This is a genomic window from Agrobacterium sp. MCAB5 (genome assembly GCF_052114365.1).
Taxonomy (GTDB): domain Bacteria; phylum Pseudomonadota; class Alphaproteobacteria; order Rhizobiales; family Rhizobiaceae; genus Agrobacterium; species Agrobacterium tumefaciens.
The window spans coordinates 1-55,418 of the sequence record NZ_JBFREP010000016.1; the positions used below are offsets into that span (position 1 = coordinate 1).

The 55,418-nt window shown below is 58.0% G+C and carries 56 protein-coding genes and 3 pseudogenes; 37 read left to right on the forward strand and 22 right to left on the reverse strand.

Annotated features, from left to right (window positions below; genetic code table 11):
- Nucleotides 1-186 precede the first annotated feature (186 nt).
- Nucleotides 187-1,140: a LysR family transcriptional regulator gene (locus tag AB4Z23_RS25060; RefSeq protein WP_441360933.1), complete on the reverse strand. Its 954-nt coding sequence runs from the start codon at nucleotides 1,138-1,140 to the stop codon at nucleotides 187-189.
- 93 nt (nucleotides 1,141-1,233) lie between these two features.
- On the opposite strand from AB4Z23_RS25060, the gene AB4Z23_RS25065 reads away from it, so the two are divergent.
- Complete coding sequence (locus AB4Z23_RS25065) at nucleotides 1,234-2,193, forward strand: MBL fold metallo-hydrolase (protein WP_441360934.1); 960 nt, start codon at nucleotides 1,234-1,236, stop codon at nucleotides 2,191-2,193.
- Between the two features lie 198 nt (nucleotides 2,194-2,391).
- Here AB4Z23_RS25065 and AB4Z23_RS25070 read toward each other — a convergent pair whose 3' ends face one another.
- Nucleotides 2,392-3,291, reverse strand: a complete 900-nt coding sequence (locus AB4Z23_RS25070; protein ID WP_003518758.1) for a LysR family transcriptional regulator — start codon at nucleotides 3,289-3,291, stop codon at nucleotides 2,392-2,394.
- Nucleotides 3,292-3,431: 140 nt separating this feature from the next.
- Between AB4Z23_RS25070 and AB4Z23_RS25075 the strand changes: the two genes are divergently transcribed.
- From AB4Z23_RS25075 to AB4Z23_RS25120, 10 genes and pseudogenes are all read left to right on the forward strand, one after another.
- The gene (locus AB4Z23_RS25075) at nucleotides 3,432-3,998 is read left to right on the forward strand and encodes a hypothetical protein (protein WP_076845630.1); all 567 of its coding nucleotides are present in this window, start codon (nucleotides 3,432-3,434) and stop codon (nucleotides 3,996-3,998) included.
- On the forward strand, nucleotides 3,995-4,246 hold the full coding sequence (locus AB4Z23_RS25080; RefSeq protein ID WP_003518754.1) for an Atu4866 domain-containing protein: 252 nt from the start codon (nucleotides 3,995-3,997) through the stop codon (nucleotides 4,244-4,246). Before AB4Z23_RS25075 ends, AB4Z23_RS25080 begins: the two co-directional genes overlap by 4 nt.
- A 405-nt stretch (nucleotides 4,247-4,651) precedes the next feature.
- Complete coding sequence (locus AB4Z23_RS25085; RefSeq protein ID WP_112651731.1) at nucleotides 4,652-5,572, forward strand: helix-turn-helix domain-containing protein; 921 nt, start codon at nucleotides 4,652-4,654, stop codon at nucleotides 5,570-5,572.
- A 184-nt stretch (nucleotides 5,573-5,756) separates the two neighbouring features.
- Nucleotides 5,757-6,976: pseudogene (locus AB4Z23_RS25090) on the forward strand (adenylate/guanylate cyclase domain-containing protein).
- Nucleotides 6,977-7,408: 432 nt separating this feature from the next.
- Nucleotides 7,409-8,158, forward strand: coding sequence for an SDR family oxidoreductase (locus AB4Z23_RS25095; RefSeq protein ID WP_112651733.1), 750 nt, complete (start codon nucleotides 7,409-7,411; stop codon nucleotides 8,156-8,158).
- 57 nt (nucleotides 8,159-8,215) lie between these two features.
- The gene (locus AB4Z23_RS25100; RefSeq protein ID WP_003518746.1) at nucleotides 8,216-8,764 is read left to right on the forward strand and encodes a flavin reductase family protein; all 549 of its coding nucleotides are present in this window, start codon (nucleotides 8,216-8,218) and stop codon (nucleotides 8,762-8,764) included.
- A gap of 52 nt (nucleotides 8,765-8,816) precedes the next feature.
- Nucleotides 8,817-9,101 (forward strand): DUF1330 domain-containing protein, encoded by a 285-nt coding sequence (locus AB4Z23_RS25105; protein ID WP_112651735.1) that lies wholly within the window; start codon nucleotides 8,817-8,819, stop codon nucleotides 9,099-9,101.
- 37 nt (nucleotides 9,102-9,138) lie between these two features.
- Nucleotides 9,139-9,441, forward strand: coding sequence for a putative quinol monooxygenase (locus tag AB4Z23_RS25110; protein ID WP_441360935.1), 303 nt, complete (start codon nucleotides 9,139-9,141; stop codon nucleotides 9,439-9,441).
- 20 nt (nucleotides 9,442-9,461) lie between these two features.
- Nucleotides 9,462-10,301, forward strand: a complete 840-nt coding sequence (locus AB4Z23_RS25115) for an oxidoreductase (RefSeq protein WP_441360936.1) — start codon at nucleotides 9,462-9,464, stop codon at nucleotides 10,299-10,301.
- A gap of 73 nt (nucleotides 10,302-10,374) precedes the next feature.
- A complete protein-coding gene (locus tag AB4Z23_RS25120) occupies nucleotides 10,375-11,145 on the forward strand; it encodes an SDR family NAD(P)-dependent oxidoreductase (RefSeq protein ID WP_441360937.1) in 771 nt (256 codons plus the stop codon).
- A 55-nt stretch (nucleotides 11,146-11,200) separates the two neighbouring features.
- Here AB4Z23_RS25120 and AB4Z23_RS25125 read toward each other — a convergent pair whose 3' ends face one another.
- The 7 genes from AB4Z23_RS25125 to AB4Z23_RS25155 form a co-directional block, all read right to left on the reverse strand.
- Nucleotides 11,201-11,635, reverse strand: coding sequence for a DoxX family protein (locus tag AB4Z23_RS25125; protein ID WP_112682971.1), 435 nt, complete (start codon nucleotides 11,633-11,635; stop codon nucleotides 11,201-11,203).
- Nucleotides 11,636-11,817: 182 nt separating this feature from the next.
- Nucleotides 11,818-12,594 carry an SDR family oxidoreductase gene (locus AB4Z23_RS25130; RefSeq protein ID WP_112651745.1) on the reverse strand — a complete coding sequence of 259 codons (777 nt, stop codon included), beginning with the start codon at nucleotides 12,592-12,594 and terminating at the stop codon, nucleotides 11,818-11,820.
- A gap of 11 nt (nucleotides 12,595-12,605) precedes the next feature.
- On the reverse strand, nucleotides 12,606-13,052 hold the full coding sequence (locus AB4Z23_RS25135) for an ester cyclase (protein ID WP_174066488.1): 447 nt from the start codon (nucleotides 13,050-13,052) through the stop codon (nucleotides 12,606-12,608).
- Nucleotides 13,053-13,077: 25 nt separating this feature from the next.
- Nucleotides 13,078-13,851: an SDR family NAD(P)-dependent oxidoreductase gene (locus AB4Z23_RS25140; RefSeq protein WP_174066489.1), complete on the reverse strand. Its 774-nt coding sequence runs from the start codon at nucleotides 13,849-13,851 to the stop codon at nucleotides 13,078-13,080.
- Between the two features lie 73 nt (nucleotides 13,852-13,924).
- Entirely contained in the window at nucleotides 13,925-14,533 is a 609-nt protein-coding gene (wrbA, locus tag AB4Z23_RS25145; protein ID WP_441360938.1) for an NAD(P)H:quinone oxidoreductase, read from the reverse strand.
- A 118-nt stretch (nucleotides 14,534-14,651) separates the two neighbouring features.
- Entirely contained in the window at nucleotides 14,652-15,248 is a 597-nt protein-coding gene (locus tag AB4Z23_RS25150) for an NADPH-dependent F420 reductase (protein ID WP_441360950.1), read from the reverse strand.
- A 22-nt stretch (nucleotides 15,249-15,270) separates the two neighbouring features.
- Nucleotides 15,271-16,167, reverse strand: a complete 897-nt coding sequence (locus AB4Z23_RS25155) for a pirin family protein (RefSeq protein WP_174066491.1) — start codon at nucleotides 16,165-16,167, stop codon at nucleotides 15,271-15,273.
- A 99-nt stretch (nucleotides 16,168-16,266) separates the two neighbouring features.
- Between AB4Z23_RS25155 and AB4Z23_RS25160 the strand changes: the two genes are divergently transcribed.
- The 3 genes from AB4Z23_RS25160 to AB4Z23_RS25170 all read left to right on the forward strand — a co-directional run bounded on the left by AB4Z23_RS25160 (nucleotide 16,267) and on the right by AB4Z23_RS25170 (nucleotide 19,251).
- Complete coding sequence (locus tag AB4Z23_RS25160) at nucleotides 16,267-17,181, forward strand: LysR family transcriptional regulator (RefSeq protein WP_174066492.1); 915 nt, start codon at nucleotides 16,267-16,269, stop codon at nucleotides 17,179-17,181.
- Between the two features lie 478 nt (nucleotides 17,182-17,659).
- On the forward strand, nucleotides 17,660-18,067 hold the full coding sequence (locus AB4Z23_RS25165) for a winged helix-turn-helix transcriptional regulator (protein ID WP_080802563.1): 408 nt from the start codon (nucleotides 17,660-17,662) through the stop codon (nucleotides 18,065-18,067).
- A 116-nt stretch (nucleotides 18,068-18,183) separates the two neighbouring features.
- Nucleotides 18,184-19,251, forward strand: a complete 1,068-nt coding sequence (locus tag AB4Z23_RS25170) for an alkene reductase (protein ID WP_209159917.1) — start codon at nucleotides 18,184-18,186, stop codon at nucleotides 19,249-19,251.
- Between the two features lie 584 nt (nucleotides 19,252-19,835).
- Here the strand turns inward: AB4Z23_RS25170 and AB4Z23_RS25175 are convergent.
- A complete protein-coding gene (locus AB4Z23_RS25175) occupies nucleotides 19,836-20,831 on the reverse strand; it encodes a LacI family DNA-binding transcriptional regulator (protein ID WP_441360939.1) in 996 nt (331 codons plus the stop codon).
- 175 nt (nucleotides 20,832-21,006) lie between these two features.
- Between AB4Z23_RS25175 and AB4Z23_RS25180 the strand changes: the two genes are divergently transcribed.
- From AB4Z23_RS25180 to AB4Z23_RS25200, 5 genes are all read left to right on the forward strand, one after another.
- Complete coding sequence (locus AB4Z23_RS25180) at nucleotides 21,007-21,960, forward strand: sugar ABC transporter substrate-binding protein (protein WP_441360940.1); 954 nt, start codon at nucleotides 21,007-21,009, stop codon at nucleotides 21,958-21,960.
- 126 nt (nucleotides 21,961-22,086) lie between these two features.
- A complete protein-coding gene (locus AB4Z23_RS25185) occupies nucleotides 22,087-23,208 on the forward strand; it encodes an ABC transporter permease (RefSeq protein ID WP_080802569.1) in 1,122 nt (373 codons plus the stop codon).
- Nucleotides 23,208-23,996: an ATP-binding cassette domain-containing protein gene (locus AB4Z23_RS25190; RefSeq protein WP_019565642.1), complete on the forward strand. Its 789-nt coding sequence runs from the start codon at nucleotides 23,208-23,210 to the stop codon at nucleotides 23,994-23,996. The genes AB4Z23_RS25185 and AB4Z23_RS25190 overlap by 1 nt, the downstream gene beginning before the upstream one ends.
- 84 nt (nucleotides 23,997-24,080) lie before the next feature.
- Nucleotides 24,081-24,875: a TIM barrel protein gene (locus AB4Z23_RS25195; protein ID WP_060642069.1), complete on the forward strand. Its 795-nt coding sequence runs from the start codon at nucleotides 24,081-24,083 to the stop codon at nucleotides 24,873-24,875.
- A gap of 23 nt (nucleotides 24,876-24,898) precedes the next feature.
- Complete coding sequence (locus AB4Z23_RS25200; RefSeq protein WP_174004023.1) at nucleotides 24,899-25,918, forward strand: Gfo/Idh/MocA family oxidoreductase; 1,020 nt, start codon at nucleotides 24,899-24,901, stop codon at nucleotides 25,916-25,918.
- A 638-nt stretch (nucleotides 25,919-26,556) separates the two neighbouring features.
- Here AB4Z23_RS25200 and AB4Z23_RS25205 read toward each other — a convergent pair.
- A complete protein-coding gene (locus AB4Z23_RS25205) occupies nucleotides 26,557-27,453 on the reverse strand; it encodes a transglutaminase family protein (protein ID WP_065662703.1) in 897 nt (298 codons plus the stop codon).
- Nucleotides 27,454-27,924: 471 nt separating this feature from the next.
- Nucleotides 27,925-28,593, reverse strand: a complete 669-nt coding sequence (locus AB4Z23_RS25210; protein WP_065706112.1) for a GntR family transcriptional regulator — start codon at nucleotides 28,591-28,593, stop codon at nucleotides 27,925-27,927.
- Nucleotides 28,594-28,676: 83 nt separating this feature from the next.
- Here AB4Z23_RS25210 and AB4Z23_RS25215 point away from each other — a divergent pair, with 83 nt between their 5' ends.
- The 4 genes from AB4Z23_RS25215 (at nucleotide 28,677) to AB4Z23_RS25230 (ending at nucleotide 31,573) form a co-directional block, all read left to right on the forward strand.
- Complete coding sequence (locus AB4Z23_RS25215) at nucleotides 28,677-29,297, forward strand: C39 family peptidase (protein WP_060642073.1); 621 nt, start codon at nucleotides 28,677-28,679, stop codon at nucleotides 29,295-29,297.
- A 45-nt stretch (nucleotides 29,298-29,342) separates the two neighbouring features.
- On the forward strand, nucleotides 29,343-30,410 hold the full coding sequence (locus AB4Z23_RS25220) for a D-alanine--D-alanine ligase family protein (RefSeq protein WP_441360941.1): 1,068 nt from the start codon (nucleotides 29,343-29,345) through the stop codon (nucleotides 30,408-30,410).
- Nucleotides 30,411-30,599: 189 nt separating this feature from the next.
- A complete protein-coding gene (locus tag AB4Z23_RS25225) occupies nucleotides 30,600-30,863 on the forward strand; it encodes a hypothetical protein (protein ID WP_013637284.1) in 264 nt (87 codons plus the stop codon).
- Nucleotides 30,864-30,874: 11 nt separating this feature from the next.
- Nucleotides 30,875-31,573 (forward strand): nucleotidyl transferase AbiEii/AbiGii toxin family protein, encoded by a 699-nt coding sequence (locus tag AB4Z23_RS25230; protein ID WP_441360942.1) that lies wholly within the window; start codon nucleotides 30,875-30,877, stop codon nucleotides 31,571-31,573.
- Nucleotides 31,574-31,859: 286 nt separating this feature from the next.
- On the opposite strand, the gene AB4Z23_RS25235 is transcribed toward AB4Z23_RS25230, so the two are convergent.
- Nucleotides 31,860-32,801: an AraC family transcriptional regulator gene (locus tag AB4Z23_RS25235; protein ID WP_060642258.1), complete on the reverse strand. Its 942-nt coding sequence runs from the start codon at nucleotides 32,799-32,801 to the stop codon at nucleotides 31,860-31,862.
- Between the two features lie 91 nt (nucleotides 32,802-32,892).
- Here AB4Z23_RS25235 and AB4Z23_RS25240 point away from each other — a divergent pair, with 91 nt between their 5' ends.
- Complete coding sequence (locus AB4Z23_RS25240; RefSeq protein WP_060642259.1) at nucleotides 32,893-33,870, forward strand: oxidoreductase; 978 nt, start codon at nucleotides 32,893-32,895, stop codon at nucleotides 33,868-33,870.
- 265 nt (nucleotides 33,871-34,135) lie between these two features.
- On the opposite strand, the gene AB4Z23_RS25245 is transcribed toward AB4Z23_RS25240, so the two are convergent.
- The 4 genes from AB4Z23_RS25245 to AB4Z23_RS25260 form a co-directional block, all read right to left on the reverse strand.
- On the reverse strand, nucleotides 34,136-34,582 hold the full coding sequence (locus AB4Z23_RS25245) for a carboxymuconolactone decarboxylase family protein (RefSeq protein ID WP_060642260.1): 447 nt from the start codon (nucleotides 34,580-34,582) through the stop codon (nucleotides 34,136-34,138).
- 92 nt (nucleotides 34,583-34,674) lie between these two features.
- Nucleotides 34,675-35,112: a cupin domain-containing protein gene (locus AB4Z23_RS25250; RefSeq protein ID WP_035201026.1), complete on the reverse strand. Its 438-nt coding sequence runs from the start codon at nucleotides 35,110-35,112 to the stop codon at nucleotides 34,675-34,677.
- A 13-nt stretch (nucleotides 35,113-35,125) separates the two neighbouring features.
- Complete coding sequence (locus tag AB4Z23_RS25255; RefSeq protein WP_441360943.1) at nucleotides 35,126-35,878, reverse strand: SDR family oxidoreductase; 753 nt, start codon at nucleotides 35,876-35,878, stop codon at nucleotides 35,126-35,128.
- A gap of 11 nt (nucleotides 35,879-35,889) precedes the next feature.
- Entirely contained in the window at nucleotides 35,890-36,402 is a 513-nt protein-coding gene (locus tag AB4Z23_RS25260; RefSeq protein ID WP_019565668.1) for an RrF2 family transcriptional regulator, read from the reverse strand.
- A gap of 282 nt (nucleotides 36,403-36,684) precedes the next feature.
- Between AB4Z23_RS25260 and AB4Z23_RS25265 the strand changes: the two genes are divergently transcribed.
- Both AB4Z23_RS25265 and AB4Z23_RS25270 read left to right on the forward strand, forming a co-directional pair.
- Complete coding sequence (locus AB4Z23_RS25265; protein ID WP_236736277.1) at nucleotides 36,685-37,230, forward strand: TetR/AcrR family transcriptional regulator; 546 nt, start codon at nucleotides 36,685-36,687, stop codon at nucleotides 37,228-37,230.
- A 72-nt stretch (nucleotides 37,231-37,302) separates the two neighbouring features.
- On the forward strand, nucleotides 37,303-38,034 hold the full coding sequence (locus AB4Z23_RS25270; protein WP_035201019.1) for an SDR family NAD(P)-dependent oxidoreductase: 732 nt from the start codon (nucleotides 37,303-37,305) through the stop codon (nucleotides 38,032-38,034).
- A gap of 169 nt (nucleotides 38,035-38,203) precedes the next feature.
- Here the strand turns inward: AB4Z23_RS25270 and AB4Z23_RS25275 are convergent, their stop codons facing one another.
- On the reverse strand, nucleotides 38,204-38,674 hold the full coding sequence (locus AB4Z23_RS25275) for a zinc-binding dehydrogenase (protein WP_320187827.1): 471 nt from the start codon (nucleotides 38,672-38,674) through the stop codon (nucleotides 38,204-38,206).
- Nucleotides 38,675-38,826: 152 nt separating this feature from the next.
- On the opposite strand from AB4Z23_RS25275, the gene AB4Z23_RS25280 reads away from it, so the two are divergent.
- The gene (locus AB4Z23_RS25280; RefSeq protein WP_111790966.1) at nucleotides 38,827-39,075 is read left to right on the forward strand and encodes a hypothetical protein; all 249 of its coding nucleotides are present in this window, start codon (nucleotides 38,827-38,829) and stop codon (nucleotides 39,073-39,075) included.
- Between the two features lie 208 nt (nucleotides 39,076-39,283).
- Here AB4Z23_RS25280 and AB4Z23_RS25285 read toward each other — a convergent pair.
- Together AB4Z23_RS25285 and AB4Z23_RS25290 are read right to left on the reverse strand one after the other, a co-directional pair.
- A pseudogene (locus AB4Z23_RS25285) lies at nucleotides 39,284-39,442 on the reverse strand (IS6 family transposase); the annotation flags it as partial.
- Between the two features lie 68 nt (nucleotides 39,443-39,510).
- Entirely contained in the window at nucleotides 39,511-40,122 is a 612-nt protein-coding gene (locus AB4Z23_RS25290) for a TetR/AcrR family transcriptional regulator (RefSeq protein WP_060642263.1), read from the reverse strand.
- 148 nt (nucleotides 40,123-40,270) lie between these two features.
- Between AB4Z23_RS25290 and AB4Z23_RS25295 the strand changes: the two genes are divergently transcribed.
- The 4 genes from AB4Z23_RS25295 to AB4Z23_RS25310 all read left to right on the forward strand — a co-directional run bounded on the left by AB4Z23_RS25295 (nucleotide 40,271) and on the right by AB4Z23_RS25310 (nucleotide 44,287).
- Nucleotides 40,271-40,537 (forward strand): hypothetical protein, encoded by a 267-nt coding sequence (locus AB4Z23_RS25295; protein WP_060642264.1) that lies wholly within the window; start codon nucleotides 40,271-40,273, stop codon nucleotides 40,535-40,537.
- A gap of 437 nt (nucleotides 40,538-40,974) precedes the next feature.
- A complete protein-coding gene (locus tag AB4Z23_RS25300; protein WP_421407638.1) occupies nucleotides 40,975-42,924 on the forward strand; it encodes a methyl-accepting chemotaxis protein in 1,950 nt (649 codons plus the stop codon).
- A 426-nt stretch (nucleotides 42,925-43,350) separates the two neighbouring features.
- Entirely contained in the window at nucleotides 43,351-43,590 is a 240-nt protein-coding gene (locus AB4Z23_RS25305; RefSeq protein ID WP_441360944.1) for a transposase, read from the forward strand.
- Nucleotides 43,591-43,699: 109 nt separating this feature from the next.
- Nucleotides 43,700-44,287 carry a DUF1349 domain-containing protein gene (locus AB4Z23_RS25310; RefSeq protein WP_003517419.1) on the forward strand — a complete coding sequence of 196 codons (588 nt, stop codon included), beginning with the start codon at nucleotides 43,700-43,702 and terminating at the stop codon, nucleotides 44,285-44,287.
- A gap of 133 nt (nucleotides 44,288-44,420) precedes the next feature.
- Here the strand turns inward: AB4Z23_RS25310 and AB4Z23_RS25315 are convergent, their stop codons facing one another.
- Both AB4Z23_RS25315 and ligD read right to left on the reverse strand, forming a co-directional pair.
- Nucleotides 44,421-45,179: an SOS response-associated peptidase family protein gene (locus AB4Z23_RS25315; protein ID WP_441360951.1), complete on the reverse strand. Its 759-nt coding sequence runs from the start codon at nucleotides 45,177-45,179 to the stop codon at nucleotides 44,421-44,423.
- A gap of 58 nt (nucleotides 45,180-45,237) precedes the next feature.
- Complete coding sequence (gene ligD, locus AB4Z23_RS25320) at nucleotides 45,238-46,290, reverse strand: non-homologous end-joining DNA ligase (protein WP_333704897.1); 1,053 nt, start codon at nucleotides 46,288-46,290, stop codon at nucleotides 45,238-45,240.
- 282 nt (nucleotides 46,291-46,572) lie between these two features.
- On the opposite strand from ligD, the gene AB4Z23_RS25325 reads away from it, so the two are divergent.
- The 6 genes and pseudogenes from AB4Z23_RS25325 to AB4Z23_RS25350 all read left to right on the forward strand — a co-directional run bounded on the left by AB4Z23_RS25325 (nucleotide 46,573) and on the right by AB4Z23_RS25350 (nucleotide 54,968).
- Entirely contained in the window at nucleotides 46,573-47,325 is a 753-nt protein-coding gene (locus AB4Z23_RS25325; protein ID WP_060642157.1) for an ImuA family protein, read from the forward strand.
- On the forward strand, nucleotides 47,246-48,757 hold the full coding sequence (locus tag AB4Z23_RS25330) for a Y-family DNA polymerase (RefSeq protein ID WP_441360945.1): 1,512 nt from the start codon (nucleotides 47,246-47,248) through the stop codon (nucleotides 48,755-48,757). The genes AB4Z23_RS25325 and AB4Z23_RS25330 overlap by 80 nt, the downstream gene beginning before the upstream one ends.
- Nucleotides 48,754-52,011: an error-prone DNA polymerase gene (locus tag AB4Z23_RS25335; RefSeq protein WP_441360946.1), complete on the forward strand. Its 3,258-nt coding sequence runs from the start codon at nucleotides 48,754-48,756 to the stop codon at nucleotides 52,009-52,011. The genes AB4Z23_RS25330 and AB4Z23_RS25335 overlap by 4 nt, the downstream gene beginning before the upstream one ends.
- Before the next feature lie 140 nt (nucleotides 52,012-52,151).
- Nucleotides 52,152-52,499 (forward strand): annotated as a pseudogene (locus AB4Z23_RS25340) (DUF1419 domain-containing protein); the annotation flags it as partial.
- Nucleotides 52,500-53,004: 505 nt separating this feature from the next.
- Nucleotides 53,005-53,604 (forward strand): hypothetical protein, encoded by a 600-nt coding sequence (locus AB4Z23_RS25345; RefSeq protein WP_003517406.1) that lies wholly within the window; start codon nucleotides 53,005-53,007, stop codon nucleotides 53,602-53,604.
- A 431-nt stretch (nucleotides 53,605-54,035) separates the two neighbouring features.
- Nucleotides 54,036-54,968: an ArdC family protein gene (locus AB4Z23_RS25350; protein ID WP_065704108.1), complete on the forward strand. Its 933-nt coding sequence runs from the start codon at nucleotides 54,036-54,038 to the stop codon at nucleotides 54,966-54,968.
- The last annotated feature ends 450 nt before the right edge of the window (nucleotides 54,969-55,418 follow it).

Consider the following 55,418-nt stretch of genomic DNA (forward strand, 5'->3'; position numbering starts at 1 on the left):
GACGAATATTGCGCCAAGATCGACGGGAGTAGTGATCTGCGATTGAGTTTGATCTGCTGTTATCGGCATGATTGGCCTCCAGAGAGTTTTCTAGCGACCTCACTCTGCCATGGTGCAGGCCGCTACTCACCCCTGATGGGATCTCAAGGTGTTAGGACTTCAGACACATGCTGATCGCCACGCCCGTCACACCGTAACATCCGCGGCGTTGCTCCCATTTGTTCTTAGCATCGCTTCACGGATCTGCTGCCGCAACCACGCGCAACCGAGATCGCTGTCCATCTGAAGCGGCCACACCATGGATACGGGTGGAAAAGACAGCGCGAGCGGCACAGGGCTTACATCAAGTCCCAGCAGCGGTCCGTAACGAAGTGCAATGCGTGACGATACGGTTGCAATCACGGCAGATGAACGCGCCGTCGCCAATATCGACATGAAATCSGGAGCYGCCGCCACKACKTCCAGTTCTGCCCCCGCATGCTCCAGCGCATCCTTGACGCAGCCATGCAGGCTGTCGGTCTGCGAGATCACCGCATGTTGTGCGGCCAAATAGGCATCCATGCTCACCGGGTTGGTAAGCGTTATCAATTGCGGATTGAAACAGCACAATACGCTGGATTGATAAAGCGGTTCGCAATGGTGCCGTGAGTCCGGCAGGTAACTGCACCCTACAGACAGATCGATGACGCCCGCATCCATCATCCCATCGACTTCTGCCGCATCGCCACCTCGGGCCAGAATACGAATACCCGGGGCGATATCCCGCAACCGCGCTGTCAGATCGGGCAGCAGCAACAGTTCCACCTCGCTGGAAAGCCCCAGCCGGAATGTTCGACGYTCGGTCGCCGGATCGAAGGCATCCGCCATCAACATCGCCGCTTGCGCCTGTCGCAGAGCCTGCCGCACCGGGCCAGACAAATTTAGCGCCCGCGCCGTCGGCTTCATCACCTGCCCGACACGGATGAACAGCTCATCCTGAAACAGCGTGCGCAGGGTGGCGATGTTATGGCTCATGGCGGGCTGCTGGATTTTCAATCGTTGTGCTGCACGCGTTACACTCATCTCTTCCATCATCGCATCGAAGGCGACGAGAAGATTGAGGTCGAAGGAACGAAGATTGAAATGATCGATGACCTGCATGAGTTGTATCGATTTGATTGTTGACTAGCGCATCCTTAGCTGATGGGCAGGAACTTGCAAGCCGTTCCGCACCGCAACGTAAGGAGCAAACCCATGCCATCTCGTCGTTCCATTCTCAAAARCGCTCTGACTGGCTTMGTCGCAGCGCCCTTTGTCGCGCCATCAATCGTCTTCGCCAAGGCRCCTTTTGCCGCTGTTCAGGCACCGGGTTTCTACCGGCTGAAGATCGGCTCCGTAGAGGTCACAGCCCTGTCGGACGGCACAGTTGYCCTGCCGCTYGCCAAGCTCTACACCAACACTAGCGAAGAACACGCGCAGGRCGCTCTGAATGATGCTTTTCTGCCGGAAATCGTACCAACTTCCGTCAACGCATTCCTGGTCAACACCGGCGAAAGACTGGTGCTGATCGACGCAGGCACCGGTACCTATTTGGGCCCATCGCTCGGCAAGCTCGTGTCCAACATCGAGGCTTCCGGATACAAGGTAGGTGACATTGACGATGTCATCCTCACCCATATTCATACCGATCATTCCGGTGGGTTGATGAGCGAAGGCAAACGCACTTTCCCTAACGCCACATTACGGGTCAATGAGCGGGAGGCGAAATTCTGGCTGAGCCCGGAAAACGCCAAAACGGCGACCGGCATCGTCAAGCAGCATTTTGGCGAGGCAGACCAGTGCGTGACGCCTTACGTGCGAGCTGGAAAATTTGAAACCTTCGGAGATAACCAAGCACCCGTCCCGGGTCTGGGCTCGATTCTTTATGCGGGACATACGCCGGGTCACAGCGCCATCACGCTGGAAAGCGAAGGCCAGAAGATCGTCTTCTGGGGCGACATCACCCATGGCGATATCCTGCAGTTCGATGAGCCCGGCATCGCCATAGAATTCGATATCGAWCAGAARGCCGCCGTTGCTGCCCGCGACCTTGCATTCAAACAGGCGGTGGACGGTAAATATCTGGTGGCGGGCGCCCATATTGCGTTTCCCGGGGTCGGCCACGTGCGTACAGATAGCACCAATTATGACTGGCTCCCGGTCAACTATTCCTAGGATTAAGATTGACCGTCCGGTTAAGCGATGGCCTGACGAGGCTCGAAATAGCCTCGTCTTCCGCAGCGCCAAAGGTTGTTCTCTACAAGTCCGACCGGCCCGTATCCACCGTACGTGGTTCAGGTCGAGCGGACGGGAAAGCAGAACCATCTATGGGTGCGAGACACGGCGCACCCAGCCAGTTTTCGCCGCGGAAAGCTAGGGCTGTGTCGATCTATGTGCGCGGACATGCTCTATGAGCGCACGCAGCTTGGGCGCCATATTGCGGCGATTGGGAAAATAAAGGAAGAACCCGGGAAAGGGGGGCAAATAGGCGTTCAACGCCGTGATCAACTCGCCGCGATCGATGTATCGGCGGAACGTCTCCTCCAATGCGAACGTAATACCGCCGCCTGCGAGCGCGGTACGAACCATCAGATGCAGATCGTTGGTGGTGATTTGCGGCTCGACCCCAACGTCGAAAGGTATGCCATCTTCCTCGAACTCCCATCGATACGGCGCAGCACTTGGAGACGGACGCCAGCCGATACAGCGATGATGTACGAGGTCCCGGGGGTGGCGGGGCGTTCCATGAACATCGAAATATCCCGGAGTCGCGACTACCACTTCTCTCTCTTCTTTTGTGAGTGGCACTGCAACCATATCCTGCTCTATCACATCACCTAACCGAACCCCCGCATCGTAGCCGGCTGCTACGATGTCGAAGACGTCGTCGGTCACCGTGACATCGATCGTGACGCCCGGATGTGCTTGCGCGAAGGACGCGATCAGCGGCCCTGACAGAAATTGTTCCGCAATCGACGTAACCGCGATCCGCAGCAAGCCGCTAGGCCTTGCGTCGCCTGCGACATCCTCGAATGCCGATTTCACATCGGCCATTGGCTGAGACAGCTTTTCACGGAAGCGATTGCCCGCCTCTGTCAGCCGCACACTGCGCGTCGTGCGGCTGACAAGCGCGATGCCGCAAATATCCTCGAGCCGTCTGATCGCCTGGCTAACCGCCGAGCGTGTCACGCCAAGGCGATCTGCGGCCGCCCTGAAATTCCCCTCCTCGGCGACGGCCAGAAACATCGGCACCAAGTTTAGATCGATTGTCATTGTCGCATTCTGCTAACCAAAACAGTTAGCGACGAGGGTATACAAGCGACAATCGAATTTGTCTACCTTTTGCCCATAGCCGACCGGTCAAACCGGCAGCTGACAAACAAGCACAACCGATCATCGAAGGAGAGATTCCAATGACAAACAACAAGATCACACTCGCAGCAGCTCTGGCACTTGGGATCTGCGCCGGACCCGTCGCTGCACAGGACAGCTCCTGCCCTCGGGAAGGCGCCGACGCTCCGCTTGCGCTTCATGCCGATTGGATCATGAAGGGTTGGGAACGCCATGAAGGCGACGGCAAATTCGTATTCGCAGAGAAGCTGAACCGGTATTACAACCTGGAAGACACTAAAGGGGTTTTCTACGACAATTTCGCCCCAGGCAGCACACAGCTCTTTGACAACTCGGCTCGCTATGGCGCCAACTGGGAGGAGTTGCAGAACGCTGCCCGATCTGTTCGCCACGGCCTGACCGGCGGTCATGATGCGATCGTCGGCGACACGGTCGCTTCGACGACGCTTGGTTTCGTCGGCCGCATCGATCGTCTCGACGGCAAGGTGATCGCTTTTGATGGGCGCTCGCAGCTAGGGTGGGAATGCACCGCTGGCAAATGGAAAATCCGCCATGAACTGAACTACGCTTGGGTCGTTGAGCCCGAAACCATTCAGTCTTTCCTGGGCAAGACGGAGGCGGCACAATGACGACCGCAACGCCTTTGCACCCTTATGTTGGCATGTGGGAGACCGCAGACCGCCGCATCCGCCACCAGTTGCTCCCGAATGGCCGCTACGACGAGGCGCGTGGCCGACGCGAAAGTGCATATCAAGGACGATACGAGGTGTCCGGGGATCACATCGAGTACTGGGACGATACCGGTTTTACGGCCGACGGCGACTTTGTCGATGATGTCCTGTACCATGCCGGCATGGTTCTCTATCGCAGGACGTAAACGAGACGCGATCACGACGGCACATGTCCATYGCCGGCGTGATGCGTTTTTCGCTCCGTTACATCATCGCCGCGATCGTAGTCCGCGATGTTTGCTCAAGCGAAACATGTTCGACGGTGAAGCAGTCACGTTCGTCGTTAACGGGGGTTTTTTGCCTCAAAGTGTCGGATGAGACCATCTTTATATTCCTGTCTGACGAAACCAAATGCTGCATTGTATCATTGGAGGGGATGGTTGTGTGCGACATGTGAGCCGACAAAAGTCCCGTTGAAGTCTTTGGCAACCTTAAACAGCTAGCCCCGTTTTTAGGGAGGGACCGCATTGGAAACCGTAGAACAATCCCGTCAAAACGATATACGCTCTGCCCCGGCCGTGACTGGAAAACCCACTTATCGAGGGGCATTCATGCCCGAAATGGGAAAGGTTATTGCTAGGCCCGAGCGGACGTCCCCGCTCGGGCTTGAGCAGTATATAGCCGGTCGCACGCTCGTTAGTGGCGATAGTCCCGCGTGGAGCGACATGTTCGTGCAGGTCTATTCTCGTCTCAACAAGCAGGAGCCCTTTCTTGTTCCCGCTGTTGCCGAACCCCTGATCGTCTGGGTGATTTCAGGAGAAGCGGTGGTTGAGGAACGTGATCTTGACGGGGACTGGGTCGCCAATACGGTTACGGTCGGTGATTTTTTCCTGACCCGCTCTCCCACACCCTATGAAATGCGCTGGCGCGCGATCGGTGATGCACCTTTCCAGGTAATGCATCTTTATCTTTCCGTACCGCTGTTCGAGCGTGTTGCCTACGATGTGCTGGGTTGCGTGGCTCCACCGGTACTAAGCGACGTTTCCGGCGGCAAGGACAAGCAACTGTCTCACCTCCTCGCGCTGGTTCATCAGGAACTGACGGCAGAAGGAATGGGAAGCCAGCTGTTCATCCAGGGCCTTACGCAAAGCCTCGCTGTTCATCTGATCCGGAACTATGCATCTGGTGAAGTTGCCGAGGACAGGCAGAACGCGCTTCCCGGGTTCAAGCTTCGACGTGCGGTCGCGCATCTGGAAGAGCATCTGGCCGAACCGTTCCATCTGGCCCAACTCGCCGAGACAGTGGGGATGAGCGAATTTCATTTCAGCCGCCTGTTCAAGAAAGCCACCGGCCTTTCACCGTCGCGCTACTTCATTCGCCAGCGCGTGGAAAAGGCCCGGCTGCTTCTGCAGGAGACGGATACCAGCATTATCGAAATCGGCATGTCCGTCGGCTATTCCAGCCCTAGCCATTTCGCTCAGGTGTTCCGTCGAGAAACCGGCCTGCCGCCAAGTCACTACCGGCGAGGATAAAGTTCGGCCAGCCCGAGCAAAATCGCAATAGCGTTCGCGGTTCGAATGATCGGATCCGGAAAAGCAAAATACGGGATGAACGACGGCTTTGGTCGATTGGGGCGGCCGAAAGCCAAAGCGCCTTGTTTTCGTTAACTTTAGTGCGCACAGTGAGGCACAACGGCTCGCGAAAGTTTCCAGAGGCATGACTGACGAAGACATAGAGAGGATTTCCGCCTGGGTAGCTCACCAAGGGCTTCGAGGAGCAAGCGAGTCCGTGTTGCTCGGTGGCTTTTGTGCAGCATGTCGCGACGCCGGTTTACCACTTGACCGCAGTCTTGCTCTTATTGACACGCTTCACCCGGTCCACGAGGGGCGCGCCTTTCGATGGGATAGTCAGCAAGTGGTGGAAACAGAATTCGAGTACGGTCCCAGTAGTTCCGAGACGCGTTGGAAAATTGGAAACGCTCAGCTTTCTATGATCTGTAGGCAGGAGAGGATTCTGAAATCCGACGTCGTATCGGACTAGGCGATCCGGCCGACTTCGCAACGCTGGATGATATGCGTCGTTCTGGTCACACTGACTTCGTTGCCTTTATCCATAGGTTTGAAAAACAGGGAACCATCGGCGAGATGGACTGCTTTTTCTCGCACTTCGCCACACGTGATTCCGCCGGCTTTTCTGATCTCGATCTTCAGAACCTTCGCAAGCTTCTGCCGGTTCTGGCTTTGGCAATCAAAAGCACTGCGCTTGCGCGGATTGCGAGGACGATTGCCGAGGTCTATCTCGGGCACGACGCGGCACGGAAAGTCTTTGAAGGTAAAATCAACCGTGGTTCGGCAGAACGTATATCCGCAGCCCTGTGGTTCTCGGACCTAGCAAATTATACAAGAATTTCTGCTACAGTAGCGCCTGAAGAGATCATTCCTCTCCTGAATGATTACAGCGACGCGGTGATCTCGGCCGTCCATGAGGCTGGCGGGACGGTGCTGAAATTAATCGGTGATGGCGTCCTGGCAATTTTCAGAGGGGATCGACAAATCGATGCCTGTGACGCCGCGTTGAAAGCCGAAAAGCTTCTTCGCCTGCGGCTTGAAGCCCTTAATAGCAGGAGAACATCGGAAGGCCGCCCCACTACGGAAGTCTGTCTCGGACTACACATCGGTGATGTTTTTTACGGGAATATCGGAAGCGAGGATCGACTCGATTTCACCGTGATAGGTCCCGCCGTAAACGAGGTAAGCCGCATCGTCTCGATGTGTCGGTCATTGGATGTAAACCTGCTTACTTCTTCCAACTTTGCAGACTGTATAGAGGGGCGTGATCGTCAGCGTCTCTCATGCGTAGGCCGGTTCGCACTCAAGGGCGTAGAAGGCGCGCAAATGCTTTACACGCTTGATAATCCCCATCACGCCGTCGGCTGAAAGAGAGTTTCCGCTCCATTGAGCGCCGTTGGCACGCTCGCATCAGCATTATCAGCTCCGGACGCGTGGCCTCACCTGTAGTGTGTCTCGTCTCCCTAAACATGCCTAAATTTCGGGAAACGGATGATGGGGCTCCTTCCAGATATTTTGATCGGCTCAGCAAACGCAATAGCGCGCGTGGCTGCGGCCACATTCTTGTTTACGTCGAAATCGACGAAGACTTTCAGTTGGTCCAGCTAGCCCGTTGCGAAAATGGCCTGCCGCCCCAGTCACTATCGCCGAGGCTGGTTTTTAACCTCTCACAGTTTCGAGCAAGATCGCGACAGGTCGAGCAAGAGCCCGTGAGAAGGGCGCCGACGATCGGCTTAAATTCCTCCTTGTCAAAACGAAACGCCCACTGCGGTGGTGGGCTTCAGACAAGGAGTGAAGACAATGACCAACCTCAACGGAAAGATCGCACTGGTCACCGGCGCATCGAGTGGAATTGGCGCTGCGACCGCTGCAAAGCTTGCTGAAGCCGGTGCCAAGGTCGGTATCGCTGCACGGCGCACCGACAAGCTCGAAGATCTCAAGAAACAGATCGAAGCCAAGGGTGGCGAAGCCCTTGTCATCAAGATGGACGTGGTTGACACGACCTCGATCGATGCGGGCGTGAAGAAGCTGATCGATGCCTATGGTTCGATCGACATCCTCGTCAACAATGCCGGTCTTATGCCGCTTTCCGATATCGATCAGTTCAAGGTTGACGAGTGGCAACGGATGGTGGACGTGAACGTCAAGGGCCTGCTCAACACGACGGCCGCCGTTTTGCCACAGATGATCAAGCAGCATTCGGGCCATGTCTTCAACATGTCCTCAATCGCTGGTCGCAAGGTCTTCAAGGGTCTGTCGGTCTACTGCGCCACGAAACATGCGGTAACGGCTTTCTCGGATGGCCTGCGTATGGAAGTCGGCCAGAAACACGGCATCCGCGTGACCTGCATCCAGCCGGGCGCCGTTGCCACCGAGCTCTACGACCACATCACCGATCCGGGCTACCGCAAGCAGATGGACGAGCTGGCGAGCCAGATGACCTTCCTCCAGGGCGAGGATATCGGCGACACCATCGTCTTCGCCGCCCAAGCCCCGGCTCATGTGGACGTCGCCGAGCTGTTCGTTCTGCCAGTAGAACAGGGTTGGTAACAGACCGGCCCTGAAGGGTCCCTGCCTAGATGCAGGGACCTCTCAAGGGAGATTGTCATGAAGGAATTACCCGCATCTCAAGCATATCGCGTTCTGGAACCTGGCCCGATCGTCATGGTCTCAACGAGCGATAACGGCAAGCCCAATGTGATGACAATGGGCTTCCATATGATGATCCAGCATGACCCGCCGCTGATCGGTTGTGTCATCGGGCCCTGGGATCACAGCTATCAGGCTATCCGAAAAACCGGAGAATGTGTCATCGCTGTGCCCGGTCTCGATCTTGCTGAAACCCTTGTCGACGTCGGCAACTGTTCAGGCGATCGGGTGGATAAATTCCAGAGGTATGGTCTCAAAACGCGACCTGCCAAGGACGTATCAGCCCCGCTCCTCTCAGACTGCCTGGCCAACATAGAATGCCGGGTCGTCGATACCAGGCTCTCGGATCCTTACAACCTCTTCATCCTCGAGGCGACGAGGATATGGATCAATGAGACCCGAAAAGAGCGTCGAATGATGCATCACCGCGGCGACGGCACGTTCACCGTCGACGGCGGCACACTCGATCTTCGAGATCGGATGGTCAAATGGCGCCATCTCCCGTGAGAGGCGCCGGGCCCAAAATACACCAGCAACCCATTACGAAAGGAAGAAAACCATGACTGCTTATCTCGTCGTCGATCTCGACATCCACGACATGAAGTCTATCGAAGATTACAGGTCTAAGGCATTGCCGCTCGTCGCCAGAGCCGGCGGCAAGCTCATAGCCATCGATGAAAGCCCTCTAGAGCTGGAAGGCTGGACGGCCACCAATATGCTCATCATCGAATTTCCGGACAGGCACGCGATCCGTGAGCTCTTCGCATCGCCGGAATATGCACCGCTTGCGGCTCAACGTCAGGCGGCGGCCGGATCGCGGATCATTGCGATCAACGGCGTCTGATAAACCGCATCGGCTTTACTGAACAAGGAGACCTGAAATGGCTGACCTCACCAATGTGGCCTACTTCACTGCTAAGCCGGGCCGCTCAGGAGATCTGGGTGACGAACTGCTTCAGCTCGTCGCTCCGTCCCGAAACGAGGAAGGCTGCCTCCGTTACGAGATCCACCAGTCCAGTGACGTTCCCGACGTGTGGATGGTGCTCGAAGACTGGCGGCACGCCTCCGACTTCAAACTGCATATGAGCACACCTTACGTCGAGGCCTTCATGGCGAAGGTCCCGGACCTGTGCGTCGAAGACGTGGAAATCTGCGGCTACCAGCAACGGTCCCCGCAGGCCTGAAACAGAAAGGAGTATATGAAATGAGCACGCAAAACCCTGAAGTCTGGCTCGTAACCGGATGCTCTACAGGCTTCGGTCGCTACATCGCAGAACACCTGCTGGAAGCCGGTGAAAARGTCGTGGTGACGGCTCGCAAGACTGACAAAATCGCGGATCTTGAGCAGAAGGGCGATGCCCTGATCCTCCCGCTCGACGTCATCGATCGGGATCAGTGCCAAAAGGTTGTTGACGCTGCAGAAGCGCACTTCGGACGCATCGACGTTCTGATCAATAACGCCGGGATCGGTTTCTTCGGTGCTATTGAAGAAACCGCCGAAGCCGACGCCCGCCGCCTGTTTGATGTCAATTTCTTTGGTGTCGCCAATACGATCCATTCTGTGCTTCCGAATATGCGAGCCCGCCGCGGTGGTACAATCGTCAATCTGACATCAATCGGCGGCCTGGTCGGCTACACAGGCGTGGGCTACTACTGCGCCACCAAATTTGCCGTGGAAGGCCTGTCGGATACGCTCCGACAAGAAGTCGCCCCACTCGGGATCAACGTCTTGACCGTCGAGCCAAGCGCGTTCCGGACGGAGTGGGCAGGATCGTCGAACGAGGTCTCCGCGTCCATTGAAGATTATGAGGCGACAGCGGGCGAGGCACGTCGTGCTTACCACGCATCGGTCGGAAAGCAGGCCGGTGAYCCCGCGCGCGCAGCAAAGGCGATCCGGGAAGCCGTGCTGGCKSAMCAGCCTCCGCAYCAYCTTCCGCTCGGCAATGAYGCCGYGGACGCAGCMCTGAAGAAGGCTGACGATCTCAAGGCAAACGTCTTCGCCTGGGAAGCTTTGTCTCGTTCCGCCGACTTCCCGACAAACTGAACCAATCCAGTCAGACCCAAACACGAAACCAACACTGCCGCGGCCTTCGCCACGGAGAATGAAGGAGTGTGTCATGTCAAAGCGATTTGATGGAAAGGTAGCTATCGTCACGGGCGGTGGTTCCGGTATCGGCGCCGCCATTGCCAACCGGCTTCTTGAAGAAGGAGCGTCCGTGATGATCTCCGGCAGGACGGAGAAGCGGTTGTCGGAACGTGCCTCCAAGATGCCGGCCGGCCGCRGTGGCACCTTTGTCGCGAATGTTTCTTCACGGCCGGACTGCGACGCCCTTGTTGCCGCGACCGTGGAGCGCTTCGGCCGGATCGACACTGTCGTCAATGCCGCCGGCATGAATCTCGTCGGCACCATCGAAGAGACGAGCGATCAGGATTGGGACGAGTGCATTGCCTCTGACCTCTCCGGTGTCTTCTACATGAGCCGTGCAGCGGTCCCGCATCTGAAGGAGACCAAGGGTTCGATCGTCAACATCGGCTCCGTCTCATCCCTTGGTGGCGGCTGGAGCCATGCGGCCTATAATGCTGCAAAGGGTGGGGTTGCGAACCTAACCCGCTCAGCCGCCTGTGACCTCGGCAAGTTCGGTGTCAGAGCCAATACAGTGGCGCCCGGACTTACTGTTACGGGGATGGTGGATGCCATCATGGATGATGACGCGCTTCTCGAAAAGGCGTGGGACCGGATCCCGTTGCGACGGGCAGGCCAACCTGAAGAGATTGCCTCGGCGGTTGCTTTTCTTGCCAGTGATGAAGCGGCCTGGATCACGGGAATTGTCTTGCCTGTCGATGGGGGCCAGACCTGCACCGATGGCGGCCCGGAATGGGGCAAGTAAAAACACGAGAAGCCCGGACCATCGTCCGGGCTTTTCTTTTGATCGGATGCTTCGCTTAGCGGCGGGCGTCGAGGCTGAAACGGCCTGCGCCGAACGCCACGACCTGGAGCAGGCCGCCGGCCATCGCGATGTTCTTGAAGAAGTGGATAAACTGGTTCAGGTCGCTGAGGTTGTTGTGGAACGTCAGTGCCGTGGCAACGCTAAACAGGGCAAGGATCAGAGCGACGATGCGGGTCTGGAAACCGAGGATCAGGGCAATGCTGCCCAGGAGCTCAGTCACGACCGCTGCACCGTAGGACAGCGGCGGGAAGGGCAGGCCGACCATATTGATATAGCCGATCGTCCCAGCTGGATCAGAGATCTTACTGATACCGGACAGAAGGAAGATTGCCGCCAGCAGGACACGGCCGGTGAGAGGCGTGACGCCGTTGATGAGGGCCGAATGGGAGAGAGTTTCAACGCGCTGGGCGATTGCTTCGGAATAAGACATGGACGTTCTCCTTAAGTTTGGGGCGTAGCCACCGTGGTTGCGTCTTGAGGAGAAATTGCCATCATCCGATCGAACGAAAAAGCTGGATAATGTCGCCGATTATCGTCGAAAAAATCGAACGATGAAGGTAAAGAAAAACCCGCGCTTTTTGAGGGCGCGGGTCCGACTGGAGGGTCGAGAAATCAGATAACGGAGAGCAGTCCGCCGTCCACCAGGAGCGCAGTGCCTGACACATAGCTCGACAGGTCCGAGCCAAGGAAGGCGACAGCATCTCCGACTTCTGCCGGTTTGCCAAGCCGGCGAAGCGGCGTCCTCTGGCGAAAGCCCTCGGAGGCCTGTGCGATGCCGGGGCTGGTGCGAAGAAGTTCTGTGTCGATGGTGCCGGGTGCGACTGCATTGACGCGGATACCGTCGGGGCCAAGAGCATCGGCCAATGATTTGGCCATCAGCACAACACCGCCTTTGCTCGTCGAATAAGCAACCGTGATGCCGGCCCCGGAGATGCCACCCATACTTGCCATGAGGACAATGCTGCCCTGCTTGTTCAGCGCCTTCATCTGGCGGGCAGCAGCCTGAGCGCCGAACAGCGGCCCATCGAGATTGACAGACATCAGCCGCCGATAATCGTCTTCGGGAACCTCTGCGCCGTCTGTCTTCAGTGTAATACCTGCATTTGCGACCATGACATCGACGCCGCCGAATTCTTCAGCAGCTGCCACCAAGGCGTCGTTGTCAGCCTTGCGGCTGACGTCTGCTTTGACGAACATCGACTGGGCTCCGAGCTTTCGGATCTCCAAAGCAGTGGGTTCGCCGCCTTCCCGGGGTGCCTCGACAACGTCAGAGACGATAACTGCTTTGGCGCCGTGTTCGGCAGCACGGATGGCGATCGCACGGCCAATGCCGCTTGATGCACCGGTTACGATGACGACTTTGCCATCGAGGATGTTAGTTTTGGTCATGACATTCGTCCTTAAACTTCAGGGATTTTCGGCGCCGAAGGAGGCAGGGCGTCTAGCTGCTGCAGAAGGAAGTAGAGATTGGCAACACCCCAATGTTCGGCGATCTTGCCGTCGCGAATGCGCATGGCGTCGACGGTTTCGAATTTGATCTGGCGGCCCGTTGGCGCGATCCCAAGGACGATGCCCTGATGCGTGCCGTGATAGGTCTTGAAAGTCGTCACGATGTCGCCGTCGACCGCTTGCCAGTGAATTTCGGCGTGGAAGTCCGGGAAGGCTTCGCGCAACGCGTGGTAAAGACGACGGGCTCCTTGCTTATCTGGCGTGCCGCCTGGCTGCGGTGTGTGGTCCAGAAAATCGTCGGCGAAAAGCTCGTCGAAAAGCTCGAAGTTGCCGCCGGACTGCACCTCGAGCGCGTTGCGGCGGACGATTGCTTTCAATGCTTCAGGTTGGTCTGACATGGGATTTTCCTTTCGAGGTTCGCTGTCAGAGTTCAAAACCACCGATGGTCATGCCGCCGTCGACGGTCAGCATGTGTCCGGTGACATAGGAGGCGGCGTCGGAGGCAAGCCAGATTGCCGCGGCCGCGATTTCCTCCGGCTTGCCGCCGCGTTTGGCAGGAATGGCGTTCTGGGCGAGTGCCGCAAAAGCCGGGTTCTGCCGGCTGTTTGCTGCGACCATGGGCGTTTCAGTCCAGCCAGGCGCGATCGCGTTGACGCGGATGCCGTGCGCTGCATTCTCCATCGCGACGACCCGGGTCAGGCCCTGCACCCCGTGCTTGGAAGCAGCATAGGCACTCATGCCTCCCGGTCCCGTCAAAGCGGCGACGGAAGCCGTGTTCACGATAGATCCACCACCACTGCGCCTGATCAGCGGGATCTGGTACTTCATCCCAAGAAAGACACTCTGGAGATTGACTGCGATGACCCGCTGAAAGTCTTCCAATGGGTAATCTTCAATCCGCTTTGCAGGGCCGGTTATCCCGGCATTGTTGAAGGCCGCGTCGAGCCGACCGGATGCGGCATCGATCTGTTCGATCCATCCGACAACTTGAAGCTCGCTCGCGACATCGAGCTCGGTTGTGAACGCCCGGCCATCTTCGGCGCGGATGAGCTCTGCCGTTTGGGTGAGACCCTCGGCATCGCGATCAGCCAGATGCACTGTCGCGCCGTCGCGAGCGAGCTCAAGTGCTATCGCCCGACCGATCCCAGAGCCTGCACCGGTAACCGCGACGACCTTGTTTGAGAAAAGCGAGGACATGACTTCTCCTTGCCAGCCGATCGCAATCGGCTGGTCTGGTTGGAGCTGAATTTTAAGATTGATTCAGGCGGGTTTAGTTGCGCGCAGCGACAAGAGCAGCTGCAGTGCGGGCGACGATCTCGCCCTGATGAAAGGCACCGGCGAGATCGATCTGCGAAGGCTGGCGCGACCCGTCGCCACCGGCAACTGTCGTTGCCCCGTAAGGGGCGCCGCCGACAATTTCTTCACTGCTCATCTGTCCCTGATGGCTGTAGGGGAGGGCGACGATGATCATGCCAAAGTGCATGAGGTTGGTGATGATCGAGAACAGGGTGGTCTCCTGCCCGCCGTGCTGGGTGCCGGTCGATGCGAACGCTGCGCCCACCTTGCCGTTCAGAGCGCCACGAGCCCACAGGCCACCGGCCTGATCGAGGAACGCCGCCATCTGCGACGACATCCGGCCGAAGCGGGTGCCGGTGCCGACGATGATTGCATCATAATCCGCCAGTTCGGCCACTGTCGCGATGGGGGCTTCCTGGTTGATCTTGAAGTGAGCCTTTTCGGCGATTTCGAGCGGAACAGTTTCCGGGACACGCTTGATTGTCACTTCGGCGCCGGCGCTTCGCGCGCCTTCTGCGATCGAGCCTGCCATCGTCTCGATGTGGCCGTACGACGAGTAGTAGAGGACGAGTACCTTGGTCATTTGCTTTGCTCCGTGGGGATGGCTGAATTCGATGGAGACAACATCTGCTTTTTCATCATTCAATAGAACCTGTATAATTTGGCGCATTACGTTCGATTTTATCGATCGATTTGGCGTCTCAGTCCTTCAGCAGGTTGAGCGCGACCAGCGCCTGCCCAAAATGTTGAATTGAACCGGAGGTTTTGAAGGTGCCAAGGTCAGACGGCGCAAAGCCCAGACGAGCGATCAGGTCTGCTACCTTCTTGCTGGCCTCTGGAAAATTACCCGACAGAAAGAGAACGCGCTTTCCGCCCGCTTTTACCGGATTGGCAGCCAATACGGCGGCCGGGAGAGTGTTGAACGCTTTCACGAGCTGAGCGCCAGGGAAGAGATCGGAGACGATTTCCGAAGACAGCCGGTCACCAAGGTCACGTGGTTTGAAAGCAGGAAAGTCAATAGCGTTCGTCGCGTCGACGATGGTRYGGCCATCCCAGGCTGCATTTTTGCYAGCGACTTCCGGTACAGCGTCATAAGGCACGGCCAGAATAACAACGTCGGATTGAAGAGCCTGATCGAGTTCGACAGCCTTCACCGTGCTGCCGAACTTGTCGGTAAAAGATTGAAGCGAGCCCGGACCGCGTGTGTTGGCGATAACGGCTTCAACTCCTGCAGCGTGGAAGCGCTCAGCAAGTGCCGAGCCGATCGCACCAGAACCGATGATTGCATAGGTCGTCATAGTATTTCTCCTTGATTGGGTTTCAGTTGAAGTTGTCTGGTAGGGGAGTAAATTCGTCGTCACCCGGCACGCCGGGAAATTGCCGTTCGCGCCACAGGTTTGCCGCATGGCGAATGCGCTCCTGGTCCGTGGCCACGAAATTCCAGCGGATGAACCGCTTTTCAGGAAGCGGCTCGCCTCCGAAGGCGAGAAACCGGGCTGGCTCGTTCGCCTTCACCACGATCTCCGCGCCGGGCTTGAACACGATAAGACGATCCGGGCCGTAGGTTCCGTCCTGCCCGATGATCTCGATCGTACCGCTGACGACGAAGATCGCTCGCTCGATATGCTCACCGTCGATCCTGTAGCGTGCTCCAGCCTGAAGCTGGATTTCTGCAGAAAAGAGGTCAGAGAAGGTGCTGGCAGGTGAGCGCCGTCCGTGCAGCGTGCCGGCGAGAAGCTTCATATCGATGCCCTCACCATTGATCGTCGGCAGTTCATGGGCGCCGAGGTGCTGAAAGAGCGGTGCAGTCTCTTCCGATTGTTTGGGAAGAGCGATCCAGCTCTGCAGGCCCGTGAGTTTTCCCCCGTCCTTGCGAATATGGTCCGGCGTCCTCTCCGAGTGGACAATGCCGGAACCGGCGACCATCAGATTGACTTCCCCTGGGCTGATCGACTGGACGTAGCTTTCGCTGTCACGATGCAGCAGCTCACCTTCGAGAAGGTAAGTGAGTGTTGAAAGGCCGATATGTGGATGAGGGCGGGTATCAATTCCCTCACCAGCACCGAACCGCACGGGTCCAAAACTGTCGAGGAATATGAATGGCCCGACCATTTGGCGCATGGCCGCAGGCAGCGCCCGGCGAACGGAGAAGCCTCCGAGATCACGGGTCGAGGGCAGGATAACCTGCTCGATGTCAGCGTTCGACAAATAGGACATTGTCAGCTCCGGCGGTTGAATTCGATGGATTGAAGGTAGGCCCACTGGACGTTTCGGAAAACTCAGATAATTTCGGCGAAAACGTTCGAGGAATTAGAAATGTCAGACCCCGGCCAACCGACGCTGGATCAGCTCAAAGTGTTCATTACAGTTGTAGAGACAGGCAGCTTCGCGGCTGCTTCCAGGAAGCTCAACCGTGCTACTTCTGTGATCAGCTACACAATCGCCAACCTAGAAGCGCAGTTGGGGGTCACGCTCTTCGATCGGCTTTCGACGAAGAAGCCGCARCTRACTTTGGARGGRAGRACGGTCCTTGCCGARGCCAAGAGCGTSGCCCATGGCATMGACAATCTTCGGGCCAAGGTAAAAAGTATGCTTCGTGGTGTAGAGCCGGAGGTGCACCTGGCACTTGACGTCATGCTACCGGCGGCACGCGTGATGGATGCGCTGAAGGCGTTTCGGAAGGAATTCCCGAGCGTTTCCCTTCGGCTTTATGTCGAAGCTTTAGGTGCCGTCACCCAGATTGTTCTCAACCGTACGGCAGCGATCGGCATCAGTGGCCCCCTTGATGTTGAGATTGCGGGCCTCGAGCGCATCGGTGTGGGCTTTGTCAAACTCATCCCCGTCGCTTCACCAGATCATCCCTTAGCTGGGGGATCTCATCCACCGGGCGCGGCCCGAGGACATATCCAGTTGGTCCTGACCGACAGATCGCCTCTTACCCAAGGACACGAGTTCGCTGTTGTCGGGAACCATACCTGGCGGCTCGCTGACCTCGGCGCCAAGCACATGCTGCTAAAAGAAGGCATTGGTTGGGGCAACATGCCCGAACCTATGGTAAGAGACGATATTGAGGCAGGGCGTCTGGTGCAGCTTGATCTTCCTGACTGCAAGGGCGGTCCTTACCGCCTTCAGGCTGTTTATAGAACGGACACACCTCCAGGACCGGCCGCCCGCTTTTTGATCGACCATTTCCAGAGCCAAGATATCGATGATCCGATAGCGGCTGGTTAGACCATCGCAAAAATGCGATCGCGTAGTTCTTGCGTGTCTCGGTGCAGTATACAGATCACTGCCCCCCGCATCTCCCGGGGACGCAATATTGCGGTCAACGAGATGGCGTTTCCGCTTGGCTGTTGTAGGTCGACTTGCGACCGCGAGATAATGCGCAAACTTTTCATCGTCGCGACCCGCCTGACTGCCTCACTCAGCGCGCAGCGCAATTTCCCATGTTTTCAGGCACCTAGCTGATATGTCTCAATGGTCGAAGGTTCGCATCCCTTCAAGAGCACGATGCTGGCAGCGCGGTTTTGATGGCCCACTCGCGGCGCGCACGCAGTGATCGCTTCGCACCCCACATCCGGTCATTTTGAGTCTGCTGCACCCGGCTGAAGTTTGTGTTGAGGGAGCGCCTCGGSAAATACAAGTATACATGGGCTACATGTGCGCATAAAGATATCGACATGGATGGATTGTGAAGGTGCGTATCGTCATGGAATTAGATCCGATTTGCTTCTCCTCGGACTGCGCCAGCAGGACACTCTTCGATCAGATCGCCGACAAGTGGTCCATGATGGTTCTGGCGGTTCTGTCGGACGGACCTCATCGGTTCAACCTCATCCGTAAGCGTCTGGAGGGCGTGAGCCAGAAGGCTCTGACACAGTGTCTCCGCAAACTGGAACGCAACGGTCTCATCACTCGTCGCATCGTGTCCGTATCGCCGGTGGCTGTGGAGTATGAGATCACAAAGCTGGGCCAAACACTGCAAAAGCCGTTCGGCGAGCTTCACCGGTGGACGCTGGACAAGCTGCCGGAGGTCAATGCAGCGCGGGAAGCCTTCGACGCCCGACGATCAGATGACGGTTTCAGCGGTATTCAGCTGGGAAAACGGGCTGATTGAGCCCAAYCAAGACGGCGACCAGGTATCCTCAGGCCTACCAAGGCGATTTAAGGTGCCTGATTGACAGCAAGTCTATAACGTATACCTAGGCGTCCCAGATCAACTGGAGCGTCAAAATGACTGAGTTAAAATTGCTGACCCCGCTGAAGACCGAGATGTTCGAATTCAAGAACCGCGTCTTCATGGCCCCGATGACAAGAGCGCGGTCACCAGACCATGTGGCGAACGAGCTCACTGCAACCTACTACGCCCAACGCGCCACCGCTGGCCTGATCATCTCTGAGGGGACTCAGATCAGCGAGCAGGCGATCGGCTGGACGAATACGCCGGGAATCCACACGGCCGAGCAGATCGAGGGATGGCGAAAGGTCACCCGGGCCGTGCACAACGCCGGGGGCCTCATCTTCGCCCAACTCTGGCATACCGGCCGCGCTTCTCATCCAGACTTCCATGGCGGAGCCTTGCCTGTCGCGCCTTCGGCTGTGCCCTTCAATAGCCAGGCTTTCACGCCCGAGGGGCCAAAGCCGACCGTCACCCCCCGGGCTCTCACCCTCGACGAGATCCACAGTACGATTCAGGACTACGAGGCCGCCGCGCGTGCGGCCAAGGCCGCTGGTTTCGATGGGGTTGAGGTGCATGGCGCCAACGGCTATCTGCCGGCCCAATTCCTCGAGGACGGTTCCAACAAGAGAACGGACGCCTATGGCGGCCCTGTCGAAAACCGCGCCCGCTTCCTGCTCGAAGCAACCGACGCCGCAATCCGGGTATTTGGGGCTTCCCGTGTTTCGGTCAGGCTCTCGCCCCGGATACCCTACAACGATATGGGCGATAGCGACCTGGAGGGCACCTATATGTTCGCCGTCGAAGCTCTCGAAACGAGGAAGGTAGGCATTCTTCACTTCATGGAGTCGGCGCAGCTTCCCGAGAGTCTCAAGCTGCTGGCGCCCGAGGCGAGAAAGCGGTTCTCCGGCTTGTTTGTCGTAAACGTTGGATATGACCGAGAAAGTGGCGAGCGGGCGATAGCAAGCAATCTGGCGGACGCGGTGACGTTCGGAACTCTCTTCATTAGCAACCCGGACCTGCCCGAACGCTTCCGTCAAAATGCCCCATTGGCGCCGTCCGACCCGTCCAGCTACTACGTGGGCGACGAGCGAGGCTATACCGACTATCCACCCCTCGGCTGAAGCATGTCAGGCTAGGCTTCATCTGCTGTCCCGTCGCTCTCACTCCATTTCGGACAGAGTGACGGGATCGTCGTGAGAGCAGTTCCTGATGGCTCTAGATCGTAACGAGCGGCTGCGAAGTAGTTCAGCCGTTCCTGGGCGATAGAGGTCGAGGATGGGGCGATGGTCGCCCGGAGGCCATGAATGGTTCGCTCGGCGTTTTTTGCAAGTGCGCCCTCAGTTTGGGCAAGGCCATTTCAGTGACCATCGACGCCGATGCCGCAATGGCCGAACTCGGACAAGGCGGCAGATCCTTCGATGTTCGCTCTAGCCTTTGACACCCCAACACCAGAYAGTCCCCGCRCGACCCCTTCCCGACATTCCAAGTGGGCCAGGTACTTGATCTGGCGGGTTTATCTGCGAGTTTGCATTTGAAGTAGTGGCAGGTCGACGGCTCGATTCCGTCCAAGGCGGTCGGTACGCACACTGCATGCCTGCCTCGTTGATGAAATCCAGTTTGGATGACACCCAAGCTTCGCCGCGACTTTGTGACGTTCCGATCGGATGGTCCTAAAGAATAGTCAACTGTGATCAGTCGACAGCGTTTAAGTTGAGCTTCGAACGACAAGCTCGCCCCGAAGAGTTACCGTCTTCAAAGCCAAACTCCCCTTGATCATACTCAGAATTGCATCAATCATTTCGTCGCGCGGTTGCTCATAGGTGGTAATGCCGTATCCGAACGAACCGGATATCTCGTAGTTGTCGAAACCCACTATCGCAATATCTTCGGGAACTTGAAGGCGAAAGTTTGCCCGGATCTCATCCATTGCGCCCATTGCCAGAATGTCGTTTTCGCACATTAGCACATCGACGCGATCTTGCGGTGAAGTCTCGCTTAAGTACTTCCTCACCGAGGCCGCACCAGCGTCCAGACTGTATTTTTCCGCGCTCATTTGGACGATGTTTTKGATGCCTTTTTCTGCCCAGAACTCCGTGAAGTAATGGCTTCTTTTTAAAGCCGTGGACAAAGCGGCAGCACCGCTCATGAAGCCCGGGCGTTTGTATCCCTGCGCATGAAGGTGGTCGACGATCTCCCTGAGAGCAAGTTCCGCGTCGCAGACAACCGCTGGCACGCCGTCGATCTGACTGTCACGTGCAAGCACGAACATAGGCGGCATGCCGCGTCCGTGCTGCAGGTCTGTCAGGGTTTCGTCGCGAAACGCTGTACCAAACAGAATGATGGCATCGACCTGACGCTGGTCCGCATGGAGAAGTGCGTTCACATGGTTGAAGTGGCTATTGATATTGATCAGCATCACGACCAGGCCTGCGGCCTGGAGCTTYTCGGTAAGCGCCTCAAGGAAAGGGAGCTTTTGCGGGTTGGAAAAGTCATCCACGAAGACAGCGATCTGCCCCGTCGAGTTGGTGGCAAGGCTTCGTGCAAGAAGGTTCGGCGTGTAGTTCAAAGCTGCAGCGGTCTCCAGGACCTTCCGCTTGCTTTCGTCGGTAATCGATGCTCCCGGTGTGAAAGCGCGTATCACGGTCCACTTGGAGACTCCCGCCGCATCTGCCACCTGTTTAGCCGTTGCTCTCTTSCGCATAAACTCTCCGGTAATGGAACATAAATTCCATTTTTTTGATTCAGTGAAATGAATGCTTGCTTTTAACGCATTCTGACATAACATGCACCTGCTTGCACCCGGTAGCAAACACATTTGCACCCGGTAGCATTCGAATTCGTCACTCAGAGGAGTGGGTGACATTGAGGAGGAAAAAATGAAATCCATTTGGAAGAATTTCGCTTCTGCGGCTATTGCCGTGTCACTGATTGGCGCTTGGTCGGTTGGCGTCAAAGCCGAGGAGCAGCCCAGCATCATCGCCGTCACTCATGGACAAGCTTCTGACCCCTTCTGGTCGATCGTGAAAAACGGAATGATGCAGGCCGGCAAGGACATCAATGCCAAGGTTGACTACCGGGCACCCGAGACCTTCGATATGGTCGCAATGGCTCAGCTCATTGAGGCCGCAGTCAATCAAAACCCGGCGGGCATTGTAATTTCCAATCCCGATCCGGATGCGCTAGGCMCGGCGATTGCCAAGGCCATCGCGGCCGGTATCCCCGTCATTTCCATGAACTCCGGCATTGCCGCAACGGAAAAGCTTGGCATCAAGCTTCATGTTGGCCAGGACGAACTTACCGCAGGGGCCAAGGTCGGCGAAAAACTCAAGTCTCTCGGCATGAAGCATGTGCTGTGCGTAAACCAGGAGGTGGGAAATGCCGCCCTTGACCAGCGCTGTGCAGGTACCGCCAAGGGCTTCGAAGGTGGAAAGGTAACGGTCTTGCCGACTTCCGCCGACCCGGCGGAAATTGAATCAAAGATCCAGGCTGCTTTAACCTCGGATTCTTCTGTCGATGTCGTGCTTGGCCTGTCGGCACCGCTCGTCGGTGAGCGAGCGGTTGCTGTTGTCGAGAAGATGGGCAATGGCGACAAGGTYAAGGTCGCTTCTTTCGATCTCTCGGCCAATTTCCTGAAGGCTGTTTCGGAAGGCAAGGCGCTTTTTGCCGTGGATCAGCAACCCTATCTCCAGGGATATCTGCCAGTCACATTCCTCGCGCTGAATGCAAGATATGGCACGATTCCTGCTGGAAACGTTGCCTCGGGTCCGAGCTTTGTCGAGAAGGATACCGCCGCTTCGGTGATTGAGAARTCCTCCCAGGGTATCCGCTGAGCGGGACCCATCCGGCAGCTCCCGCACCTCCAGCGGGGGCTGCCCTCATCGCCCGACATCCGATCCGCGTGAAGCGTGAACGGCAGCCGAAGGCGCACGTAAACAACTGACATCTGAGGTACGACCATGACGCTGGCCAACGAACAGAACGGGTCCCCGACTCGATCCGACGAGCGCCTGAAAAAGGTTTCGACTTTGACCGCGCTCGCGCGACGTCCGGAACTCGGCGCAGTCGCAGGACTGGTGCTCGTCACAACATTCTTCATGCTGACCGCAAACCCTGCCATGTTCACACTTGCAGGCGTTGTAAACTTCATGGCGCCAGCTGCTCAACTGGGGATTCTTGCGGTTGGCGCGGCACTCTTGATGATCGGCGGCGAATTCGATCTGTCGATCGGCTCGATGGTCGCGTTCGCAGGGCTAGTTTTTGGCACGGCCCTTGTGGTCCTTAATCTGCCGCTCAGCGTCGCGATCCTGATCGCGCTTGCTTTCGCCGTGGTCATCGGTGTCACCAACGCCCAGCTCACCATGCGCACCGGACTTCCATCGTTTATAGTAACGCTTGCGTTTCTCTTCATTCTTCGTGGCCTCACGCTCGTCGGACTGAAGTGGGCGAGCGGCGGTTCAACACAGCTTCGCGGCATGAGGGAAGCTGTGGCGGACAGTCCCCTTGCGCCGCTGTTCTCAGGCGATGCCTTCCCGGGCCTCTTCACGTGGCTTGGCAGTGCAGGCGTCATCGAGACCTTCCCCAATGGAACGCCGAAAGTCCCCGGTATCCCCGTAGAAATTCTCTGGTTTGTGCTGATTGCACTCGTCGCGACCTGGGTTCTGCTGCGCACGAGGTTTGGAAACTGGATCTTTGCATCCGGAGGCGACCCGAAGGCAGCTCGCAAGTCGGGTGTTCCCGTCGCGCGCGTAAAGACCACCCTTTTCATTGTTACCGCCATGTGCGCCACTCTTGTCGCGATCCTCACCGTGCTTGATGCGGGTTCAACGGACGCACGACGGGGATTTCAGAAGGAGTTCGAAGCCATCATTGCGGCCGTCATCGGCGGATGTCTCCTGACTGGAGGATATGGTTCGGCAATCGGTGCGTTCTTCGGATCGATCGTCTTTGGCATGGTCTTGATCGGTCTCACCTACACGTCAATCGACCAGGATTGGTACCTCGTCTTCCTCGGCGGGATGCTGCTGATTGCGGTTATTTTCAACAACATCATTCGCAAGCGTGTGACGGGAGAACGCTGATGAGCACGAGCCAGACACCACTCGTCGAGGTCAAGAACCTCGTAAAGCACTTCGGCTCGATTATCGCACTCAACGGCGTTTCGCTGAGTGTTCACGCAGGAGAGGTTCTGTGCCTCCTCGGAGATAACGGAGCCGGAAAATCAACTCTGATCAATACTCTTTCCGGCGTTCACAGACCGACATCCGGCGACTTCCTCGTCGAGGGGAAACAACATCTCTTTACCGGGCCAAGAGATGCGCTCGATGCCGGGATTGCTACCGTCTACCAAGATCTGGCGATGATCCCGCTGATGTCTGTCACAAGAAACTTCTTCATGGGTCGCGAGCCGTTGAAGGGTTTCGGTCCGTTCAAATACATGGACATGGAATTCGCGGATCGYGTGACCAGCGAAGAAATGAAGAGAATCGGCATCGATGTTCGTGAACCCGGGCAGGCCGTCGGCACGCTCTCCGGTGGCGAACGTCAATGCGTGGCGATCGCACGCGCCGTGTATTTCGGGGCGAAAGTCCTCATTCTCGATGAACCGACATCTGCACTCGGTGTTGCACAAACCTCGATGGTCCTGAAGTACATCGATCAGGTTCGTCGCAAAGGTCTGGGCGTGATTTTCATTACSCACAACGTCCGACACGCTTTTGCCGTCGGCAACCGTTTTACAGCTCTGAACAGGGGAAAGACGCTTGGCACATTTGCCAAACATGAAATCAGCCTCGATGGCCTGCAGAACCTGATGGCCGGCGGCAAAGAACTCCAGTCGATCTCCGCGGAGCTGGGCGGCACCATTTGAAGACACTTGGAAACATGAATTTTGGCCCGGCGCGTTCGCCGGGCCTTGGGACAGTCATATCCAAAATCCAGGGAACCACCCCAAATGAGCAGTACGAATAACACCCCGTTTCCGTTAGCCGCCTGCGCGGAGATGCTGTGGCGGGACAAGCCTATCGAATGGCGCGCTTCCCGATTGAAGGAGCAGGGATTTGGCGTGGGCCTCTGGAATTGGCCAGAGCACGACATCGCCAAGCTCGAAGCCACAGGTGCGACCTTCACAATTATGAACGGTTACCTGACCGGGCGTCTTACGGATGAAGAAGGTGCAGCCGAACTTTTGAGAACCGCGCGCGAAACAGCTCAGATCGGTAAACGTCTTGGCGTGCAGCGCCTCAACCTTCACGGCACTGGCCTCGGGGATCGTGGACTACCGATTCAGCCTGTCGAGGTCGTCACGGGAGCCATGTGGCTGAAGGCTCAGGATACGCTACGCCGAATCGTCGACCTCGCGGAAGAAGAAAACGTGGTTTTCACGCTGGAAAACCTCAATCTTCCCGTCGATCACCCCGGCGTTCCGTTCGGGCGCGCCGAAGACACGTTGGCACTCGTATCGAGCATCGACCATCCGCGCCTGCGTTTGAACCTGGACCTCTACCACGCGCAGATCGGTGAGGGGAACCTGATCGAACTTTGCCGCAGGAGCCTGCCGTGGATCGGTGAGATTCAGGTGGCCGATGTACCCGGGCGATTTGAGCCGGGCACCGGCGAAGTGAACTGGAAGGGGATCGCAAGAGCCCTGAGCCACATGGGCTACTCCGGCCCGATTGGGATGGAAGCATGGGCATCCGGAGATGCTGACACCGCGCTTGCTGCCTTCCGCGAAGCCTTCACTCTCTGATTTCAAAAACAGGACTAAAAATCATGACCAAGGTCAAAACAGTCAACGTCGGACTTATCGGGGCAGGGCGCATCGGTTCGTTTCATGGTGAGAGTGTCGCAAAAAGGCTTGTGGACGCGGAGCTGATAGCCGTCGCCGACCCCGCCCCCGGAGCCGCTGCAAAGCTTGCGGAGAGGCTGGGCGCCGACGCTTCTTACACCCACGTTGCAGAAATGCTTTCTCACCCCGGTCTGGATGCGGTCATCATTGCGACACCCGCACGCTTTCACACCAATATCCTCGTGCAGGCTGCGGAGGCCGGCAAGGCGATATTTTGCGAGAAGCCAATGGCGCTCACGCTTGAAGATGCGGACCGCGGCATTGCAGCCGCAAAGGCCGCAGGCGTTCCGCTGCAGGTCGGTTTTAATCGTCGCTGGGACCAGGCATTTGCCGAAGGCCGCGAAGCGATCGACGCCGGAAAGGTCGGCGCAGTTCAACTCATCCGGTCGCTAACGCGTGATCCTGGTCCGTTCGGCGGCGACCCAGGCAGGATTCCTTTGTGGACCATCTTTTATGAAACGTTGATCCACGACTTCGACACCCTGCTTTGGTTGAACCCCGGCGCAAAGCCTGTCGAAGTGTTTGCAATGGCAGATGCGCTGGTTCGCTCGGACGCACGCAATACAGGCTTCCTCGATACCGCCGTCGTCAATATTCGTTTTGACAACGGCTCGATTGCGGTTGCGGAAGCAAACTTCTCTGCAATGTACGGCTACGATATTCGCGGCGAAGTATTCGGCTCCGGCGGAATGGTTGCGATGGGCGACGTACGACGTTCTAGCATGACGCTGTTCGACGCTACTGGCGTATCCAACGACACATGGCGGCGCGATACGGACCACTTCGTTCAGGCCTATACGGCGCAGCTTGCTTCCTTTGTCGATGCGGTTCGTAACGGCGTTGTTCAGAATGCACCAACAGGAGCTGATGCTCGCAACGCTCTGGCGATTGCACTTGCTGCGATTGAATCCGTGTCGAAAAAACAGCCGGTTCCTGTGATTTGAAGGCATAGATGGCAGGGGCCGATATTGCTCCTGCCATCACATAGGTATTGGAAAAATCAGCCACTCAGAAACGCATCGGCGGGGCGAAAGACAATCGTCATGGCAACGAAATCAACAGTTCAGAAGCCCAAAACAGTATTTGATTTGAGAAACATGCTTGAGGTCAAAAGCTTGAGGCTATCGAGCCATCAAGAGAGAGTAGCGCGAACTGCTGTCGCTTGCCCGGAAGTCGTCGCCTTCGGGACAGCAAATTCCCTTGCTGTTTGTTGTTCCGTCACCCAGTCGACGGTGGTTCGGTTGGCGATCTCTCTTGGGTTTGAGAGTTACCGCGAATTCAGACGCGTTTTCCAGCAGCATGTGAAACTCAACGCAACCTACAGATAGGGGAATCGGTCCCTGAGGCTCGCCGTACACCTACCGTGAGGGAAAGCTGCTATTGCCAAGTTTGTTAGCTCGTGTCTCGCCGCTCGGATAGGAGCACACATTATCACTAATCAACATCGTGCATGTTTGGCGCAGGCGCGAAGAAGTGTCGGTTCACCCAGTCCAGGTATCTTCATCATAAAATTCGGTTGCGCCGGCGAATTGCCGTGAGACTAGCTTGGGCGGCAAACGCCGGAATAGGCAATGCGTTCCGATCAGTTGAGCACAGTTTCGATGCGATCATCCGTTGTGACGTTGACCTGGACTGACATGCCCTCGTAGTCAGCGGCTGTTCCGTCGTAACTTCCCCACAAAGGAACTGCCTGCTTCGGATCCCGTGCCACCCCAACACGGATAAGATCACGGTTGCCCACGATACCGTTGGTTGGGTCGAACTCAGCCCAACCGGCGCCCGGCAAATAGATCTGGCACCACGCATGGGTGGAACCGCCGCCAAGGGTGATTGATCCGTCTCGGTCTGGAACGTAGATATAGCCCGTGACGAACCTGGCCGCGAACCCAAGTGATCGAGCGGCCTCCATCATAAGTAGCGCGAAGTCGCGGCAGGTTCCCTTGCGAAGCTGCAGCGTCTCGGTCGGCGCTTGCGTTCCATGCTCTTGTCGTCGGGCATAGATGAAACTTTCATGGATGGCGTAGCACAACGTCATCAGCAGGTGCCCGGTTTCAGTGGGTTGCCCGATTCGCACGAATTGGCGCGCCCATTTACCGACCTGATCATGTGGATCAGCGTAATGGCGCTGGATGGTTCGTTCAAGATCCAGCGCTTCGTCGGGATCATATGAAAACGGGTAAGTCAAAGCGTCCTGATCGATTTGCAGATCAATTGCGACATAGGGTGTATGGTCAAGGCGAATGACGGTTTCGAAGCGGAGCTCACGTGAGGGTTGAGCAAAGCCGATCACTGCGACGCAGTTTCCGAACACATCGTGGATCCAACGAAGATAGTCCGGTTCCGGGTCGATGAGGAGGTGGGAGCTCAACAGCGTCTGATCGAAACTGTCTCTCGGTCTGAACAAAAGTCTGTGCTCTCCGAACTCAACCGGCCGTTTATAACGATAGGACGTGACGTGTCGGACGGTAAATATTGTCATCGATCACCGGGGGTACGAGGTCCAAGATGGCTGGCACCGTATCACTCTAAAGAAGCACATGCATTGTTACATCGTTCCAGCTGGCATGAGATAATCCGCGCGGGCGATGGCCCCCAACCTATTGGTGACAATCCGGCTGAGGTTGAAAACCGTGATGCAGCCTATCAAATGTCCCGAAGAAGCCCACGCCTAATCCACCTTGAGCCCGCCCGATGCGTTCGCGACGTTAAGCTAAAATCACTCTTTGTCTACTTTCAGCCGAAGCGAAAGATAGTTTTAAGTCGAAACTTCCGAAGAGGTCGTGATAACGCAACGGTCTGTCAGGGCAGATTCCTACTTCCGCGGTGTGGGGGTCAGCGGTTCACCTCTCATCAAGAGCAAAAAATGTACCTGTTACCCGTCTCAACGGCAGCGAATCTCCTAAGTCAAGCGTACTTTCGCCCGTCTCGAACGCTGAACCGGCGAGCCGCCTTAGCTCGACTGGGCGGCCGTGCTGAGCTTGCGACTTCCTTCAAGCAAATGACGCTGCAAAATTGCACTTGCAGCGTCGATATTCCGATCTCTGCAAGCCTTTAGCAGAGCACGGTGCTCGTCCTGCGATTGCTGCTCATAGTCCAAGCTGGATAGCAATACACGTACGTAGCGGTCGGCTGCATCATGGTGGGTAGCGATAAGGCCGATGAGCCGCTCATTTTGGCAGGCGCCGTAAAGTGTCATGTGGAACTGCTTATTCAGCGTCCCCCAACGTCCCACATCCTTCTCAGCGTCGATCTGGGCGAGAAATGTTGCCGCCCTGTCCAAATCGGCTGTCGTCAGCCCTACATATGACAGGCGCAAGGCTTCCGTCTCCAGTAGCGAGCGAATGGAATAGATCTCCGCAATCTCCTTGGCATCTATTCTTGCCACGAAGGCCCCCTTTGTCGGGTGAATGGTTACGAGGCCCTCGCTTTCCAGAAGCCTCAAGGCATCACGCACAGGCATGCGGCTGAACCCAAATCGTGCGGCCAGCTCGTCTTGTCGGAGCGCGACGCCACTGCGAAGCTCTCCACCGGAAATCGCTTCCCTGAGAACCCTTGCGATACGATCCGCCACGGTCTCCGGCCGGATGGTTTCAACATTTATTGCGACGAAATCGTTCATGGCCAACCTTCTCCGAGACAGCAATCATCTTGATCATGCCAAGCAACCTCGTATACGAGTATACCGCTCAGGAGATTTTTGCCATGCCCTTATCATCAGGCGTCGTTCCTTATTTCAGTCAGTGGGAAACACCGGAGATGACATTGCCCGTGCTTGCCGAAGGATCTGCGGCGCTGCTGCGCGATCCGCTCTGGCGGCAATCGGGTGCCGAGACGATCGAGGAATACGCGCGCTGGGCGGTCAATGTCTGCGGCATGGCCTGCCTGAAGATGATCCTGGCAGCGCGCGGCGACCTGCTTCCGACGCTTGCTCTCGCCCGTGCCTGCACCGCCTATGGCGGCTATGTCGTCAACGAGCTGGATGCTTCGATCAAGGGACTGATCTATGCGCCCTTCGTGACCTATGTGGGCGAGCGCTTCGGGCTCTCGGCAGAAACGATGACGGGTGTCGCAACAGAGAGCATCCCCGGTCTGCTCGCTGAACGCCCGTTCTTCATCGCCTCGGTCAATAGCGGCATACGCTGGCCGGAACGCATGCCGCCCTCAAAAGGCGGGCATCTCATTCTGGTGACGGCAGCCTCGGCTGATACGGTCCGTTTCCACAATCCATCCGGTCATGATGCTGCGAGCCAGGCGGATGTGCTGCTACCGCTTGCCATATTCGACCGCTTCTTTGCCAATCGCGGCATCGCGATCGGCTTCTGACATCTATTTAGACTATTTAGACACGAGATTATTTTGGGGGTTTTCATGACATCTTCCCGCGGCAAGCTGCGCATCGCCGTTCTCTTCGGCGGCCGCTCGGCCGAACACGACGTCTCCGTCATGTCGGCGACGAATGTCGTGGGCGCACTGGAGCCCTCGAAATACGAGGCGGTGCCGATCTTCGTGACGCGGGAAGGCGAGTGGCTGCTCAGCCATTTCGAAAATGGCGTGCTCGCCAGGCCGGCAAACGGCACCGAAATCGCATTGGTGCCCGGCGGGCGTGGGCGGATGATCGCCATCGACGGCGGCAGGATGAGCGATGCCGGGAAGATCGATATTCTGTTCCCGGTTCTGCATGGTATTTTCGGCGAGGATGGTTCCGTGCAGGGACTGGCGGAGGTGGCCCGCGTGCCACTGGTTGGCTGCGGCATCCTGGGTTCAGCGACAGCGCTTGACAAGGATATCGCCAAGCAGCTGCTGCGGGCGGCGGGGTTGCCGGTGGCGCGTGCTGTTACCGTGCATGCGGATCGGGTGCCGTCCTTCGACACGCTTGAGATCGCGTTGGGTTTGCCGCTGTTCGTTAAGCCGGCGCGTCAGGGGTCTTCGGTCGGCGTGCGCAAGGTTTCTGGCAACCAGGAATTTGCGCCGGCGCTCGCGGAGGGCTTCAAGCATGACCGCAAGCTGCTTGCCGAGGAATTCATCCGCGGCCGCGAGATCGAGTGCAGCGTGCTCGAKGACGCCAAGGGTGGCCTGTTCGTCTCTCGCCCGGGTGAGATCATCCCGGCCGAAAGCCATGGCTTCTATAGCTACGATGCGAAATATATCGACGACGATGGCGCGGCGCTGACGGTTCCGGCAGAGCTTCCGCCAGAGGTTGAGACGAAGATCCGCGAGACGGCAGCACTCGCCTTCCGGGCGCTCGGTTGCGACGGTATGGCGCGCGTCGATTTCTTCCTGACCGAGGACATGGCTTTTTTGGTCAACGAGGTGAACACCATTCCGGGGTTCACCGATATCAGCATGTATGCGAAGGCGATGGCGGCAAGCGGCGTCAGCTATCCTGAGGTAATCGACCGGCTCGTTGAACACGGTTTTGCGCGCGCCGGCCTCTGAGCCGCAAAATGCCTCTTCCCGGTGTAGTAGACATGCAACGGGAAGAAAAACGCCGCAGCTTCGTCTGCTCTTGTGACAAGAACTGGAATAAGCCGGATTAATTGCCGTTGCATGCCTGCGTCTGCTGTGTTTCTTGCGTTTTTGGCGGGTATGTATTACATAACTTATTGAAAATTGGTGGTGATAACGATGTCTAGCGTTGCGATTAAGGTACTGTCGACGGTGAACGCCCCTTACGGGACGAACCTTTCGGCTGAGCAACTCGCTTCGAAGATTTCGGATTTTGCGAGCGTTGAGAATTTCGATGCTTCGGCATTCTCATTCTATTCCGAAGTGAAAGCCGAGCTCCAGCACCAGTTTCTGGATGAGATGGAAATCGACCACGGTACAGCATCCGAGATTGCCCAGAAATTCTCGCAGCTAGCTGGATATCCCCTCGCCCTAGCCGCCTGAGGGTTGTCCTGATGAACCAATGGGAAAGCCTTTTCGACCAGGCTGCGTCAATTATCAATCAGGCGAACTCTTCTTTTAAACTCCTCGATAGCTGGACTTTCGGGGGTGGCACCGCCCTTATGCTCCAGATAAACCATCGTGAAAGCTTCGATATCGACATTTTCGTCGATGATCCGCAGGTCCTCCCATATCTGAACCCGACAACACAGGGCTATACCCTGCAGGTGAACCCAGATGAATATGTTTCGGACGGGACGCATGCGTTGAAAATCGTGTTCGCGGGCATCGGTGAAATTGACTTCATTTGTGCTCCAAGTCTGACCAACGATCCAACATCCCGCGTCGCAGTACGTGGAATCCAAGTTGACCTTGAGACCCCGGGCGAAATCATCGCGAAGAAGGTTCACTATCGAGGATCCTCTCTTCAGCCACGTGACATGTTCGATATCGCGTGCATCGCCAAGGCATGCGGCGATGGATACGTTCTCGAAGCTCTCTTGCCATTCAAAAACAGGGCCGCCGCTGCATTGGCCGTCGCCGAGAGAATGGATGCAGGCCTCGCTAGCACAGTTATGGGGAAGCTTCAGTATAGAGAAGGATATGCGGATATTTCGAAAACTGCTCAAGCGACGACAATCTCGCTTTTGAAAGCGGTGTGCGATCACAAGCCAGCGGTATCCGCAGCGCCTTCCTCTACGTCTCCGCGCTGATTTCTCCGCAACTTGGCGACCTTAGCTATACCGCCGTTCGGTCGATCATTCTTTCGGTGCGCATCATTCCGATTAGCCAGCAAAACCAAGTTAGGGCGGCGCCAGCGAGTGTGAATGAATTGCGTCGCAAATGCTTAGCCAATCCACGACGCGTGGACGACGGTTCGAATCCGTTCAAGGCGTATGATGCGGAGTGTGTCCAAATTGAAAGCGGTCGCAAACAATGAGGACTTGCTGCAACGCTGCATCTGCCTGCGCACCAGACCGGCTAGTGGCAAACCAGCAGTCACGACTTGACAACCTCACTCTGCATCTTGTTGCGATACAGGGAACGGTAACGCGCCGGCGATTGGCCGATGGCGCGGCGGAAGCTGGCGGCAAAAGCGCTGTCGGATCCATAGCCGAGCGACTGTGCAATCCGTGGCAGTGGCTCGTTGCCACGCCGCAGCCGGGCGGCGGCAAGCCGCATCCTCCAGTTCGCGAGATAGTCGATCGGCGATGCTCCGACGGTGGCACGAAATCTTTCGGCAAATCCGGAGCGGGACTGGCCGGCAAGAGACGCCAGTGCTTCTACCGTCCAGCGGCGCGATGGATCGGCGTGGATGGCCCGCAGTGCGGGCGCCAGACGAGCATCCGCAAGGCCGGCGAGCCAGCCGGGATGCTGTGATGTCTGGCGCGCCATATAGGCACGCAGGACATGGATAAACACCAGACGCAGCAGGTCGTTGCAGGCGACGCGAGCACCCGGTGCTGCGCTGTTCCACTCCAGGTCCAACTGTTCGAGCAGCCAGCCAATCGGTCCGGCCTCTTCGTGGTCAATCACTACAACAGGCGGCAGGGCGTCGGTGAGGAGTGAGCCATCGACGGTATCGAGGTTGACGCTGCCGCCGAGGAGCACGAAATCCCGACCATCGCCCACTGAGACATCGAGATTACCCCCAGCGAATACCTCTGCCGCCGCTATCGGCGTCACGTTGGGATCGCTGCAAAGCGTAAACGCCTTGCCGCTGACCACAAGACAATCGCCGGCTTCAATGCGCAACGGTGCCTCTCCCTCCGAGATCAGCCAGGCAACGCCTTCACGGACTGCATTGAACTTGAGGTAGCCCGGTGGTGGAAAAGCAACAGACCACGCGCCTCCGGCTGCAAAACGCACGGAGAACAGCGCACGCGCATCGATGGCGCTGAGCACGTCGGACAGGGGATCCTGGATGTTTTGGACGATCACGACAGAAATCCGGATCCTGCAGGCTGGGGACTCCGAGAAGCTACCCGATATAGGGGACGGACACCAGAGCCACAAATGAAGGAGTAACAACATGTCCGAACAGAAACCTATTGGATCTCGTTTCAGCGCATCCAGCACGGCACGCGAGGTCACCGAGGGTATCGACCTTTCCGGCAAGACGGCGATTGTCACCGGCGGCTATTCCGGTCTCGGCGTCGAGACGACGCGGGCGCTCGCTGGTGCCGGCGCTCGTGTCATCGTACCGGCTCGCAATCGCGAAAAGGCCGAACGCACACTTGCCGGTATCGACAATGTTGTTATCGAAGCGATGGATCTTGCGGATCCCGCATCGGTTGCCGCCTTTGTTGACAGGATCGTTGCGGCGGGCATGCCCATCTCAATCCTGGTCAACAGCGCCGGCATCATGGCGACGCCGCTTGCCCGGGATCAGGCTGGGCACGAGAGCCAGTTTGCCACCAATCATCTCGGCCATTTCCGGTTGGTTGCAGGCCTGTGGCCTGCGCTGGTCAAGGCTGGCAACGCGCGGGTGGTCTCTGTGTCATCGCGCGGCCATCAAATCGGTCCAGTCGATTTCGACGACATTGATTTCAAGGCTCGCCCTTATGACAAGTGGCAGGCCTATGGCCAGGCGAAGACGGCAAATGCTCTGTTTGCGCTTGAACTTGATCGGCTTGGAGCAGGGTGTGGCGTACGGTCATTTTCCTTGCACCCGGGCATCATCCTGACCGATCTCGCCCGCCATCTTACCGAAGACGAGATCAAGTCTTTTGATGTCTACGACGAGAATGGCAACCGTCGAGTCGATCCATCGCGCGATCTCAAGACGCCGGAACAAGGGGCAGCAACAAGCGTCTGGGCAGCAACGCGACCCGAACTCAACGGTATTGGTGGCGTCTACTGCGAAGATTGCGAAGTCGCCCTGCCGCAGGCGGAGACGGATGGGACCAAAGGTGTGGCGCCTTGGGCCATGGATCCACAGGCTGCTGAACGGCTCTGGCTGCTTTCTGAGCATTTAACGGGCTTGTCAGTAGGTGATCGTCGAGGCTGAGCGCATATCGGCACACGAGTGATTTGCGGTGTTGTCAGGCGAGGCCTTCGGTCAGTCGAAGGCCTGCTACATCGTGGTCAGTCGGTTTCACGCAGGAGTAAAACAGCGGCTCACCTTCATAAACACTCTGAAGTGTTCGATCAGGATAATGCCTTCCGTGTCTGGGAGATGGCGACCGGGATGGTCGCATCTGCAGGTCGAAACACCCTGTCGGACCTCGACGGCCCGGCAGGGAGGTGCCTATGCGGTTGCACTGCTCGCGCGATCACGCCTTGGCTGCAACCGGAAGCCGGAATGGCGCCCCGAGACGATTGAACGCATTCATCGCAGCGATCGTGATCGTCAGATCGACGAGGTCCTTCGGTTCGAAAGCTGCGGCTGCGGCGGCATAGGCCTCGTCCGATGCTTGGGTCTGGCTGACATTCGTGACTTCTTCAGCCCAGGCCAGTGCTGCTCGTTCCTGGTCGCTAAACAGGTGAGGCACCTCATCCCAGACAGGAACAAGCGTGATCTTATCGACGGACATCGTCTTGCGCAGATCGCGACTATGCATGTCGATGCAATGGGCGCAGCCGTTGATCTGCGACACGCGCAGGAAGACGAGATGAATCAGCTCCTCAGGAAGGTTCGTTTTCTTGGTGACGTAGTGATGCACGCCGAAGAGCGCCTTGGCACCCTCGGGGGCGACTTCGGACCAGTTCATGCGGGACATATTGTTTTCCTTTCTCGTGGACACGGTTCTCCGTTCGCCGGAGAAACCGTCGTTGCGTGTGCTAGGTGAGGGGGTAGGTCTGGTAGGTAGCGCTACGGCTTTCGCGGTGTCGTCAGGGCGGTGTCATCGGTATCGACGACGAAGACGGCAAGCAGCTTCGCCGGCTCGGTCTTGCTGGCGTTGGCGCTGACGTCGTGGCGGTCGCCCGGCAGCTCGGTGAAGTTCTGCCCGGCGATGAAGGTCTTCGTCTCGCCACCGTTCACGGCGCTTAGGATGGCGCCTTCGAGAACCGTCGCATAGATCAAGGCGGATTTTGCATGCGTGTGAGCGGAACTGTAGCCGCCGGGGCCGTACTCGACGAGGACGCCCTTCACGCTCTTGCCGGGAACGTCCGGGAGGGGATGCTCGTAAACCAGCGTCACCTTCGCGTCCTTCGTATCATATGCAAGTCCAGGCTTGGCGACGTCATGAGCGGAAGCTGTGGCCAGAGAGACCGCAAGGGCTGAAGCGGCATGGAGGATGGTCTTCATGATTGTTTCCCTCCTATGTTCTGAGCCACTCGGCGATCGTGATCGCACCCTTGACGTAGTCTCCGCCGGGAACCAGCGAGCCGGCGACAACGGAAGCGCCGAAGTAGTCGACGGCGGCGTCGGCGTTGACCGGACGAGCGTCGCTCTTGGCATCGAGATAGGTCCGGATGAAGGATTCGAACGGTGCCCGTTCGGGCCCGGCAAGATCGACGGATGCGTTCTTCGGCTCCCCGAGCGCGGCTTCCACCAAAGCAGCGGCGACGTCGTCAGCCGCGATCGGCTGGAAGTCGATATCCGGCACTTTCACCGCGCCGTCGGCCGAGTAGGCGCCCACCAGTGTCTCCGTGAATTCGTGGAACTGTGTCGCGCGCACAATGGTGTAGGCCTGGCCCGATGCTGCGACGGCGTCTTCTTGGGCGAGTTTGCCGGCCATGTATGGGTTCGCGGCGAGGCGGTCCGCGTTGACGATCGAGAGGACGACGTGATGGCGCACGCCCGCGGCTTGTTCGGCACGTGTCAGGTTTCGGCTCGACTTGTCGAAGAAGTCGGTGATGACGGCCTTATCGAAAGACATCATGTTCGACACGTCGATGACGGCGTCGGCGCCCGTAAGAGCCTCGGCCAGTCCTTCGCCCGTGTAGGCATTAATCCCGTTGCGGGAGCTTGCGACGACGGCTTCGTGGCCGGCGTCCTGTAGCAGCTTCACTGCCTTCGAGCCGATCAGGCCCGTGCCGCCGATGACGACGACCTTCTTCATCTTGGTCATGGTGCTTTCTCCTATGACGAGGCGCGATTGCCCGTCTTGCGTTCGTGGAGTTCAAGGAAGGCGCATCCCCGGGCGGCGATGCCCCCGTCGTCGGCTGCACCAAGGTCCGCCAGAAGGTCCGCGACGGACACCTTGGCGAGTTCTGCGCGATAGGCCTTCTCGGCTTTCAGCATCGCGGCGTTGATTTGGCAGGGCTTAGTGAAGTAGCGCGCCGGAAGTGGATTCGGCCCGCGCTGGCGGATCTCGGCGCACCGGAAGGCGGGCGCTGGACCTTCGACCGCGAGGACGATGTCGAGCATCGTGATGTCCTTTGGCGCCTTGGCCAGCCGATATCCACCCTTCGGACCCGGCGTCGTTGCGACGATCCCGGCGCCGGAAAGCGCCTGCAGATGCTTGAGGAGGTAGCTCGTCGATACGCCGTGGAGTTCAGCCAGTGCTGCCGCCGACAGGACGCCGTCTTCGGACAGCCCCGCCAGGAATGCCGTGCAGTGAATGGCCTGCTCGACGCCTTCGCTCAGTTTCATGGTGTATCCCCTAATCGTGGATATAAAATATCCACGATTGACTTCGATGTCAATCCGGGATCACGTAGACCGTTCAAAATTCGGAATATGACAGAAAACCGCGCTCCGGCGGCCGGGGCTTGCCATAGTCAGGAAGCTCGCACTCTCATCGACGCCCGAACATGTTGCACTTGCCCCGGTATATCTCCGCCGCATGGTGGGAATTTAATTATTGACGGATCAATCAATAATTGGTACGTCGTCCGCATGGCAAGACCGAGAGAATTTGACCGCGACGCAGCGTTGGAGAAAGCCCTGAGGGTGTTCTGGGCAAAGGGATTTGCCGCGACCTCTACCGATGATCTGCGTGTGGCGATGGGCATCGGCAGACAAAGCCTCTACGGCGCCTTTGGCGACAAACGTACTCTTTATCTGGAAGCGCTGGATACCTATCAGCAGCGGACAAACACTGGGCATGTCATGAGGTTGAGCGGCCCGACATCGCCTATAAAAGGCATCGAAGACCTGCTTTCCGGTCTTGTGTCGGAAGACGATTGCGAGCGGGCGCTGGGATGCATGGGGGTTGGATCAGTCGGCGAGTTTGGCGTGACAGACCCGGACCTTAATTCGCGCCGCAACTCTGCCAGTGCGGCGTTAGGTCGACGCATATTGGAGAGAGTGTTGGAGGGCCAGCGTTCGGGGGAAATCAATCCCGTTCTCGACGCTGAAGAAACTACCGCGTTCATTCAGATGACGATGACCGGCCTGCAGGTGGCTGCGCGTGGCGGCGCAAAAGCTCTCGATCTGAAGGCGATGGCACGATTTGCAACACAGCGTCTAAAACCATAACGCGGCCTCCGCAACAAGGAGGCTTTTCATTTGCTCAATTATGGACTGATCTGTCAATAAAAGTAGAATCCCATGACAATCGAAGAACGAAAGACCGCCCTCGTATTTGGAGGTGCCCGTGGTATCGGCGCCGCTGCGGTCGAAAGACTTTCAAAAGACGGCTACGATGTCGCCTTCACATATGTTTCGCGACCGGACAGCGCACAGGCGCTCGTGAACGAGATCGATAAGAGTGGGCGCCGCGCGGTGGCAATCCAGGCCAATAGCGCAGATGCTGCCGCCATTCGTGGCGCGGTGGCAAAGACTGTCGACATCTTCGGGCCAATCGACGCCGTCGTCGTCAATGCAGGGATTTTGCGGCTCAACAGGGTGGATGCTGTCACTCTCGAAGAGCTCGATCTAATGATCGACATCAACATCCGCGGCGTTTTCTTGTCCATCCAGTCCGCAGTGCCGCACATGAAGGATGGCGGCCGCGTCATAACGATCGGGTCGAACACGGCGGAACGGACTGGAATGGCGGGAGCAAGCGTCTACCAATTCTCCAAGGCTGCGGTCGCAGCGATGGTGAAAGGCTTGGCCCTTGATCTTGCTCCGCGGCGCATCACCGTCAACAACATCCAGCCTGGTCCAACGGACACTGACATGAACGCCGGCGCCATTGAGATGTTGTCTGACCGCAGCCCCTTGAAGCGCGTTGCCGACCCCAAGGAAATTGCGGGAATGGTGGCCTATCTAACGGGTCCCGACACGTCTTTCATGACAGGATCGAGCTTGACAATCGACGGAGGCTGGGCGCTATAAATTCAGCGCTCCAGGGGTAGGGCCGTTCAAAGCGGCCCTCTCCACCACTCCGGCATCTTTCCTCGTGCAGAAGTCTGCTGGGCAAAACTCACCGGCGGTCAATCTTTTGGCTTATCGCGGTGCAATTCGCGAGTTCCACTCAGTCCAAGAGCTCCCCGCGTATCCGGCATCACCCATGAAAATCGTCAAGAACGATCTTGCCGAACACTCCGCCGGCTTTCATCCGGCGATCGGCATCCGATGTAGCTGAGAGCGGATACAGTGCCCCGACAACGGGCTGAAGTTCTTTGCCCATCATTGGCAGCACATCGTCCCTGAACCGGCGGATCATAGCTCTCATTTCTGAGCGAGATCTGGATTTCATGGCCGTGCCCAGCAATTGTAAGTGATTGTGAAGGACAGTTCCGAGCGGAATGATGGCGTTCTTATCTCGCCCCAACAGGCCCACTTGGACAAGCCGACCACCAAGAGCAAGACTACGAATGTTGCGGACGAGGTAGGACCCGCCGACAAAGTCGATGATCAGATCGACCCCACAGGATGCCGTCGCATCGACGACCTCCGCCTCGAAGTCCGACCGCTGATAATCGAACACAGCTTCGGCGCCCTGCGAAAGCACGTTCCCGATGTTGCCCGCCAAAGCGGTGGCTAGCTAGGTTGCTCCTGCCGCTTTGGCGGGCTGGACTGCCGCCGATCCGATGCCGCCTGCAGCAGCATGAATGAGAACGGTCTCGCTTTTTTTCGGTTCGTCCGAGATGTGCAAGAGCCTCCCAGTCCGTGACGAAGCTTTCCATGACTGCGGCCGCCTCGATGAAGGACATTCTGGTCGGAATGGTAGCCGCCATCCCGCCGCCGACAATCCCCATGACACGGTCGCCGACGGCAAGGCCGGTTACTTCGTTTCCGACGGCTGTCACTTCTCCCAGCGACCTCAAGGCCGAGGATGTTACTGTCCCCGTAAGTCTGAGCGCCATAGACGCCTTCACGTTGAAGAAGGTCTCCGCGATTGACCCCGGCCTGTCGGTTTTCAGCTGGGTTTAAGCCAGTTTTTCATTTGGCATTGTACCAACACATTGCTTCTATGGTATTGACCGAAAACATCTTTCCGAAGTGAGGGTGGGTCTTTTCGAAATGGAAGAATGGATCATATTCGTGCGATAACCAACAGCCATTTGTCGCCGAGCTTGCCGATCGATCGCTTCCGGATTTCATTGGCAAAGTGCCTGTCGAATTTCTCAGCCCAAAGTCTCACGGTCTGACGAGAGACGATGACCCCACGAGCTGCCAGCACATCCTCGGCCATTCGCAGACTGAGCGGAAACCGGACATAGAGCTAAACGGTATGGGCAATCACGTCAGGTGGAAATCGGTGGCGACGATAAAGAGGATCACGGGCAAGTCTGGTCATATAGCCTTATTCGACGCCCGGTTAACGTTCACTGCCTTCAGTAGCACTTCCTTCTTGCACCACCAGGATCAGGCAGAAGCCTGTGCACCTAGACCAAACGAGACCATCGCCGCTTCACACGCACGCGTAAACCGCATCGACGGACCTTCTTTGCCGGCGGCAAGTTTGCTGACGCGTGCTCCCTCTAACAGCATGGATAGCGTATCAGCCAAAAGTTCAGGATCGCTTACACCTGTCGAACGACAAAGATCGGCAAGCCGGGAATGCTGTTCCATCTTCAACGTTTCTATTATCGCATGTGCAGGGTGCCCTTGCTCTTTCAACTCTACCGCAGCATTGGCCAAATCGCATCCATAGGGCTCGCTGGAAAGACATTGTGCGCGCGCTTTAACCCATGCCTTGAGCTGAGCCCTCGGGTCGCCCGGGTTCTCTTTTTCGAGATCTTCCCAGGCTTTATCGAGCGTTCGAGAACTGTGCTTGAGCGCTTCACACACAAGATCGTCCTTGGAACCAAAATGTCGGTATAAGGTCATCTTGTTGGTTGAGGCGGCTTCGGCAATGGCATCAACACCGATGCCGCGTATCCCATGTTCACGAAACAGCTGGCAGGCCGTTGACACAATCCGGTCACGAGGTGCGATTTTCTGCTCAGAAGCACGATCAGATGTCTCGGATTTCATGAGTTTAATTTTTACCCTCAAGCGGTGTTGACATGCGTGTTACCGATCGGTAACTATCACAAAAGTTACTTACCGGTAACACCTTGGCGCGAGCCCGTCAAGCAATCGCCCGCTTTCACAGCTTAGGAATTATCGAAAGGAGACTGAGATGAGACAGACGATAGACGAGATGACGCTCGCCGAGATTTTCGCAGATCCACTGATCCGTTCAGTCATGCGCGCCGATGACGTGGGCCTGGACGATTTCAAAGAGTTGATGCATTCAGCGGCGACGTCCTTGACGACGCGCGATGGCGCAGCATTCGCTGGACAGTTTGAAACGAGCGGGCCTGCAGCTTCATCGAAGCGTACACTCGTAACCGCCGTACAGCCCTTGTTCGCAGGTTTCTTTAAGCCTTGCGCTGCCCATATGTGAATGTGGCCTGCATCACCATCCCACAAGTCGGGCTTATCCGGGGTGGGATGGCTAATCGCACGCTGATCTTTTAGATATTGGTATCTCCTGCGCCCGTTTGGGCATGAAGAAATTGTAAAGTATTTAACTATAACTAATCGCAAGAAAACCAGCGAAGCACGGTCGTGGAACAATCGGTTCTAGTCCGTGTTTTGCGAAATGCGGCCCGGCGTTTCCGCCTGTTGGCGGGGCTGTCGTTTCGCCCGCGGAATGGTGACCTGCCCGTATTTGAAGGGGGCAGGCCGGCGTTTTTCGGCGCATGCATGATGCAGTTGCGATCAGAGCCGATGATGCGGCTACCGAAGCCTTGATGATCGAGGTTACGCGACGTGCAATGTCAGTCTTGCCGAACACCTCCGGCACGGGGAAGGAGCGGTATTCATGCCCTGAGGTTATCCGTGTCATTTCTCCAGAATGCCAGTATCCGCACCAAAATTCTGTCGCTCATTCTACCGCTCTGCATCATCGGTCTGGGTGCAACAGTATATATGTCCGCCCGTTACAAAAACGCGGACACGCTCTATTCAGAGTTCATTGCCGGCGATAATGCCGCGCTTGTCGAGCTTTCTCGCGCCAACCGCAATCTTCAGGCGGTGGCTTACGGTGCTTATCAGGTAATGGCATACGACACCTCCATACCGGATTTCGCCATCGCCAAAGGCGAGTATAATACCGACAAAGGCGAACTGATCTCGCGATTGAACAACGTCAAGGCCATATTCCCGGAAGAGACGGCCACAATCGACAAACTGCTCAAACAATCTCAGAGCATCATCACAAGCACGGATAAGGCCGTCGAGCTTGGTTCCGCTAATCGTAATCAGGAGTCCGCGGCGGAACTCCTGAAGGCTGATGGGCAAATTCGCGCGGCCGGAAACGAAATAGGCTCTTTGCTGGACAAGCTTGCCAAGGGTGTTGCAAAAGGCAGCGACGATCTGACAGATCAGACGAATTCCACGATCCTGACCTCGCTTGTTGTGGTTGGCATCAGCTTTGCAGCCGGCATCATTCTCGCACTTTTCGTGGCCTCGCGTGGCATCACAACGCCGATCGCCCGGCTGCGGGAGCGTATGGTGTCGCTGGCAGGCGGCGATACGGCAGCCGAGATCGATGGCATGGACCGCAAGGATGAAGTCGGCCAGATGGCGGTTGCCGTTCAGGTGTTCCGCGAAAGTGCGATAGAGCGCATCCGCCTTGAACAGGAAACAGAAGCCAATCGCAGCCTTTCGGAAAAGGAACGCATCGCGCGCGAGCAGCAGAAGGCCAAGGAAGCTGCCGACGTCAAATTTGCCGTCGACAATCTGGCGACCGGTCTTTCGAAGCTTTCGGATGGCGATGTGTCCTACCGCATCGGCCAGCCGTTCACGGCGACACTCGACGGCGTTCGTAACGACTTCAACATGTCCGCCGAAAAGTTGCAATCGGCATTGACCCGGGTTGCGCAGAATGCCGGTGGCATCGGCGCGGGCGCAAACGAGATCAAATCGGCCGCCGACGATCTGGCCAAGCGTACCGAACAGCAGGCCGCAGCAGTGGAAGAAACCGCTGCCGCTCTGGAAGAGATCACCACGACGGTGAAGGATTCCACCAAGCGCGCGCAGGAGGCCGGCCTGATCGTCAGCCGCGCCAAGGCAGGTGCCGAACAATCCGGCGAGGTGGTACGCCGCGCCGTGGTCGCCATGGAGCAGATCTCCAAGTCCGCCAACGAGATCAGCAACATCATCGGCGTGATCGACGAAATCGCCTTCCAGACCAACCTTCTTGCGCTGAATGCCGGCGTGGAAGCCGCGCGTGCGGGCGAGGCGGGCAAGGGTTTTGCCGTTGTCGCGCAGGAAGTGCGCGAGCTGGCGCAACGCTCCGCCAATGCGGCCAAGGAAATCAAGGCGCTGATCACCACCTCGAACGATCAGGTGCAGCAGGGCGTTCAGCTGGTGGGCGACACCGGCAAGGCACTGGCGACGATCGTATCGGAAGTGCAGGAAATCAACCGGCACGTCGTCTCCATCGTGGAATCCGCGCAGGAGCAATCCTCCGGCCTCCAGCAGATCAATACCGCGGTCAACCAGATGGACCAGGACACGCAGAAAAATGCTGCCATGGTGGAAGAGACCAACGCCGCCAGCCACAATCTGGCCAAGGAGGTGGCTTCGCTCAACCAGCTTCTCGCGCAGTTCAAGCTCGCCGATACCGCCTATCAGCAGAAGAGCCAGCCCGCTCCGGTTCGCAATGCCGGCGGCAACGACAGATACGTGGCATCCCCCGTACGCGCGCTTGGCCGCAAGATTGCATCCGCATTCTCTGGTAACGCTGCTGTCGATACGTCAAAGGACGACTGGCAGGAGTTTTGATCGGCGATCGGTCAACGACATGAACATCGGCGGGGGATATCCCGCCGGGAATCAAGGACTATGCCACGCAATCGGAAATCGTTTGCGTGGCATAGTTTATGCCAGAGGGCGGTGACGAACATGTCTGGCAATCTTCGCAATACATTGTCCTTCACGCAGCGCGTCGCGACTATGGACGTGGGGATCYTTTTTGGCACTGACTCATTCTCGATGATGTTTCGGATTCAATTGGTGTGATTTCCGAAGGCGAATCAGCGCCATGCGAGCCCAGTTTCGACTTCCGATCTGATCCCGGCCGGTTTGAACGTTGAATCGGTGCATGATGCCACCGACGCGATCGTTGTCACTGCGTCCGCCGGGTTAACGGACTCCATATGTCCCCACTGCGGGACCGTTTCCCGTCGAGTTCATAGCCGTTCCCCTCCGGTGATCGGTGATCTGCCGTGTACGGCTCGACGGATCGAATTGCATCTGACCGTCAGGCGCTTTGTCTATAGTGCTACCAACTGCCATCGAAAGATTTTTGCCGAGCGCTTCGGTGACGGTGTGGCCTCACGCTCCCTAACGAACTTCACTGCCTCAAGCTTGTACTCGCGGCTGGACTTCCTTCGTTGCATTTATGCACTCCAGTTTCGTTGGAAGCACCTTAACTTGGTGTCCACGTAACCGGCAGCAGGCCAACACTCACTTTACCAGGTTTATGATCACGGGTATCCGTTGAGTCGGGCAATAGCCCCACCAGCAGTGATGCAAGGGCAATTCCGGAGAGAGTGCCGTGGACGTTAATCTCAAAGAAGCTGAGTGGCTGAATAAACCTGTAGTGTGGGAAGCCACCGAGACGGGTCTCTCTTTAACCACCGATGCAAACACTGACTTCTGGCGTGAAACGCATTACGGCTTCACGCGCGACAGTGGCCATTTCCTAGGCGTAACGGTCGTGGATGGTTTCACAGCGAGTGTCCGCGTCCAAGGCGAATTCCGGTCTCTCTACGATCAGGCCGGTCTTATGGTGCGCATTGATGAAAATCGATGGGTGAAGTCAGGCGTTGAGTTTACAGATGGCGAACGGTTTCTCAGCACAGTCATCACCGATGGAAAATCCGACTGGTCAGTGTCCCAGCCCTTCAAGGAGCTTGAAGATTTCTATATCCGGATCACATTGAAGGAAGGCACGATGCGTATTCAGGCATCCTCCAATGGGAGCATTTGGCCGTTGCTGCGGCTTGCTCCGTTTCCTAAAGTTTCCCATTATTTCGTTGGGTTGACTGCATGTACGCCTGAGCGTGGCGGACTGGATGTCCGGTTTTCGGAGTTTTCAGTCGGTGCGGCGATCACTACCGATCTCCACGACCTGTCTAGCTAGCAGCTATTTAAGGGAGTTCTTCGCAAATGTCGTCTCGATCTATCGTCCTTGTAACAGGTGCCAGTAAAGGGATACGAGCAGCCACGGCCTCTCGGCGCCAGTGCCGCCTGATCAGACACGACACAAATCAGTCTTAGTCAACCGGTTCGCCCGATTTCGACACGACGGTGGACCCGTACGGTTCTCGCGACGAAATAATCAACGCATCGTTCTGAAGCGGGCGGACAAGATGTTTTGCCTCGTCCCACGGCGCCCGCATCCAGATGTCCGTGTCCTCCTTCGTCAGCAACAGAACCGGCATGGCTTTCTCATGGATCGGTTTCACGAGATCGTTGGGATCCGTGGTCAGAAAACCATAGAGGTCGTCGATCGTGAGTCCGTCCCGAACCTTCCGGACGCTCTTCCATTGCGGCACATGGATGCCGGCAAAAAACATCAGCGATTTCTCGTCATCGCGGGCAAACCAGGCATTGGGCACATTGCCGCCTTCCTCTCTGCTCGCCGGATCCGGTTCGGCGAAGCTGGTGACTGGGACAAGGCATCTGTGTCCGACGTCGAACCATCGCGTCCAGTGCGGGAAATTGAGCTTACGCACGTTTGTCGTGCCGCGGTCGGCCTCCATGCGGATCAGCTCCTCGAGATCAAATGGCTTGCCCTTGGCCGCGAGCTTCTCGGCCTTGGCTTTGGCCGCTTTCTCCAAGGCGAAGCGAGGGGACGGTAATCCCCATCGCGCATGCACAAGCTGCTTCTTGCCGTCCGCCGTGTTGCGCACGATCGGCCCCATTTGGTCGGGGTTCATCTGATAGGCTGGCATCAGATTGATCAGGCTTTCGGCGTCCTGAGCCCATTTGGAGACCCAGTCCTTTTCTTCCATCCGATATAGATTGCACATGGCAGCAATTCCTCCGTTGCGACCGAATGCAGTTGTGTGGTGAGTTCCGCCTGCGTCGCTAGTCGAGCTTGTAAACGTCGGCATTGTCTTGCCGTTCCCGCAAGCCCTTATAGGAAGAATGGCGTAGCTTGCCGTCGGCCGTCCAGGCCCGAAACTCGATCTCGGCAATCAAAGTCGGCTCGACCCAAACGATGTCTGCCTTTTCGGCATAGCGAACAGGCGGCTGCTTCCGTTTCCAGCGCAGCTTGTCGAGCATCTTGCGCAGCCTGTTCATCTCGGCTTGCCTGAAGCCCGTCCCGACGTTCCCGACATGAACGAGCTCGTCACCGCGATAGGCAGCAAGCACCAGAGAGCCGAAGCCGCCGGACGATGCCGTCGATGGCTCGTAGCCAACAACCATGAAGGCTTCGCTCTTAACGCACTTGATCTTGACCCAGTCGCCGGTCCGGCCGGAGCGATAGGGTTGATCCAATTGCTTGCCGACGATGCCCTCGAGGCCAAGGCTGCCAACGTGTTCCAGCAGGATCGCGGGATCGGCGTCAATGGTTTCCGAAAGGCGGATCGCGCCGCCGTGCCCCTTCAGCGTATCCTCGAGAAGATGCCGGCGCGAACGGTACTCCACGTTGCGCAGGTCGTGGCCGTCGAGATAGATAAGATCGAACGCGTAGAGGAGGGCGTCTGACGCTCGGTTGCCAGCCGTCTTTCCAGACGCACCCAACGATTTCTGCAGCAGCCCGAAATCCGGCCGCCCTTCATCGTCAAGCACAACCGCCTCGCCATCAATGATCATCGTTGCCGGGCCAAGCGCCCGGGCAGCCTGCTCGATCGCCGGAAACCGGTGCGTCCAGTCATGGCCACCACGCGTGAGGATGCGGACCCCTGTCGGCTCGATGTGGATAGCCAGGCGATAACCATCCCATTTCAGCTCCCAGCTCCATTGGTCGCCTTGTGGAGGGTGCGCCTTCAATTGGGCGAGCGCCGGCTCGACGCGATCGGGCATCGGATCAAACAGCAGCTGTGGCTGTGCGGGATTGCGCTTCCGACGCGGCTTTGACCGTAGCGGAGCTTCGGTATCACGAAGGAGCGGCTTTGATCTCGGTGGCTTCGTCATGCAAACGAGTTCAGCACGAAAACCTTAAGAAGATTGTGACGCCGTTCATCTATCCCCGCTATCCACCGTTTTGAACCCGACGGACGCAAGGGCTGCAAAAATTTCTGTTTCCCCTTACCTCCTTGAATCCTTTTCGAATCTTCGACTTTGCTAATACTGGGATAATATTCCTCAACTTTGTGGTGCTTGACTCTTTTGCATTACGAGAACAAAAAATGAACATATAGCCCGTACGACATAATGTCGATCCTTTGAACACGACCTTGAAGGGAGCCGTGAACGATGACTGCTGCCCGCCAGAGGGTGATTTGCGACTTGCGAGACCGCATCGCGTCGATGGAAGGGGTATCCGCGAAGCGGGCCGGAACACTTTCTTTTGGCGTTTCCGAGATCGATGCGGCCTTGCCTGGCGGGGGCCTCGCCTATGGCGCGCTGCACGAGTTTGCAGGCGGTGGCTCCGGTACTGTCGATGGTGCAGCGGCCGCCCTTTGTGTTGCCGGCATTGCCGCAAGAACAAAAGGCCCCGTCATCTGGTGTCTGACGCGGCCGGATCTTTTTTTTCCAGCTCTTGCCCATGTGGGTCTGCATCCCGACCGCGTCATCTTTGTTGAATCCGACAAGGAAGAGGATGTGCTGGCCAATATGGAGGAGGGCCTTTCCTTCGGCGGACTTGGTGCCGTCGTCGGTGAACTTGTTCGCCTGCCTATGGTCAGTTCCCGCCGCCTGCAGCTTGCAGCCGAGCGAACCGGGACCATGGCGCTCGCGGTCCGCCGATGGCGGCGACAGACGGAGGCCAATGACTTTGGGCAGCCGACGGCCTCGACCACGCGATGGCGTGTCAGCGTGATGCCGTCAGAGGAGTTGCCGGTACCGGGGGTGGGCAGGCCTCAATGGTTTCTGGAATTGATGCGCGTGAAAGCGGGTGAGTGTGCTGAGTTTCTCGTGAGGGCGTGCGATGACAAGGGTCGTCTCGATCTATCTTCCGGATCTGCCGACGGATCGCATTCGTCGGGCCGATCCGTCTATTCCGCCTGAACAGCCAATCGCCGTGATCGCGAGAAGCGGTTCGAAGCGATGGGTGTCTGCCGCCGATGCGGCTGCCAGAAAGGCGGGCGTGCATGCCGGCATGGCGGCGGCAAAGGCGCAGTCGGTGTTTCGAGGCCTGATGCTGGTTGACGCAGATCCGCAAGCCGATCGAGCCGCGCTCGAGCGCATCACGCTCTGGGCGCTGACGATCTATTCGCCGATCGTCGCCGTCGACGGGATTGATGGTATCGTCATGGATACGGAAGGCGCCGATCATCTGCAGGGTGGTGAACTGCCGATGGTGACGAAGATCGCCAACCAGTTTCTTGCCCGAAAACTGACGGCGCGCGTGGCGGTTGCCGACAGCTGGGGTGCTGCCCATGCTTGCGCCCGCACAATCAATCGCGAAACGATTGTCGTTCCTCCGGGCGAGACGGCCCGTGCCGTCGAAAAACTGCCGATTTCGCTTCTGCGCCTGCCGTCAAAGATCGTCTCTGATCTGCGCATTCTCGGTTTCCAGACAATCGGCGAGCTTGCCAACACCCCGCGGGCCCCGCTGACATTGCGCTTCGGTCCGGAGGTCGGCCGCCGTCTCGACCAGATGCTCTGTCGTGTCGCCGAACCGATCGAACCGATCCGGACCGCAGAGCTGGTTGAAGTCTCCAAGGCCTTTGCCGAACCGATCGGGGCTGCGGAAACAATCAATAAATATGTTGGCCGTCTGGTCGTCCAACTCGTTGACGAACTCCAGAAGCGCGGGCTTGGCATTCGCCGTGCCGACCTGATCGTCGAGAAGATCGATGGCACGAGACAGGCCATCCGCGCCGGAACCGCCAGGCCCGCCCGAGATGTCGCCTGGCTGACAAAACTGTTTCGGGACCGGACGGAAAAGATCGAGCCGGGCTTCGGGATCGAAAAGCTGATCCTGCTCGCCGTGATAGCCGAGCCTCTCGAGGAGGCTCAGAGAGCCTCTGCTCTGGTCGAGGATGACGTCACCGATGTCACGCCGCTGATCGACCTCTATGGAAACCGGGGGCAGAGGGTCTATCGCGTCGCACCGGTCGCCTCCGATGTGCCGGAACGCTCTGTCCAGCGCATCAGCCCCGTCGCCGAACCGATCGCCGTTGCCTGGGTCAGCCATTGGCGCCGCCCCGTTCGTCTCTTGCCGAGACCTGAGTTGATCGAGGCGATCGCGCTGATGCCGGACCGGCCCCCAGTCTCCATCGTCTGGCGTGGCAAACGCCGCAAGGTCAAATGTGCCGACGGCCCGGAACGCATTTTCGGGGAATGGTGGCAGCGAGATGCCGAAATGGACGCCGTGCGCGACTATTTCGTCATCGAGGATGAAGCAGGCGAGCGCTTGTGGGTGTTCCGCTCCGGCGACGGTATTGACCCGGAAACCGGGTCACACCGCTGGTTCTGCCACGGGATATTCGCATGAGCTATGCCGAGCTCCAGGTCACGACACATTTTTCGTTTCTGCGTGGTGCCTCGTCGGCGCAGGAGTTATTTGATACTGCAAAACTCCTTGGGATCAGTGCGATCGGCGTCGTCGATCGCAATTCGCTCGCAGGCATCGTCCGCGCCCTTGAAGCATCCCGAGCGACGGGTCTCCGCCTCGTCGTTGGCTGTCGCCTCGACCTCGCCGACGGTATGTCGTTGCTGGTCTATCCGATGGATCGTCCGGCATATTCGCGGCTGACCCGGCTCATCACGCTTGGCAAGTCGCGCGGCGGCAAGAACAACTGCATTCTGCACTGGGACGATGTCATGGCTTACTCGGAAGGCATGATCGGCATTCTGGTGCCGGATCTGCCGGACGCCACATGCGCCGCGCAGCTTCGCAAGTTGGCGCACGTTTTTGGTGATCGAGCCTATGTATCGCTGTGCCTGCGCCGGCGACCCAACGACCAGATGCGGCTCCATGAGATTTCCAACATGGCGGCACGGTTCAGGGTCAAAACCGTCGTCACCAATGACGTGCTGTTTCATGAGCCGGGTCGGCGGCAGTTGCAAGACATCGTTACCTGCATCAGGCACAATACCACGATCGACGATGTCGGCTTCGAGCGCGAGCGTCATGCCGACCGATATCTGAAGCCTCCGGAAGAAATGGCTCGCCTATTTCCGCGCTATCCGGAGGCCTTGGCACGAAGCATGGAGATCGTGCGTCGTTGCAAGTTCTCGCTTGAGGAACTGACCTACCAGTACCCGGAGGAAGCCATTGTGCCGGGCAAGGATGCGCAGGCCTCGCTGGAGCATTATGTCTGGGAATGCGCGCCTGACCGTTATCCGGAAGGCCTGCCACCGGATGTTTTAAAGACCGTTCGGCACGAGCTCGATCTCATCCGCACCATGAAATACGCGCCGTATTTCCTCACCGTGTTTTCGATCGTGCGCTTCGCCAGAAGCCAGGGCATTCTCTGTCAGGGCAGGGGATCGGCGGCCAACAGCGCTGTCTGCTATATTCTCGGCATCACATCGATCGACCCCTCGACCAATGACCTCCTGTTCGAGCGTTTCGTCAGCCAGGAACGCGACGAGCCACCGGATATCGATGTCGACTTCGAGCATGAACGGCGCGAGGAGGTCATCCAATGGATCTACAAGACCTACCGACATGACAAGGCAGCCCTCTGCGCCACCGTTACGCGGTATCGTGCCAAGGGAGCGATCCGCGATGTCGGCAAGGCGCTCGGCCTGCCGGAAGACGTGATCAAGGCGCTGTCATCAGGCATGTGGTCCTGGTCGGAGGAAGTGCCCGACCGAAACATCCGCGAGCTCAATCTCAACCCCGACGACCGGCGCTTAGCGCTCACCCTGAAACTGGCGCAGCAGCTGATGGGTGCGCCACGCCACCTTGGCCAGCATCCAGGAGGATTTGTCCTCACCCATGACCGGCTGGACGATCTCGTGCCGATCGAGCCGGCAACGATGAAGGACCGCCAGATCATCGAGTGGGACAAGGACGATGTCGAGGCGCTGAAGTTCATGAAGGTGGATGTGCTCGCACTCGGCATGCTCACCTGCATGGCAAAGGCGTTTCATCTCATCCGTGAGGATAAGGGCGAGGATCTCGATCTGTCTACGATCCAGCATGAAGACGCAGCCACCTACGCAATGATCCGAAAGGCCGATACTCTCGGGACCTTCCAGATCGAAAGCCGCGCCCAGATGGCGATGTTGCCGCGCCTGAAACCCCGCACCTTCTACGATCTCGTCGTGCAGGTGGCGATCGTCCGGCCCGGTCCTATCCAGGGCGACATGGTGCACCCCTATCTTCGCCGCCGCGAAGGCAAGGAGCCGGTCGAATATCCCACACCCGAGCTTGAGGCCGTGCTCGGCAAGACGCTGGGCGTGCCGCTGTTTCAGGAGAGCGCCATGCGCGTCGCCATGGTCTGCGCCGGTTTTACCGGTGGCGAGGCCGACCAGCTGCGCAAGTCGATGGCCACCTTCAAGTTCACCGGCGGGGTCTCCCGCTTCAAGGAAAAACTCGTCTCCGGCATGGTCAAGAACGGTTATTCGGCGGAGTTCGCCGAAAAGACCTTTTCCCAGCTCGAAGGTTTCGGCAGCTACGGTTTTCCGGAAAGTCACGCGGCATCTTTTGCGCTGATCGCCTATGCATCGAACTACATCAAATGCCATTATCCGGATGTCTTTTGCGCGGCGCTTTTGAACAGTCAGCCGATGGGTTTTTATGCTCCAGCCCAGATCGTCGGTGATGCGATCAAGCATGGCGTCGAAGTGCGACCTGTGTGCGTCAACCGCTCGCGCTGGGACTGCACGCTGGAAAAAATCGGCAGCATTGATCGGCATGCTGTCCGGCTCGGATTTCGGCAGGTGAAGGGACTGGCTGTCGCTGACGCAGCGCGGATCGTGACGGCACGAATGAATAGTCCTTTCTTATCCGTCGATGACATGTGGCGCCGGTCCAGCGTGCCGACGGAGGCCCTTGTCCAGCTGGCAGAGGCCGATGCCTTTCTGCCATCGCTCAAACTCGAGAGGCGCGACGCGCTCTGGGCCATCAAGGCGCTGCGTGATGAGCCATTGCCGTTGTTTGCCGCCGCGACTGAGCGGGAGATGGCGGCAATTGCTGAGCAGCAGGAGCCGGAGGTCGCCCTTCGGCAGATGACGGACGGGCACAACGTCATCGAAGATTACAGCCATACGGGCTTGACGCTGCGGCAGCATCCGGTTGCGTTCCTGCGCAGGGACCTGTCGGCACGCAACATCATCTCCTGTGCGGAGGCGATGAATGCTCGGGATGGGCGATGGGTTTATACTGCAGGTTTGGTGCTGGTGCGCCAGAAGCCCGGGTCTGCCAAGGGGGTCATGTTCATCACCATCGAGGACGAAACAGGCCCTGCCAACATCGTCGTCTGGCCGTCACTGTTCGAGAAGCGCAGGAGCGTGGTGCTCGGATCCTCGATGATGGCAATCAATGGGCGGATTCAGCGGGAAGGGGAGGTCGTGCATCTTGTCGCGCAGCAACTCTTCGACCTGTCAGGGGACCTTGTCGGTCTGGCTGATCGGGATACCGGGTTCAGGCTGCCGGCGGGGCGGGGCGACGAGTTTGCCCACGGCGGCGGCGGGCCGGATTCGCGTGATCGACAAAAGCCTGTTGTCCCGCGGGACATGTTCACACCCGATCTCCATATCGATACGCTGAAGATAAAAAGTCGGAATTTTCAGTGATTTTTCGCTATCCCGGGAGCCGCGTCGCTTGGCGTCCCTCGAGGGCCCCCGCAGCATTTTTGGGAAAACAGTAGAGTTGGCGTGCAGCCATGGGTGCCACATCAGCGCGATAATTACCGAACGAGGCTGAGCATGTATGGGAGTGGGACGACAGCGCGCTCTACAGCGGCGAATGGTTCGAGATCGCCGACGCATCCCACGACTACACGTTTGAGATACTGCCGCCGCTCTCGATCAAGGCCGGGATATTCGCCATGCGCGAATTCCCGAACGGTTTGGTCACCAGCATCCTCTTCTCTCTGCCGGTCGACGGGTGCCTCTGGCACTTCCGCGGTTATTGCGACCTGGCCGACAAGAGCTCGCCCGAACGCATGCAAAGCGCTGTCATCGAACGCGAATCCAGGCCCTCCCTTGTGATGACGCACGACGAGAAGCTGGAACATATTTGGTCGCGCACTGCGGACGATTGTCTCGGTTATGCGGCATAATTCCTCCGTCGATGGACTTTCGTGAACGCTCGCGCGACAGGAGGATGCAATCGCATCATTGCGTGCCCGTGCACATCTGCCGGGTGGCTCAGGCCAAACGGGACCACGAGCCGATAGTGACGTCGGCGGTTGTGATGACTGGGCAAGCTGCGGCTTGGACGTTGGATCGGCGCGGCCTGGCGCAGGTCTAGCGTAGTTTCCTCTCAGCTTCGGCATCCGAGGTTTGCCTCTGGCCGTTCCGTCCTTCGGTTTCGTGGCGTCTGAACCGGCGCCCGTTCGGTTCAAGGCCGCTGTCGCGCCGCGGGGCGGCCGGTCATGCCGCTCTCGACAAAGCAGGCACGCGGGCTTCGCAAGGGCTTGTCACCCCTGCTTGACCGCCTGCCTGCTTCGCTCGATCTGGCCTGCCCGGGCCCTGATCCGCCCGGATTGCGCCTGTTCCTTTCGACCGCACCGAAGGACAGAACGGCCAGGGGGCCGACACTTCGGCGAAGCAAAGGAAACCACCATGGCAAAGTCAGCAACCCAATCCCGTCAATCAATCCGCCAATCCGCCCGCGTCGTGCCGCTGCGCAGAGGCGCCACCCTAGAAATGGTCCGCCTTTCATGCCCCGATGAAGCACAGGCGCTTCGGATCGCCGAAAGCTTCGGGACCGCCATTGTCGACAGCGATGGCATCCGTGGCATGCACGAGCGCCTGATCGTCGAAACCGCCACCGCACTTTCCGATGGCCTTGGCGACCGGGCGATGCAGATCCATCTGCAGCGCATCGTCGGGGCCTATGTCGGATCGGCCCATGGCGCCGGCCAGTTCTACTCCCGCGCCGTCACCGAGGCGCGGAACGCCACCGCCAAGAGCGCTGCGGATGCCCGCGACGAGGATCTCGACGGTCCGGTCGGCTATGAGAGCGCCGCCCAGCGCAAGCGCGAATTCGCAGCCGACATGGGCATCCAGGCACATGCGCTCAGAATGGCGGCCGTCGGCGCTGTCGCAGCCTATGAGCAGGTGGTGGGCGAAACATGGAAGCCCTTCGACCGGCCGGTCGAAAATCCCGGCCAGACGCTCGACCGCAAGGCGGCAGCAGTCCAGCTGTCAGCCTTCGAATAACATCCATCACGGCGGGGCTCCGGCCCCGCCTTTGTTCACGTCGACGAAGGTGTCCTGTTCTCGTCAGCTCGAAGTAACGAGGGCCTGTGCCGGCCACCACCTCGAATCTACGACGGGACGCGACTTCAATGCGTCGACAGAAGGTCCCAACCTCAACCGCGCCGTTGCTAAGATTCCATCGGCTACCGTGCGGCAGAAAGTGGTCCTGCTGGCGAAGCCCTCGCATTGGCTGCGGATGAAGATCGGGAATCTGTCCATTGCGACCCCGTCCCGCCTTCGGTCTGCCGGGCCGAGGGTCTCGCGCAAGGGCTTCGCCCTCCTTCACGTTGTTACGGCGCGTTCCGCGTGCGCTCATCCCTGATCTGCCCGGCTTTTGACCGACGTGACGGGGTCGCGATGGTCGCGACCTCCAAAAACGGAGGTTCAAGGATATGAAAAGAAAAGGGCAGGGCGCGCGCGCCGATCTCTATGCGCGGATCACCGACAGGATCGTTGCGGATCTGGAAAAAGGCGTCCGTCCGTGGATGAAGCCCTGGTCGGCCGCAAACACGACCGGACGGATCACCCGGCCGCTGCGCCACAACGGCGAAGCCTATAGCGGTCTCAACGTGCTGCTGTTGTGGTCGGAGAGCACAGCGAGGGGCTATGTCTCGCCGACATGGATGACGTTCAAACAGGCCTTGCAGCTGGATGGAGCTGTTCGCAAGGGCGAGACCGGAACGACGGTCATCTATGCAAGCCGCTTCACCAAGTCGGAGACCGACAGCAATGGCGGCGAGGTGGAGCGCGATATTCCGTTCCTTAAATCGTACACGGTGTTCAACGTGGCGCAGATCGACGGCCTGCCTGACCACTATCATAGCGTACCCGAACCGCTCCTGAGCCCGATCGAGCGCATCGGTCACGCCGACGAGTTCTTCCGCAATACCGGCGCAGTCATTCGGCACGGCGGCAACCAGGCATACTATTCTCCGGCCATGGACTATATCCAGATGCCACCGTTCGAAGCCTTCCGCGATGCCGCCGGGTATGCGGCAGTCCTCAGCCATGAGGCGACCCACTGGACGGCGGCAGAACATCGCGTGGGACGCGACCTGTCGCGCTATGCCAAGGACCGGACGGAGCGAGCGCGGGAAGAACTCATTGCCGAACTTGGCAGTTGCTTCCTCTGCGCTGACCTCGGTATCGCGCCGGAACTTGAGCCGCGGCCGGATCACGCGTCCTATCTGCAGTCATGGCTCTCGGTGCTGGCCAACGACAAACGGGCAATTTTCCAGGCGGCCGCGCATGCGCAGCGGGCGGTCAATTATCTCCACGGTCTTCAGCCAAGGGCGGATGCCTGCGCGACGAGGGAGGCAGTGTAATAGCGCCCCTCTCTTTTTAGAGCGTCCTTTGGTACTGCTCCCAAAATCTGAATCCGGGCAGCGCGGATTGACCGTTCGGGAGGAAAGCGAAGGCGATCTTGTTCCGTGCGGGCGCGAGCCAGTTTTGCTGCGACCGGCCCTCATGCGTTGCGCATCAGCAACAGGTCATGTTTGCGGATACGAGCAAGCATGGGCGACATGTGCCCGATTGAAAACCGGAGCCGCCAAGGAGAAGGAAAGTTCGGCGACGCTCACCGGACTTGTCGCATTGGCCCGGCAATGCCCAAACGATCGATGTGGCCATTGCTGCCATCCATTCGGGCATAGGAAGTGGGCGCGGCCAACGCGGCCTCGATTTGACATGTCTGATCGAAGAGCGGCTGCGCCTCGATCGTTCTCCCGCAACGGCATCGCCCCCTTTCTTCCCCTGCGACCTGCGTTCGCATTCCT

Excerpts from the sequence above, each read along its gene's own strand:
- AB4Z23_RS25070 (WP_003518758.1), bottom strand. The coding sequence starts at position 3,291 with ATGACAATCGATCTAAACTTGGTGCCGATGTTTCTGGCCGTCGCCGAG.
- AB4Z23_RS25075 (WP_076845630.1), top strand. The coding sequence starts at position 3,432 with ATGACAAACAACAAGATCACACTCGCAGCAGCTCTGGCACTTGGGATC.
- AB4Z23_RS25080 (WP_003518754.1), top strand. The coding sequence starts at position 3,995 with ATGACGACCGCAACGCCTTTGCACCCTTATGTTGGCATGTGGGAGACC.
- AB4Z23_RS25085 (WP_112651731.1), top strand. The coding sequence starts at position 4,652 with ATGCCCGAAATGGGAAAGGTTATTGCTAGGCCCGAGCGGACGTCCCCG.
- AB4Z23_RS25095 (WP_112651733.1), top strand. The coding sequence starts at position 7,409 with ATGACCAACCTCAACGGAAAGATCGCACTGGTCACCGGCGCATCGAGT.
- AB4Z23_RS25100 (WP_003518746.1), top strand. The coding sequence starts at position 8,216 with ATGAAGGAATTACCCGCATCTCAAGCATATCGCGTTCTGGAACCTGGC.
- AB4Z23_RS25105 (WP_112651735.1), top strand. The coding sequence starts at position 8,817 with ATGACTGCTTATCTCGTCGTCGATCTCGACATCCACGACATGAAGTCT.
- AB4Z23_RS25110 (WP_441360935.1), top strand. The coding sequence starts at position 9,139 with ATGGCTGACCTCACCAATGTGGCCTACTTCACTGCTAAGCCGGGCCGC.
- AB4Z23_RS25125 (WP_112682971.1), bottom strand. The coding sequence starts at position 11,635 with ATGTCTTATTCCGAAGCAATCGCCCAGCGCGTTGAAACTCTCTCCCAT.
- AB4Z23_RS25130 (WP_112651745.1), bottom strand. The coding sequence starts at position 12,594 with ATGACCAAAACTAACATCCTCGATGGCAAAGTCGTCATCGTAACCGGT.
- AB4Z23_RS25135 (WP_174066488.1), bottom strand. The coding sequence starts at position 13,052 with ATGTCAGACCAACCTGAAGCATTGAAAGCAATCGTCCGCCGCAACGCG.
- AB4Z23_RS25140 (WP_174066489.1), bottom strand. The coding sequence starts at position 13,851 with ATGTCCTCGCTTTTCTCAAACAAGGTCGTCGCGGTTACCGGTGCAGGC.
- wrbA (WP_441360938.1), bottom strand. The coding sequence starts at position 14,533 with ATGACCAAGGTACTCGTCCTCTACTACTCGTCGTACGGCCACATCGAG.
- AB4Z23_RS25155 (WP_174066491.1), bottom strand. The coding sequence starts at position 16,167 with ATGTCCTATTTGTCGAACGCTGACATCGAGCAGGTTATCCTGCCCTCG.
- AB4Z23_RS25165 (WP_080802563.1), top strand. The coding sequence starts at position 17,660 with ATGGAATTAGATCCGATTTGCTTCTCCTCGGACTGCGCCAGCAGGACA.
- AB4Z23_RS25170 (WP_209159917.1), top strand. The coding sequence starts at position 18,184 with ATGACTGAGTTAAAATTGCTGACCCCGCTGAAGACCGAGATGTTCGAA.
- AB4Z23_RS25185 (WP_080802569.1), top strand. The coding sequence starts at position 22,087 with ATGACGCTGGCCAACGAACAGAACGGGTCCCCGACTCGATCCGACGAG.
- AB4Z23_RS25195 (WP_060642069.1), top strand. The coding sequence starts at position 24,081 with ATGAGCAGTACGAATAACACCCCGTTTCCGTTAGCCGCCTGCGCGGAG.
- AB4Z23_RS25200 (WP_174004023.1), top strand. The coding sequence starts at position 24,899 with ATGACCAAGGTCAAAACAGTCAACGTCGGACTTATCGGGGCAGGGCGC.
- AB4Z23_RS25205 (WP_065662703.1), bottom strand. The coding sequence starts at position 27,453 with ATGACAATATTTACCGTCCGACACGTCACGTCCTATCGTTATAAACGG.
- AB4Z23_RS25210 (WP_065706112.1), bottom strand. The coding sequence starts at position 28,593 with ATGAACGATTTCGTCGCAATAAATGTTGAAACCATCCGGCCGGAGACC.
- AB4Z23_RS25215 (WP_060642073.1), top strand. The coding sequence starts at position 28,677 with ATGCCCTTATCATCAGGCGTCGTTCCTTATTTCAGTCAGTGGGAAACA.
- AB4Z23_RS25225 (WP_013637284.1), top strand. The coding sequence starts at position 30,600 with ATGTCTAGCGTTGCGATTAAGGTACTGTCGACGGTGAACGCCCCTTAC.
- AB4Z23_RS25230 (WP_441360942.1), top strand. The coding sequence starts at position 30,875 with ATGAACCAATGGGAAAGCCTTTTCGACCAGGCTGCGTCAATTATCAAT.
- AB4Z23_RS25240 (WP_060642259.1), top strand. The coding sequence starts at position 32,893 with ATGTCCGAACAGAAACCTATTGGATCTCGTTTCAGCGCATCCAGCACG.
- AB4Z23_RS25245 (WP_060642260.1), bottom strand. The coding sequence starts at position 34,582 with ATGTCCCGCATGAACTGGTCCGAAGTCGCCCCCGAGGGTGCCAAGGCG.
- AB4Z23_RS25250 (WP_035201026.1), bottom strand. The coding sequence starts at position 35,112 with ATGAAGACCATCCTCCATGCCGCTTCAGCCCTTGCGGTCTCTCTGGCC.
- AB4Z23_RS25255 (WP_441360943.1), bottom strand. The coding sequence starts at position 35,878 with ATGACCAAGATGAAGAAGGTCGTCGTCATCGGCGGCACGGGCCTGATC.
- AB4Z23_RS25260 (WP_019565668.1), bottom strand. The coding sequence starts at position 36,402 with ATGAAACTGAGCGAAGGCGTCGAGCAGGCCATTCACTGCACGGCATTC.
- AB4Z23_RS25270 (WP_035201019.1), top strand. The coding sequence starts at position 37,303 with ATGACAATCGAAGAACGAAAGACCGCCCTCGTATTTGGAGGTGCCCGT.
- AB4Z23_RS25280 (WP_111790966.1), top strand. The coding sequence starts at position 38,827 with ATGACTGCGGCCGCCTCGATGAAGGACATTCTGGTCGGAATGGTAGCC.
- AB4Z23_RS25290 (WP_060642263.1), bottom strand. The coding sequence starts at position 40,122 with ATGAAATCCGAGACATCTGATCGTGCTTCTGAGCAGAAAATCGCACCT.
- AB4Z23_RS25295 (WP_060642264.1), top strand. The coding sequence starts at position 40,271 with ATGAGACAGACGATAGACGAGATGACGCTCGCCGAGATTTTCGCAGAT.
- AB4Z23_RS25315 (WP_441360951.1), bottom strand. The coding sequence starts at position 45,179 with ATGTGCAATCTATATCGGATGGAAGAAAAGGACTGGGTCTCCAAATGG.
- ligD (WP_333704897.1), bottom strand. The coding sequence starts at position 46,290 with ATGACGAAGCCACCGAGATCAAAGCCGCTCCTTCGTGATACCGAAGCT.
- AB4Z23_RS25325 (WP_060642157.1), top strand. The coding sequence starts at position 46,573 with ATGACTGCTGCCCGCCAGAGGGTGATTTGCGACTTGCGAGACCGCATC.
- AB4Z23_RS25330 (WP_441360945.1), top strand. The coding sequence starts at position 47,246 with ATGACAAGGGTCGTCTCGATCTATCTTCCGGATCTGCCGACGGATCGC.
- AB4Z23_RS25335 (WP_441360946.1), top strand. The coding sequence starts at position 48,754 with ATGAGCTATGCCGAGCTCCAGGTCACGACACATTTTTCGTTTCTGCGT.
- AB4Z23_RS25345 (WP_003517406.1), top strand. The coding sequence starts at position 53,005 with ATGGCAAAGTCAGCAACCCAATCCCGTCAATCAATCCGCCAATCCGCC.
- AB4Z23_RS25350 (WP_065704108.1), top strand. The coding sequence starts at position 54,036 with ATGAAAAGAAAAGGGCAGGGCGCGCGCGCCGATCTCTATGCGCGGATC.